Origin of the sequence: Streptomyces telluris, from assembly GCF_024519335.1 — a bacterium.
GTDB classification, from domain to species: Bacteria; Actinomycetota; Actinomycetes; order Streptomycetales; family Streptomycetaceae; genus Streptomyces; species Streptomyces telluris.
On sequence record NZ_JANIID010000019.1, the window covers coordinates 56,012 to 113,682 of the forward strand.

Annotated in this window: 53 protein-coding genes (2 of these 53 running past the window's edge); 48 read left to right on the top strand and 5 right to left on the bottom strand. The window is 72.2% G+C overall.

The window, feature by feature from the left end:
* The 9 genes from NQU55_RS20700 to NQU55_RS20740 all read left to right on the top strand — a co-directional run.
* Window positions 1-221, top strand: partial view of a YebC/PmpR family DNA-binding transcriptional regulator gene (locus NQU55_RS20700; protein ID WP_168091341.1) — the 3' portion only. Its footprint begins 532 nt before the window's first position; 221 of the gene's 753 nt are visible here — the last part of the coding sequence; its start codon lies beyond the left edge, outside the window; its stop codon occupies window positions 219-221.
* A 219-nt stretch (window positions 222-440) separates the two neighbouring features.
* Window positions 441-992, top strand: a complete 552-nt coding sequence (ruvC, locus tag NQU55_RS20705) for a crossover junction endodeoxyribonuclease RuvC (protein WP_168091340.1) — start codon at window positions 441-443, stop codon at window positions 990-992.
* Complete coding sequence (gene ruvA, locus NQU55_RS20710; RefSeq protein WP_168091339.1) at window positions 989-1,606, top strand: Holliday junction branch migration protein RuvA; 618 nt, start codon at window positions 989-991, stop codon at window positions 1,604-1,606. The genes ruvC and ruvA overlap by 4 nt, the downstream gene beginning before the upstream one ends.
* A 103-nt stretch (window positions 1,607-1,709) precedes the next feature.
* The gene (gene ruvB / locus NQU55_RS20715; protein WP_168091338.1) at window positions 1,710-2,798 is read left to right on the top strand and encodes a Holliday junction branch migration DNA helicase RuvB; all 1,089 of its coding nucleotides are present in this window, start codon (window positions 1,710-1,712) and stop codon (window positions 2,796-2,798) included.
* Window positions 2,799-2,960: 162 nt separating this feature from the next.
* Window positions 2,961-3,461, top strand: coding sequence for a preprotein translocase subunit YajC (yajC, locus tag NQU55_RS20720; protein WP_168091337.1), 501 nt, complete (start codon window positions 2,961-2,963; stop codon window positions 3,459-3,461).
* Between the two features lie 147 nt (window positions 3,462-3,608).
* Window positions 3,609-5,450 carry a protein translocase subunit SecD gene (secD, locus tag NQU55_RS20725; protein ID WP_168091336.1) on the top strand — a complete coding sequence of 614 codons (1,842 nt, stop codon included), beginning with the start codon at window positions 3,609-3,611 and terminating at the stop codon, window positions 5,448-5,450.
* A gap of 1 nt (window position 5,451) precedes the next feature.
* Window positions 5,452-6,573: a protein translocase subunit SecF gene (gene secF / locus NQU55_RS20730; RefSeq protein ID WP_168091335.1), complete on the top strand. Its 1,122-nt coding sequence runs from the start codon at window positions 5,452-5,454 to the stop codon at window positions 6,571-6,573.
* Complete coding sequence (locus NQU55_RS20735; RefSeq protein ID WP_168091334.1) at window positions 6,570-7,136, top strand: adenine phosphoribosyltransferase; 567 nt, start codon at window positions 6,570-6,572, stop codon at window positions 7,134-7,136. Before secF ends, NQU55_RS20735 begins: the two co-directional genes overlap by 4 nt.
* Before the next feature lie 192 nt (window positions 7,137-7,328).
* Window positions 7,329-9,845, top strand: coding sequence for a RelA/SpoT family protein (locus NQU55_RS20740; RefSeq protein ID WP_168091333.1), 2,517 nt, complete (start codon window positions 7,329-7,331; stop codon window positions 9,843-9,845).
* An 80-nt stretch (window positions 9,846-9,925) separates the two neighbouring features.
* On the opposite strand, the gene NQU55_RS20745 is transcribed toward NQU55_RS20740, so the two are convergent.
* Entirely contained in the window at window positions 9,926-11,155 is a 1,230-nt protein-coding gene (locus tag NQU55_RS20745; protein WP_168091332.1) for a DUF349 domain-containing protein, read from the bottom strand.
* Between the two features lie 253 nt (window positions 11,156-11,408).
* Window positions 11,409-12,227 (bottom strand): peptidylprolyl isomerase, encoded by an 819-nt coding sequence (locus tag NQU55_RS20750; protein ID WP_168091331.1) that lies wholly within the window; start codon window positions 12,225-12,227, stop codon window positions 11,409-11,411.
* 186 nt (window positions 12,228-12,413) lie between these two features.
* On the opposite strand from NQU55_RS20750, the gene NQU55_RS20755 reads away from it, so the two are divergent.
* The 4 genes from NQU55_RS20755 (at window position 12,414) to NQU55_RS20770 (ending at window position 16,572) form a co-directional block, all read left to right on the top strand.
* Window positions 12,414-13,136, top strand: coding sequence for an MBL fold metallo-hydrolase (locus NQU55_RS20755; protein ID WP_168091330.1), 723 nt, complete (start codon window positions 12,414-12,416; stop codon window positions 13,134-13,136).
* A 10-nt stretch (window positions 13,137-13,146) separates the two neighbouring features.
* Window positions 13,147-14,409 carry a histidine--tRNA ligase gene (gene hisS / locus NQU55_RS20760; RefSeq protein WP_168091329.1) on the top strand — a complete coding sequence of 421 codons (1,263 nt, stop codon included), beginning with the start codon at window positions 13,147-13,149 and terminating at the stop codon, window positions 14,407-14,409.
* A 59-nt stretch (window positions 14,410-14,468) separates the two neighbouring features.
* A complete protein-coding gene (locus NQU55_RS20765; protein WP_168091328.1) occupies window positions 14,469-15,131 on the top strand; it encodes a vitamin K epoxide reductase family protein in 663 nt (220 codons plus the stop codon).
* An 82-nt stretch (window positions 15,132-15,213) separates the two neighbouring features.
* Window positions 15,214-16,572, top strand: a complete 1,359-nt coding sequence (locus NQU55_RS20770; RefSeq protein WP_168091327.1) for a replication-associated recombination protein A — start codon at window positions 15,214-15,216, stop codon at window positions 16,570-16,572.
* 151 nt (window positions 16,573-16,723) lie between these two features.
* Here the strand turns inward: NQU55_RS20770 and NQU55_RS20775 are convergent, their stop codons facing one another.
* Window positions 16,724-17,437 (bottom strand): DUF2470 domain-containing protein, encoded by a 714-nt coding sequence (locus tag NQU55_RS20775; protein WP_168091326.1) that lies wholly within the window; start codon window positions 17,435-17,437, stop codon window positions 16,724-16,726.
* Window positions 17,438-17,625: 188 nt separating this feature from the next.
* On the opposite strand from NQU55_RS20775, the gene rpsD reads away from it, so the two are divergent.
* The 15 genes from rpsD (at window position 17,626) to nusB (ending at window position 31,773) form a co-directional block, all read left to right on the top strand.
* Window positions 17,626-18,240, top strand: a complete 615-nt coding sequence (gene rpsD, locus NQU55_RS20780) for a 30S ribosomal protein S4 (RefSeq protein WP_168091325.1) — start codon at window positions 17,626-17,628, stop codon at window positions 18,238-18,240.
* A 232-nt stretch (window positions 18,241-18,472) separates the two neighbouring features.
* Window positions 18,473-18,913, top strand: coding sequence for a DUF948 domain-containing protein (locus tag NQU55_RS20785; protein ID WP_168091324.1), 441 nt, complete (start codon window positions 18,473-18,475; stop codon window positions 18,911-18,913).
* Between the two features lie 7 nt (window positions 18,914-18,920).
* Window positions 18,921-19,250: a DUF6167 family protein gene (locus tag NQU55_RS20790; RefSeq protein ID WP_168091323.1), complete on the top strand. Its 330-nt coding sequence runs from the start codon at window positions 18,921-18,923 to the stop codon at window positions 19,248-19,250.
* Window positions 19,250-21,919, top strand: coding sequence for an alanine--tRNA ligase (alaS, locus tag NQU55_RS20795; RefSeq protein ID WP_256790942.1), 2,670 nt, complete (start codon window positions 19,250-19,252; stop codon window positions 21,917-21,919). Before NQU55_RS20790 ends, alaS begins: the two co-directional genes overlap by 1 nt.
* A gap of 5 nt (window positions 21,920-21,924) precedes the next feature.
* A complete protein-coding gene (gene ruvX, locus NQU55_RS20800) occupies window positions 21,925-22,389 on the top strand; it encodes a Holliday junction resolvase RuvX (protein ID WP_168092220.1) in 465 nt (154 codons plus the stop codon).
* A 130-nt stretch (window positions 22,390-22,519) separates the two neighbouring features.
* On the top strand, window positions 22,520-24,190 hold the full coding sequence (gene mltG, locus NQU55_RS20805) for an endolytic transglycosylase MltG (RefSeq protein WP_168092221.1): 1,671 nt from the start codon (window positions 22,520-22,522) through the stop codon (window positions 24,188-24,190).
* Window positions 24,187-25,026, top strand: a complete 840-nt coding sequence (locus NQU55_RS20810; protein ID WP_168092222.1) for a shikimate dehydrogenase — start codon at window positions 24,187-24,189, stop codon at window positions 25,024-25,026. The genes mltG and NQU55_RS20810 overlap by 4 nt, the downstream gene beginning before the upstream one ends.
* A gap of 162 nt (window positions 25,027-25,188) precedes the next feature.
* Window positions 25,189-26,373: a chorismate synthase gene (gene aroC, locus NQU55_RS20815; RefSeq protein WP_168092223.1), complete on the top strand. Its 1,185-nt coding sequence runs from the start codon at window positions 25,189-25,191 to the stop codon at window positions 26,371-26,373.
* Window positions 26,370-26,915 (top strand): shikimate kinase, encoded by a 546-nt coding sequence (locus NQU55_RS20820; protein WP_168092224.1) that lies wholly within the window; start codon window positions 26,370-26,372, stop codon window positions 26,913-26,915. Before aroC ends, NQU55_RS20820 begins: the two co-directional genes overlap by 4 nt.
* Window positions 26,916-26,922: 7 nt before the next feature.
* On the top strand, window positions 26,923-28,014 hold the full coding sequence (gene aroB, locus NQU55_RS20825; protein ID WP_168092225.1) for a 3-dehydroquinate synthase: 1,092 nt from the start codon (window positions 26,923-26,925) through the stop codon (window positions 28,012-28,014).
* Window positions 28,011-28,481 carry a type II 3-dehydroquinate dehydratase gene (gene aroQ / locus NQU55_RS20830; protein ID WP_168092226.1) on the top strand — a complete coding sequence of 157 codons (471 nt, stop codon included), beginning with the start codon at window positions 28,011-28,013 and terminating at the stop codon, window positions 28,479-28,481. Before aroB ends, aroQ begins: the two co-directional genes overlap by 4 nt.
* A 196-nt stretch (window positions 28,482-28,677) precedes the next feature.
* Window positions 28,678-29,502, top strand: coding sequence for an AAA family ATPase (locus NQU55_RS20835; protein ID WP_168092227.1), 825 nt, complete (start codon window positions 28,678-28,680; stop codon window positions 29,500-29,502).
* A gap of 110 nt (window positions 29,503-29,612) precedes the next feature.
* Entirely contained in the window at window positions 29,613-30,719 is a 1,107-nt protein-coding gene (locus NQU55_RS20840; RefSeq protein ID WP_168092228.1) for a M24 family metallopeptidase, read from the top strand.
* A 50-nt stretch (window positions 30,720-30,769) separates the two neighbouring features.
* Window positions 30,770-31,336 carry an elongation factor P gene (gene efp, locus NQU55_RS20845; RefSeq protein ID WP_168092229.1) on the top strand — a complete coding sequence of 189 codons (567 nt, stop codon included), beginning with the start codon at window positions 30,770-30,772 and terminating at the stop codon, window positions 31,334-31,336.
* 2 nt (window positions 31,337-31,338) lie between these two features.
* On the top strand, window positions 31,339-31,773 hold the full coding sequence (gene nusB, locus NQU55_RS20850) for a transcription antitermination factor NusB (RefSeq protein ID WP_168092230.1): 435 nt from the start codon (window positions 31,339-31,341) through the stop codon (window positions 31,771-31,773).
* A gap of 123 nt (window positions 31,774-31,896) precedes the next feature.
* On the opposite strand, the gene bldD is transcribed toward nusB, so the two are convergent.
* On the bottom strand, window positions 31,897-32,397 hold the full coding sequence (gene bldD / locus NQU55_RS20855) for a transcriptional regulator BldD (protein ID WP_004948690.1): 501 nt from the start codon (window positions 32,395-32,397) through the stop codon (window positions 31,897-31,899).
* A 234-nt stretch (window positions 32,398-32,631) separates the two neighbouring features.
* Here bldD and pyrR point away from each other — a divergent pair, with 234 nt between their 5' ends.
* From pyrR to NQU55_RS20925, 14 genes are all read left to right on the top strand, one after another.
* Window positions 32,632-33,222: a bifunctional pyr operon transcriptional regulator/uracil phosphoribosyltransferase PyrR gene (gene pyrR, locus NQU55_RS20860; RefSeq protein WP_168092231.1), complete on the top strand. Its 591-nt coding sequence runs from the start codon at window positions 32,632-32,634 to the stop codon at window positions 33,220-33,222.
* Between the two features lie 101 nt (window positions 33,223-33,323).
* Window positions 33,324-34,310 (top strand): aspartate carbamoyltransferase catalytic subunit, encoded by a 987-nt coding sequence (locus NQU55_RS20865; protein WP_168092232.1) that lies wholly within the window; start codon window positions 33,324-33,326, stop codon window positions 34,308-34,310.
* Window positions 34,310-35,623, top strand: coding sequence for a dihydroorotase (locus tag NQU55_RS20870; protein ID WP_168092233.1), 1,314 nt, complete (start codon window positions 34,310-34,312; stop codon window positions 35,621-35,623). The genes NQU55_RS20865 and NQU55_RS20870 overlap by 1 nt, the downstream gene beginning before the upstream one ends.
* On the top strand, window positions 35,620-36,192 hold the full coding sequence (locus NQU55_RS20875; RefSeq protein WP_168092234.1) for a PH-like domain-containing protein: 573 nt from the start codon (window positions 35,620-35,622) through the stop codon (window positions 36,190-36,192). The genes NQU55_RS20870 and NQU55_RS20875 overlap by 4 nt, the downstream gene beginning before the upstream one ends.
* Entirely contained in the window at window positions 36,189-37,331 is a 1,143-nt protein-coding gene (carA, locus tag NQU55_RS20880; protein ID WP_168092235.1) for a glutamine-hydrolyzing carbamoyl-phosphate synthase small subunit, read from the top strand. Before NQU55_RS20875 ends, carA begins: the two co-directional genes overlap by 4 nt.
* Window positions 37,324-40,635, top strand: coding sequence for a carbamoyl-phosphate synthase large subunit (gene carB, locus NQU55_RS20885; protein WP_168092236.1), 3,312 nt, complete (start codon window positions 37,324-37,326; stop codon window positions 40,633-40,635). Before carA ends, carB begins: the two co-directional genes overlap by 8 nt.
* 82 nt (window positions 40,636-40,717) lie before the next feature.
* Window positions 40,718-41,851, top strand: a complete 1,134-nt coding sequence (locus tag NQU55_RS20890) for a quinone-dependent dihydroorotate dehydrogenase (protein ID WP_168092239.1) — start codon at window positions 40,718-40,720, stop codon at window positions 41,849-41,851.
* Window positions 41,848-42,714 (top strand): orotidine-5'-phosphate decarboxylase, encoded by an 867-nt coding sequence (gene pyrF, locus NQU55_RS20895; RefSeq protein ID WP_168092237.1) that lies wholly within the window; start codon window positions 41,848-41,850, stop codon window positions 42,712-42,714. Before NQU55_RS20890 ends, pyrF begins: the two co-directional genes overlap by 4 nt.
* Before the next feature lie 254 nt (window positions 42,715-42,968).
* Window positions 42,969-43,292, top strand: coding sequence for an integration host factor (locus NQU55_RS20900; protein WP_030365336.1), 324 nt, complete (start codon window positions 42,969-42,971; stop codon window positions 43,290-43,292).
* A 38-nt stretch (window positions 43,293-43,330) separates the two neighbouring features.
* A complete protein-coding gene (gene gmk, locus NQU55_RS20905) occupies window positions 43,331-43,921 on the top strand; it encodes a guanylate kinase (RefSeq protein WP_168092238.1) in 591 nt (196 codons plus the stop codon).
* A 34-nt stretch (window positions 43,922-43,955) separates the two neighbouring features.
* Window positions 43,956-44,228 (top strand): DNA-directed RNA polymerase subunit omega, encoded by a 273-nt coding sequence (rpoZ, locus tag NQU55_RS20910; protein ID WP_004948662.1) that lies wholly within the window; start codon window positions 43,956-43,958, stop codon window positions 44,226-44,228.
* Window positions 44,229-44,339: 111 nt separating this feature from the next.
* Complete coding sequence (gene coaBC / locus NQU55_RS20915) at window positions 44,340-45,548, top strand: bifunctional phosphopantothenoylcysteine decarboxylase/phosphopantothenate--cysteine ligase CoaBC (protein ID WP_168097016.1); 1,209 nt, start codon at window positions 44,340-44,342, stop codon at window positions 45,546-45,548.
* 176 nt (window positions 45,549-45,724) lie between these two features.
* The gene (metK, locus tag NQU55_RS20920) at window positions 45,725-46,933 is read left to right on the top strand and encodes a methionine adenosyltransferase (RefSeq protein WP_256790943.1); all 1,209 of its coding nucleotides are present in this window, start codon (window positions 45,725-45,727) and stop codon (window positions 46,931-46,933) included.
* Window positions 46,934-47,034: 101 nt separating this feature from the next.
* The gene (locus NQU55_RS20925; protein ID WP_168096729.1) at window positions 47,035-49,191 is read left to right on the top strand and encodes a primosomal protein N'; all 2,157 of its coding nucleotides are present in this window, start codon (window positions 47,035-47,037) and stop codon (window positions 49,189-49,191) included.
* A 953-nt stretch (window positions 49,192-50,144) separates the two neighbouring features.
* Here NQU55_RS20925 and NQU55_RS20930 read toward each other — a convergent pair.
* Window positions 50,145-50,654: a hypothetical protein gene (locus NQU55_RS20930; protein WP_256790944.1), complete on the bottom strand. Its 510-nt coding sequence runs from the start codon at window positions 50,652-50,654 to the stop codon at window positions 50,145-50,147.
* 270 nt (window positions 50,655-50,924) lie between these two features.
* Here NQU55_RS20930 and fmt point away from each other — a divergent pair, with 270 nt between their 5' ends.
* From fmt to hppD, 6 genes are all read left to right on the top strand, one after another.
* Window positions 50,925-51,860 (top strand): methionyl-tRNA formyltransferase, encoded by a 936-nt coding sequence (gene fmt / locus NQU55_RS20935; protein WP_168095513.1) that lies wholly within the window; start codon window positions 50,925-50,927, stop codon window positions 51,858-51,860.
* A 52-nt stretch (window positions 51,861-51,912) separates the two neighbouring features.
* The gene (locus NQU55_RS20940; protein WP_168095514.1) at window positions 51,913-53,337 is read left to right on the top strand and encodes an RsmB/NOP family class I SAM-dependent RNA methyltransferase; all 1,425 of its coding nucleotides are present in this window, start codon (window positions 51,913-51,915) and stop codon (window positions 53,335-53,337) included.
* 344 nt (window positions 53,338-53,681) lie between these two features.
* Window positions 53,682-54,368 (top strand): ribulose-phosphate 3-epimerase, encoded by a 687-nt coding sequence (gene rpe, locus NQU55_RS20945; protein WP_058047774.1) that lies wholly within the window; start codon window positions 53,682-53,684, stop codon window positions 54,366-54,368.
* 152 nt (window positions 54,369-54,520) lie between these two features.
* Complete coding sequence (locus NQU55_RS20950; protein WP_173864883.1) at window positions 54,521-55,510, top strand: sugar-binding transcriptional regulator; 990 nt, start codon at window positions 54,521-54,523, stop codon at window positions 55,508-55,510.
* 336 nt (window positions 55,511-55,846) lie between these two features.
* Window positions 55,847-57,067, top strand: coding sequence for a cytochrome P450 (locus NQU55_RS20955; RefSeq protein WP_256790945.1), 1,221 nt, complete (start codon window positions 55,847-55,849; stop codon window positions 57,065-57,067).
* Window positions 57,068-57,189: 122 nt separating this feature from the next.
* Window positions 57,190-57,671 carry the beginning of a 4-hydroxyphenylpyruvate dioxygenase gene (gene hppD, locus NQU55_RS20960; RefSeq protein ID WP_168096249.1) on the top strand. It continues 694 nt past the right edge of the window, so only the first 482 of its 1,176 coding nucleotides appear in the window; the start codon lies at window positions 57,190-57,192; its stop codon lies beyond the right edge, outside the window.

The following is a 57,671-nucleotide window of genomic DNA, read 5'->3' on the forward strand; positions in this document are numbered from 1 at the left end:
CCACCGACCTCGTCGCGGTCCGCACCGCCCTCCAGCAGGAAGGCATCGACTACGACTCGGCCGAGGCCAACTTCGTCCCCACCATGCAGGTGGAGCTGGACGAAGAGGCCGCGCGCAAGATCTTCAAGCTGATCGACGCGCTCGAGGACAGCGACGACGTCCAGAACGTCTTCGCCAACTTCGACGTCTCGGACGAGGTCATGGCGAAGGTCGACGCGTAAGGCCTCCGGCCGGCGTGCAAGGCTTCCGACCGCGGTCGGCCGACGGGCCGGCGGGACACGATCCCGCCGGCCCGTCGCGTTGTCAGTGGCAGCGGATAGCCTGAGGGCGGACGTTGAAGATCGCCGCCACGGGCCGTCACCATCAATTGAGGAACCCCGACGGCGATTGACCAGGTCCGCGAGAGCGGCGGCGGTTCAGCCGCAAAGAGGGGAGGGGAAATGCGGGTACTGGGCGTGGACCCGGGGCTGACGCGCTGCGGCGTCGGCGTGGTGGAGGGCACGGCGGGCCGCCCGCTGCGCATGGTCGGCGTGGGCGTCGTGCGCACCCCCGCCGAGGCGGACACCGCCGACCGCCTGGTCCTCATAGAGCGCGGCATCGAGCAGTGGCTCGACGAGCACCAGCCCGGATTCGTCGCCGTGGAGCGCGTCTTCAGCCAGCACAACGTCCGCACGGTCATGGGCACCGCCCAGGCCAGCGCCGTCGCCATGCTGTGCGCCGCCCGCCGCGGCCTGCCCGTCGCCCTGCACACCCCCAGCGAGGTCAAGGCCGCCGTCACCGGCTCCGGCCGGGCGGACAAGGCCCAGGTCGGCGCCATGGTCACCCGCCTCCTGCGGCTCGACGCACCGCCGAAGCCGGCCGACGCCGCCGACGCCCTGGCCCTGGCCATCTGCCACATCTGGCGCGCCCCCGCCGCCGGCCGCCTGCAGCAGCTCGCCGCCGCCCAGCGCCGCACCACCGCACCCGTCCGCCTCCCGAAGGGCACCCGATGATCGCCTTCGTCTCCGGCCCCGTCGCCGCCCTCGCCCCCGACACCGCGGTCGTCGAGGTGGGCGGCATCGGCATGGCCGTCCAGTGCACGCCCAACACCCTCTCGGGCCTCCGCATCGGCAAGCAGGCCCGCCTCGCCACCTCCCTCGTCGTCCGCGAGGACTCCCTGACCCTCTACGGCTTCGCCGACGACGACGAGCGCCAGACCTTCGAGCTGCTGCAGACCGCCAGCGGCGTCGGGCCCCGCCTCGCCCAGGCCATGCTCGCCGTGCACAGCCCCGACGCGCTGCGGCGCGCCTTCGCCGCCGGTGACGAGAAGGCCCTGACCGCCGTGCCCGGCATCGGCAAGAAGGGCGCGCAGAAGCTGCTGCTGGAGCTGAAGGACCGGCTCGGCAAGCCGGTCGGCTCGGCCGCTCCGGCCGCCGCCCCCGCCGCCGCGGGCTGGCGCGATCAGCTGCAGGCCGCGCTCGTCGGTCTGGGCTATGCCGCCCGCGAGGCCGACGAGGCGGTGGAGGCGGTGGCGCCCCGGGCGGAGGCCGTTCTCGCCGACGGCGGTCAGCCGCAGGTCGGCCAGCTGCTGCGGGCCGCGCTGCAGACGCTGAACCGGGCGCGATGAGCAGGGCCCGGTGCGGCCCGGCGGGCGGCTCGCGCCCGCCCCGCCGCACCGGCGGAATCCCCTGCCGGAAAACCGACAAGCACTCGACCGTGAGGTTCAACCCGTGAACTGGGACGACGAATCCGCATACGCGGAGCCCCCCGCAGGCGACCGCCTCGTCGCCACCGCCGCCGACGGCGAGGACCACGCCGTCGAGGCCGCGCTGCGCCCCAAGGACCTCGGCGAGTTCGTCGGCCAGGAGCGCGTGCGCGAGCAGCTCGACCTCGTCCTCAAGGCCGCCCGGGCCCGCGGCGCCACCGCCGACCACGTGCTGCTCTCCGGAGCCCCCGGCCTCGGCAAGACCACCCTCTCGATGATCATCGCGGCCGAGATGGGCGCCCCCATCCGCATCACCTCCGGCCCCGCCATCCAGCACGCCGGCGACCTCGCCGCGATCCTCTCCTCCCTCACCGAAGGAGAGGTCCTCTTCCTCGACGAGATCCACCGCATGTCGCGGCCCGCCGAGGAGATGCTCTACATGGCCATGGAGGACTTCCGCGTCGACGTGATCGTCGGCAAGGGCCCCGGCGCCACCGCCATCCCCCTGGAGCTGCCGCCCTTCACCCTCGTCGGCGCCACCACCCGGGCCGGCCTGCTCCCGCCCCCGCTGCGCGACCGCTTCGGCTTCACCGGGCACATGGAGTTCTACGCCCCCGCCGAGCTGCAGCGCGTGGTGCACCGCTCGGCCCGGCTGCTGGACGTGGAGATAGAGGACCAGGGCGCCGCCGAGATCGCCGGCCGCTCCCGCGGCACCCCCCGCATCGCCAACCGCCTGCTGCGCCGCGTCCGCGACTACGCCCAGGTCAAGGCCGACGGGGTGATCACCCGCGAGATCGCCGCCCAGGCCCTCGACGTCTACGAGGTCGACGCCCGCGGCCTCGACCGGCTGGACCGCGCCGTCCTGACCGCCCTCCTCAAGCTCTTCGGCGGCGGACCGGTGGGCCTGTCCACCCTGGCCGTCGCCGTCGGCGAGGAGCGCGAGACCGTCGAGGAGGTCGCCGAGCCGTTCCTCGTCCGCGAGGGTCTGCTGGCCCGTACGCCCAGGGGCCGCATCGCCACCCCGGCCGCCTGGGAGCACCTCGGCCTCGTCAACGAAGCCGGCGCGGCGGGCCCGGCGGGCACCCCTCCCCAGCAGGGCCTCTTCGGAGGGTGACGGCGCGGGGGCTGGTCGGGTCAGGAACCACGGTGCCATGCTGGGCGTTGTTCCATAGGCGCGGACTCGCTTAGACTCCGCCGATGCCGTCCCGTACCGGCGCGGCATACCACCCCCGTAGAAGGCCGCCCCCCCGCGGTCGTGTGAAGGAAACCCCGTCCCGTGAATATCGTGACTCTCCTGCCGTTCATCGTGCTCATCGGGGCCATGTTCCTGATGACGCGATCGGCCAAGAACAAGCAGCGCCAGGCGGCGCAGATGCGCGACCAGATGCAGCCGGGCACCGGCGTGCGGACGATCGGCGGCATGTACGCCACCGTCAAGGAGGTCAACGACGACACGGTCCTCCTCGAGGTGGCCCCGGGCGTCCACGCGATCTACGCGAAGAACGCCATCGGCGCCGTCCTGGAGGACGCCGAGTACAACCGCATCGTCCACGGGATCGAGCCGCACGAGTCCGAGACCCCTGTCGTCCCGGACGATGCCTCGTCGCTGACCGAGTCCGAGGCCCCGGCCGACAAGAAGATCGACCTGGGCAAGGGCGAGCCCGCCGAGGCCGAGAAGGCCGCCGAGCCGGAGTCCAAGGCCGCCGAGAAGGCCGCCGAGGACACCAAGGACGCCAAGCGGGACGGCAAGCAGGACGGCGACGCCGACGCGAAGTAGCCCTTCGAGGAACCGCGGAGCACTGCTGGGGCAGTGCGCCGCGGTTCCCTGACGGTTTAGGCTCCGGCGGGGGGCAGGTCCCCACTACATTCGTGGCCGCCCGGCGAACGCACGGAACCGGGCGGTTGGACAGGGAGAAACGACAAGGTGGCAGCACCGAAGAAGGGCCGCAGGTCCCCGGGCGGCCAGGGCAGGCCGGGCAGGGTCCTGGCCCTGATCCTGATCGCCATGGTGGCGCTCACCGGGGGGATGTTCGCCTCAGGGCGCACCACGCCGCGGCTGGGCATCGACCTCGCGGGCGGCACCAGCTTCACGCTGGAGGCCAAGAACGAGCCCGGCAAGCCCAATGCGATCAACCCGACCAACATGAACACCGCGGTCGGCATCATCGAGCGGCGTGTCAACGGGCTGGGCGTCACCGAGGCCGAGGTCCAGACGCAGGGCGACAACCACATCATCGTGAACATCCCCAAGGGGACGAACGCGAAGCAGGCCCGCCAGCAGGTCGGAACCACCGCCAAGCTCGGCTTCCGCCCCGTGCTGTCCGTGGCCCCCGGTGCCAAGACCGAGCCCACTCCCGACGCCTCGTCCTCCGGCAAGGACAAGGACAAGGACGCCAAGGACAAGGACGGCAAGACCAAGCCGTCCGGCTCGCCTTCCGCCTCCGCCTCCTCCGCGGCCTCGGGCGCCCCCTCCGCGAGCGCGAGCCCGCGCCAGCAGGGCCGCCCCGTCACCGACGCCGTGAAGGCCGACGCCACCCCGTCCGCCTCGCCCGTCGCCAAGGACGACAAGGCGAAGGACGACAAGGCGAAGGACGCGAAGAAGGACGAGGGCAAGAAGGACGACAAGTCCAAGGAGCCCACGCCGTCCCCGGCCGACGTCGCCGCGCTGCAGAAGAAGCTCGACGCCCTGGACTGCACGACCCCCGAGGGCCGCGCCAAGGCGAGCGAGGTCGCGGCGGGCGCCAAGACGACCGACGTCATCGTGGCCTGCAAGAAGGACGGCTCGGCCAAGGAGATCCTCGGCCCGGTGTCCGTCGAGGGCACCGGCGTCACCGGCGCCGACGCCGTCTTCGACAGCCAGCAGGGCCGCGGCTGGCTCGTCCAGCTGAAGTTCGACTCCAGCGGCTCCAAGAAGTTCGCGAACGTCACCGGCCAGCTCGCCGGCAAGCAGCCCCCGCAGAACCAGTTCGCGATCGTCCTGGACGGCGAGGTCGTCTCCGACCCGTCCGTCTCCACCTCGATCACGGGCGGCCAGGCGGAGATCTCCGGCGGCTTCACCCAGGCCAGCGCCCAGGACCTCGCCAACGTGCTGTCCTACGGCGCCCTGCCGCTGTCCTTCGACGTCGTCACCGAGCAGACGGTCACCGCCGCCCTCGGCGGTGAGCAGCTGCGCGCCGGTCTGCTCGCCGGCGCCATCGGCCTCGGCCTGGTGATCATCTACCTGGTCGCGTACTACCGCGGTCTCGCGCTCGTCGCCCTCGCCAGCCTCCTGGCCTCGGCGATCCTCACGTACACGATCATGGTGCTGCTCGGCCAGGCCATCGGCTTCGCGCTGAACCTGCCGGCCGTCTGCGGTGCGATCGTCGCGATCGGCATCACCGCCGACTCCTTCATCGTCTACTTCGAGCGCATCCGCGACGAGATCCGCGAGGGACGCACCCTGCGCCCGGCGGTCGAGCGCGGCTGGCCGCGCGCCCGGCGCACGATCCTGGTCTCCGACTTCGTGTCCTTCCTGGCCGCCGCGGTGCTCTTCGTCGTCACCGTCGGCAAGGTGCAGGGCTTCGCGTTCACGCTCGGTCTGACCACGCTCCTCGACGTCGTCGTGGTCTTCTTCTTCACCAAGCCGCTGATGACGCTCCTCGCCCGGCGCAAGTTCTTCGCCAGCGGCCATCCGTGGTCCGGGCTCGACCCCAAGCGGCTCGGCGTCAAGCCGCCGCTGCGGGCCTCCCGCCGCCCCTCCGCCCCCGTCGACCCCAAGGAGGCGTGAGATGTCCAAGCTCGGAAATCTCGGCGCCCGGCTCTACCGCGGCGAGGTCGGCTACGACTTCGTGGGCAAGCGGAAGATCTGGTACGGCATCTCGATCCTCATCACCATCACGGCCATCGTCGGCCTGGCGGTGCGCGGCCTGAACATGGGCATCGAGTTCTCCGGCGGCGCGGTCTTCACCACGCCCAGCACCTCGGTCTCGGCCGAGGCGGCCCGGGAGACTGCGGAGGCCACCTCCGGCCACACCGCGATCGTCCAGAAGCTCGGCAACGGCCCGCTGCGCGTCCAGGTCAGCGACCTCACCACCGAGCAGTCGCGCGCCACCCAGGAGGCCCTGGCCAAGCAGCTGGGCGTCTCCACGGACAAGGTCAACACCGACATCGTGGGCCCGAGCTGGGGTGACGAGATCGCCAAGAAGGCCTGGTACGGCCTGGGGATCTTCATGATCCTCGTGGTGATCTACCTGGCGATCGCCTTCGAATGGCGCATGGCCATCGCCGCCCTGATCGCCCTGATCCACGACCTCACCATCACCGTCGGTGTCTACGCACTGGTCGGCTTCGAGGTCACCCCGGGCACCGTGATCGGTCTGCTGACCATCCTCGGTTACTCCCTCTACGACACCGTCGTCGTCTTCGACGGTCTGAAGGAGAGCTCGAAGGACATCACGAAGCAGACCCGCTTCACCTACAGCGAGATCGCCAACCGCAGCCTCAACAGCACCCTGGTGCGTTCGATCAACACCACGGTGGTCGCGCTGCTGCCGGTCGCCGGCCTGCTGTTCATCGGCGGCGGCTTCCTCGGCGCGGGCATGCTCAACGACATCTCGCTCGCCCTGTTCGTCGGCCTCGCGGCCGGCGCCTACTCGTCGATCTTCATCGCCACGCCGCTGGTCGCCGACCTCAAGGAGCGCGACCCGCAGATGCGGGCCCTGGCCAAGCGGGTGCGCGCCAAGCGTGCCGCCCAGGCCGCCAAGGGCGAGTCGGGCGAGGAGCCGCGCGACGAGGTCCCCGGCGACGAGGAGGAGGGCGAGGACGCCGCGACCGGTGTCGTCGGCCCCCGCCAGTCCGCCGCCCGCGCCCGCGGCACCCGCGGCGGCCGCCCCCAGGGGAAGCGCCGATGAGCGCCACGGGCGTCGGCACGGCCGACGAGAAGCTGCGTGACCTGCTGCTGACGCACATCCACGACGTGGCCGACTATCCGAAGCCGGGCGTGATGTTCAAGGACATCACCCCCCTGCTCGCCGACGCCACGGCCTTCGCCGCCCTGACCGACGAGCTCGCGGCGCTGTGCAAGCGCCACGGCGCCACCAAGGTCGTCGGCCTGGAGGCCCGGGGCTTCATCCTGGGCGCCCCGGCCGCCGTCCGCGCGGGGCTCGGCTTCGTGCCCGTGCGCAAGGCCGGCAAGCTCCCCGGAGCCACGCTGGCCCAGGCCTACGAGCTGGAGTACGGCACGGCGGAGATCGAGATGCACGCCGACGCCGTCGGCCCCGGCGACCGCGTCCTCGTCATCGACGACGTGCTGGCCACCGGTGGCACCGCCGAGGCCTCGCTCCGGCTGATCCGCCGGGCCGGCGCCGAGGTCGCGGGTGTCGTCGTGCTCATGGAGCTCGGCTTCCTGCCCGGCCGCGAGCGGCTGGCGGACGCCCTCGGCGACGCCCCGCTGGAGGCGCTGATCACGGTCTGACGCGCCTCTGACCTGCCACGCAGGGCAGGACGGGCACGCACTGCGCAACGCGGGGCGGGCACCGGGGAAGACCCCGGGGCCCGCCCCGCGTTCTTCTGAGCACAGCCGGGTGCGCGGCGGCCCCGCCGCCCGGGTCGATACCATGGTTGTCCGGACCTGATCGGGGGGCCGGACCCCGCATGAGGAGTGCTCTTGCCAGACGAGGCCCAGCCGCTCACCGCCGCACAACAGGACAAGCCGTCTCCCGAGGCCGCGGCGGCCGCGGGCACGCCCAAGGGCCGCCCGCAGAGCGCGCCTGAGTCCACGCCCCGGCCGCCGGCCGGCCCCGGCGCGGGCAGCGGAGCGAAGAGCCAGGTCCCGGCCGTCGCGGGTACGTCACCCGTCCGGCCCACGCCGCCGCCCAGCGCCCCGCGCCCCGGCTCCTCCAGCCGCGTCCGGGCCCGCCTCGCCCGCCTCGGCGTCCAGCGCTCCAGCCCGTACAACCCGGTCCTCGAACCGCTCCTGCGCATCGTGCGCGGAAACGACCCGAAGGCCGACGCGACGACCCTGCGCCAGATCGAGCGCGCCTACCAGGTCGCCGAGCGCTGGCACCGCGGCCAGAAGCGCAAGAGCGGCGATCCGTACATCACCCACCCCCTCGCGGTGACCACGATCCTCGCCGAGCTCGGCATGGATCCGGCCACGCTGATGGCTGGGCTGCTGCACGACACCGTCGAGGACACCGAGTACGGTCTGGACGACCTGCGCCGCGACTTCGGCGACCAGGTCGCCCTGCTGGTGGACGGCGTCACCAAGCTCGACCGCGTGCAGTTCGGCGAGGCCGCGCAGGCCGAGACCGTCCGCAAGATGGTCGTCGCCATGGCCAAGGACCCGCGCGTCCTGGTCATCAAGCTCGCCGACCGCCTGCACAACATGCGCACCATGCGCTACCTCAAGCGGGAGAAGCAGGAGAAGAAGGCCCGCGAGACCCTTGAGATCTACGCCCCGCTGGCGCACCGGCTGGGCATGAACACCATCAAGTGGGAGCTGGAGGACCTCGCCTTCGCGATCCTCTACCCCAAGATGTACGACGAGATCGTCCGCCTCGTCGCCGAGCGGGCCCCCAAGCGCGACGAGTACCTGGCCGTCGTCACCGACGAGGTCCAGGCCGACCTGCGCGCCGCCCGCATCAAGGCCACCGTCACCGGCCGGCCGAAGCACTACTACAGCGTCTACCAGAAGATGATCGTGCGAGGCCGCGACTTCGCCGAGATCTACGACCTGGTGGGCATCCGCGTCCTCGTCGACACCGTCCGCGACTGCTACGCGGCGCTCGGCACCGTCCACGCCCGGTGGAACCCGGTGCCCGGGCGGTTCAAGGACTACATCGCGATGCCCAAGTTCAACATGTACCAGTCGTTGCACACGACGGTCATAGGGCCCAGCGGCAAGCCCGTCGAGCTGCAGATCCGCACCTTCGACATGCACCGCCGCGCCGAGTACGGCATCGCCGCGCACTGGAAGTACAAGCAGGAGGCCGTCGCCGGAGCCTCCAAGGTGCGCACCGACGTGCCCAAGAACGCCGGCAAGAACCAGGACACCGTCAATGACATGGCCTGGCTGCGGCAGCTGCTGGACTGGCAGAAGGAGACCGAGGACCCGGGCGAGTTCCTGGAGTCCCTGCGCTTCGACCTCTCCCGCAACGAGGTCTTCGTCTTCACCCCCAAGGGCGATGTCATAGCGCTCCCGGCCGGGGCCACCCCGGTCGACTTCGCCTACGCCGTCCACACCGAGGTCGGCCACCGCACGATAGGGGCCCGGGTCAACGGGCGGCTCGTGCCGCTGGAGTCCACCCTCGACAACGGCGACCTGGTCGAGGTCTTCACCTCCAAGGCCCCCGGCGCCGGCCCCTCCCGCGACTGGCTGGGCTTTGTCAAGTCCCCCCGCGCGCGCAACAAGATCCGTGCCTGGTTCTCCAAGGAGCGCCGCGACGAGGCCATCGAGCAGGGCAAGGACGCCATCGCGCGCGCCATGCGCAAGCAGAACCTGCCGATCCAGCGGATCCTCACCGGCGACTCCCTGGTCACCCTCGCGCACGAGATGCGCTACCCCGACATCTCCTCCCTCTACGCCGCCATCGGCGAGGGCCACGTCGCGGCGCAGGGCGTCGTGCAGAAGCTGGTCCAGGCCCTCGGCGGCGAGGACGCCGCCACCGAGGACATCGAGGAGACCGCCCCGATCCGCGGCCGCTCCAAGCGGCGCTCCAGCGCGGACCCCGGTGTGATCGTCAAGGGCGTCGAGGACGTCTGGGTGAAGCTCGCCCGGTGCTGTACGCCGGTGCCCGGCGACCCCATCATCGGCTTCGTCACCCGCGGCAACGGCATCTCGGTGCACCGCGCCGACTGCGTCAACGTCGAGTCGCTCTCGCAGCAGCCCGAGCGGATCATCGACGTCGAGTGGGCGCCCACCCAGTCCTCGGTCTTCCTGGTCGCGATCCAGGTCGAGGCGCTGGACCGCTCCCGGCTGCTGTCGGACGTCACGCGCGTCCTGTCCGACCAGCACGTCAACATCCTGTCCGCGGCCGTGCAGACGTCCCGGGACCGGGTGGCCACGTCCCGCTTCACCTTCGAGATGGGCGACCCCAAGCACCTCGGTCACGTCCTGAAGGCCGTACGGGGTGTCGAGGGCGTGTACGACGTCTACCGCGTGACCTCGGCGCGCCGGCCGTAAGCGCGGATGAAGCGCACATGAAGCGCACATGAGTAAGGGGCTCCGGCAATAGCCGGAGCCCCTTACTCATGTGCGGCTGTTCAGCCGCCGAACTCCTCCAGGCCCTTCAGGGCCTGGTCCAGCAGGGCCTTACGGCCCTCAAGCTCCTTGGCGAGCTTGTCGGCCTTGGCGTCGTTGCCCGCGGCACGCGCCTTGTCGACCTGCTCCTGCAGCTTGTCGACGGCCGCCTGCAGCTGGCCGGTGAGACCGGCCGCGCGGGCCCGCGCCTCGGGGTTCGTACGCCGCCACTCGGCCTCCTCGGCCTCCTGGATGGCGCGCTCCACCGCGTGCATCCGGCCCTCGATCTTCGGGCGGGCGTCCCGCGGGACGTGGCCGATGGCCTCCCAGCGCTCGTTGATCGAACGGAACGCGGCGCGGGCCGCCTTCAGGTCGGTGACGGGCAGCAGCTTCTCGGCCTCGACCGCGAGCTCCTCCTTGTGCGTCAGGTTGACCTGCTGCTCGGCGTCGCGCTCGGCGAACACCTCGCTGCGGGCCTGGAAGAAGACGTCCTGCGCGCCGCGGAAACGGCTCCACAGGTCGTCCTCCGCCTCGCGCTGCGCACGGCCGACGGCCTTCCACTCCGCCATCAGGTCGCGGTAACGCGCGGCCGTCGGGCCCCAGTCGGTGGAGCCGGAGAGGGACTCGGCCTCGGCGACCAGCTTCTCCTTGGCCTTGCGGGCGTCCTCGCGCTGGGCGTCGAGGGAGGCGAAGTGCGCCTTGCGCCGCTTGGAGAACGCCGAGCGGGCGTGCGAGAAGCGGTGCCACAGCTCGTCGTCGGCCTTGCGGTCCAGGCGCGGAAGGCCCTTCCAGGTGTCGACCAGGGCGCGCAGCCGCTCGCCGGCCGACCGCCACTGCTCGCTCGCGGCCAGCTCCTCGGCCTCGGCGACCAGCGCCTCCTTGGCCGTGCGGGCCTCGTCGGCCTGCTTGGCCTTGGCGGCCTTGCGCTCCTCGCGGCGCGCCTCGACCGTCTCGACGAGCTTGTCGAGACGCACGCGCAGCGCGGCGAGGTCGCCGACGGCGTGGTGCTCGTCGACCTGCGTGCGCAGGTGGTCGATCGCGGTCGTCGCGTCCTTGGCCGACAGGTCGGTGGTCTTGACCCGCTTCTCGAGGAGGCCGATCTCGACGACCAGGCCCTCGTACTTGCGCTCGAAGTAAGCGAGGGCCTCCTCGGGAGACCCGGCCTGCCACGATCCGACGACCTGCTCTCCGTCGGCAGTACGCACGTACACGGTCCCCGTCTCGTCGACGCGGCCCCACGGGTCGCTGCTCACAGCGCCTCCTCCACATGATGCCGAGGCCGGCGTGCGGCCCTCGCGCATCGTCCACAGTTGTTCCGGGCAGGGCCGCGCCCTGGCCGGTCCGACGGCTTGATCATTTGGGTGCGGGTAGCCGCCGGATCAGGCACCCTACACAACGCCAACATAGGCGACCGGCGCCCTGGCTGTCCGTATCCCGCGCGACCGAAATTTCGCTCTGCGGGCAACGGCCGGGCACCGGAGGCCTGATCGGGGCGCCGGGACGGGGTCAGGACTTGGCGACCGTCGCCTTGTCGATGACCACCGTCGCGTTCGGGGCGCCGTCGCCGGCGCCCGACGACTCGCCCGCACCGGCGATCTTCTTGAGCGTCTTCATGCCCTCGGCGCCGATGGTGCCGAAGGGCGTGTACGTGGGGGGCAGCGGGCTGTCCTGGTAGACGAGGAAGAACTGGCTGCCGCCGGTGTGCGGCTGGCCGGTGTTGGCCATCGCCACCGTGCCGGCGGGGTAGACGTTCCCCTTGAGCCTGGAGTCCTTGAGGTTCTCGTCGGGCAGGGTGTAGCCCGGGCCGCCGTTGCCCAGGGCCTTGGGGTCGCCGCACTGCAGGACGTAGATGCCGCTGGTGGTCAGGCGGTGGCACTTGGTGTGGTCGAAGTAGCCCTCGCCGGCCAGGAAGTTGAAGGAGTTGACCGTGTGCGAGGCGTTCGCCGCGTCGAGCTTGACGTCGATCGTGCCGCAGGTCGTCTTCAAGTCCATCGCGTACGCCGCGGACTTGTCGATGCCCATCTCCGGCTCCGACTTCCACGTCTTCGTGGCGGGGGAGCCGGGGGCGGGCTTGGCGCACGGGTCGGGACCCTTGGAAGGCGCCTTGGACGTCTCGGGGGCCGCGGCGTCGGTCGTGTCCTTGTCGTCACCGGACAGCGCGCCCGTGGCGTACGCGCCCGCGCCCGCGGCCACCACCACCGCGAGGGCGGCGGCGATCACCGCGTTCCGGCGCCGGCCCTTGCGCCGGGCCTCCTCACGACGCTGCTGCTGCCGCTCGAACTTCTCCCGGGCGAGCTGCCGCCGCCGCTGCTCGTTACTGACCACCGGGTCTACTCCTCATACCGACTTGTCCATGTCATGAGCCCTGTGTTGCTGGTGTGCCCGTACCGTATACGGGTTCGCGGCCGCGGGAGTGCCGCCGGTAGGCTCTTGTTCGCAGCCGGTGATCCCCCTGGGGCGCCCCGGCCGCACCGCTGATGAAATTCTGCTGGTCGATCATTAAGGACGAATGTGCTGATTGCCGGGTTCCCCGCCGGGGCCTGGGGGACCAATTGCTATCTGGTCGCCCCCGCCGCCGGCGAGGAGTGCGTGATCATCGACCCGGGCCACCAGGCGGCCCCCGGGGTCGAGGAGGCGCTCAGGAAGCATCGGCTCAAGCCCGTCGCCGTCGTCCTCACCCACGGCCACATCGACCATGTCGCCTCGGTCGTCCCCGTGTGCGGCGCCCACGACGTCCCGGCCTGGATCCACCCCGCCGACCGCTACATGATGAGCGACCCGGAGAAGGCCCTCGGCCGCTCCATCGGGCAGCAGCTCATGGGCGAGCTCACGGTCGGGGAGCCCGACGACGTCAAGGAGCTGACCGACGGCTCCCGCCTGGACCTCGCGGGGCTGGAGTTCACCGTCGCGCACGCGCCCGGCCATACCAAGGGGTCGGTGACCTTCCGGCTGCCCGAGAGCTCCGACGTCCCGTCGGTGTTCTTCTCGGGCGACCTGCTGTTCGCCGGCTCCATCGGACGCACCGACCTGCCGGGCGGTGATCACGCCGAGATGCTCCGGTCGCTGGCACGCGTGTGCCTGCCCCTGGACGACTCGACCGTGGTCCTCTCCGGCCACGGCCCCCAGACCAGCATCGGCCGCGAGCGCGCCACCAACCCGTACCTGCGGGAAGTGGCGGACACGCAGCGCGGCTCCGGAGGCGGCCCTACCGCCGCTCCGCGAAGAGGAATGTGACGATTTTCCCGTGAGTACGTTCAAGGCCCCCAAGGGCACCTACGACCTCAAGCCCCCCACCTCCGCCGTCTACCTCGCGGTCCGCGAGGCCATCGCCGCCCCGCTCAAGCGGGCCGGCTACGGCTACGTCGAGACCCCCGGCTTCGAGCAGGTCGAGCTGTTCTCCCGCGGCGTCGGCGAGTCGACCGACATCGTGACCAAGGAGATGTACACCCTCACCACGCGCGGCGGCGACCAGCTCGCCCTGCGCCCCGAGGGCACCGCCTCCGTGCTGCGCGCGGCGCTGGAGGGCAACCTCCACAAGGACGGCAACCTGCCCGTCAAGCTCTGGTACTCCGGCTCGTACTACCGCTACGAGCGCCCGCAGAAGGGCCGCTACCGCCACTTCTCGCAGGTCGGCGCGGAGGCCATCGGCGCCGAGGACCCGGCGCTGGACGCCGAGCTGATCATCCTGGCCGTCGACGCCTACAAGTCGCTCGGCCTGCAGAACTTCCGCCTCCTGCTGAACTCGCTCGGCGACAAGGAGTGCCGCCCCGTCTACCGCGCCGCCCTGCAGGACTTCCTGCGCGGCCTGGAGCTGGACGAGGACACCCGCCGCCGCATCGAGATCAACCCGCTGCGCGTCCTGGACGACAAGCGCGAGGACGTCCAGAAGCAGCTCGTCGGCGCCCCGCTCTTCCGCGATCACCTGTGCGAGGCCTGCAAGGCCTACCACGACCAGGTGCGCGAGCTGCTGACCGCCGCGGGCGTCGACTTCGAGGACGACCCCAAGCTCGTCCGCGGCCTCGACTACTACACCCGCACCACCTTCGAGTTCGTCCACGACGGCCTCGGCTCGCAGTCCGCGGTGGGCGGCGGCGGCCGTTACGACGGCCTGTCCGAGATGATCGGCGGCCCCGCGCTGCCGTCCGTCGGCTGGGCGCTCGGCGTGGACCGCACGGTCCTCGCCCTGGAGGCCGAGGGCATCGCGCTCGACCTGCCCTCGCCGACCGACGTCTACGCGGTCCCGCTGGGCGAGGAGGCCCGCAAGGTCCTCTTCGGCGTGGTCACCGAGCTGCGCCGCAACGGCGTCGCCACCGACTTCGCGTTCGGCGGCAAGGGCCTGAAGAACGCGATGAAGTCGGCCAATCGCTCCGGCGCCCGCTTCGCGGTCATCGCCGGCGAGCGCGACCTGGCCGAGGGCAACGTGCAGCTCAAGGACCTGGAGAGCGGCGAGCAGAAGGCCGTCGCCCTCACCGACGTCGTGGGCGAAGTCCTGGCCAAGCAGGGCTGATTGCATGTCCTCTGGTGCAGAATGGGCGCCAGGGACCGACTGATGGGATCAACGGCGCTATGACCACTTCGGCACTCGACCGCTCCGACACCGACGGCGAGGAGCGGGACGGCCCCGCGGCAGGCGCCGCCGGCGGCAGCCGCGCGTTCGCGCTGCTGCTCGTCATCACGGGTGCGCTGGGGCTGCTCGCCGCCTGGGTCATCACGATCGACAAGAACAAGATCCTTGAGGCCAAGGCGGTCGGGAAGACCTTCACCCCCGGGTGCAGCCTCAACCCGATCGTCTCCTGCGGCAACATCATGGAGAGCGAGCAGGCCCACGCCTTCGGGTTCCCCAACCCGATGCTGGGGCTCGTCTGCTACGGCGCGATCATCGCGATCGGCCTGGCGGTGCTCTCCGGCGCCCGCCTGCCCCGCTGGTACTGGCTCGGCATGCAGGCCGGCACGCTCTTCGGCGTGGGCTTCTGCACCTGGCTGCAGTACCAGTCGCTGTACGTCATCGGGTCGCTGTGCCTGTGGTGCTGCCTGGCCTGGGTCGCCACGATCTTCATGTTCTGGTACGTGACCGTGCAGAACATCCGGCACGGCTTCATCCCGCTGCCGGACGGCCCGCGCCGCGCGGTCCTGGAGTTCCACTGGGTGGTCCCGGTGCTGTGGGTCGGCATCATCGGCATGCTGATCCTCACCCGGTGGTGGGACTTCTGGACGGGCGGCACCGCCTGACCGCCCCCGCACCTGGCTCGATCAAGGCCGCCGGACCCCTGGTCCGGCGGCCTTGTCAGTGCCGTGGCATAGGGTTTCGAACGTGGAGCCAGACCTGTTCACCGCCGCCGCAGAGGACCGCCAGGAGAAAGACCCGGCGAGCAGTCCCCTGGCCGTGCGCATGCGCCCCCGCACGCTCGACGAGGTCGTGGGGCAGGGGCATCTGCTCAAGCCCGGCAGCCCGCTGCGGAGGCTGGTGGGGGAGGGCAGCGGCGGCCCGGCCGGCCCCTCCTCGGTGATCCTCTGGGGCCCGCCCGGCATCGGCAAGACGACCCTCGCGTACGTCGTCAGCCAGGCCACCAACAAGCGCTTCGTGGAGCTCTCCGCCATCACCGCCGGCGTCAAGGAGGTGCGGGCCGTCATCGACGGAGCGCGCCGTGCCTCCGGCGGCTACGGCAAGGAGACGGTGCTCTTCCTGGACGAGATCCACCGCTTCAGCAAGGCCCAGCAGGACTCCCTGCTGCCCGCCGTGGAGAACCGCTGGGTCACGCTCATCGCGGCCACCACGGAGAACCCCTACTTCTCGATCATCTCGCCGCTGCTGTCGCGCTCCCTCCTGCTGACGCTGCAGGCCCTCACCGACGACGACCTGCGGGGGCTGCTGCACCGCGCCCTCACCGACGAGCGCGGGCTCGGCGGTGCGGTGACCCTGCCGGGGGACGCCGAGGCGCATCTGCTGCGGATCGCCGGCGGCGACGCCCGCCGCGCCCTCACGGCCCTGGAGGCCGGCGCCGGCTCCGCCATCGCCAAGGGCGACGCCGAGATCACCCTGGAGACGCTGGAGGACTCGGTCGACCGGGCGGCGGTGAAGTACGACCGCGACGGCGACCAGCACTACGACGTCGCGAGCGCCCTGATCAAGTCGATCCGCGGCTCGGACGTCGACGCCACGCTGCACTATCTGGCCCGCATGATCGAAGCGGGCGAGGACCCGAGGTTCATCGCGCGCCGGCTGATGATCTCCGCGAGCGAGGACATCGGCCTGGCCGACCCGACGGCCCTGCAGACGGCGGTCGCCGGTGCGCAGGCGGTGGCGCTGATCGGCTTCCCCGAGGCGCGGATCACCCTGAGCCAGGTCGCCATCGCACTGGCCCTGGCGCCGAAGTCCAACGCCGCGTACCTCGCCATCGACGCCGCCCTCGCGGACGTCCGGGCGGGCCTCGCCGGGCCGGTGCCGCCGCACCTGCGGGACGGGCACTACAAGGGTGCGGAGAAGCTGGGGCACGCGCAGGGGTATGTGTATCCGCACGACGTGGCGGGCGGCATTGCCGCACAGCAGTACGCGCCGGATGCCGTCCGGGGCAAGCAGTACTACGCGCCCACGCGGTACGGGGCGGAGGCCCGCTACGCGGACGTGGTGGACCGGGTTCGCCCCCGCCTGCGGGGGGAGCAGCAGGGTTGATCAGGGTCCGGCACCGCCGGACAGGCCCCTTCGGCCCTTCGGCGTCTCGCCGTCGCGGCGGATCCAAGGTGCCGGCCGAGCACCTTGGATCCGCCGCGACGGCGCGTAACCCCCGTGGTGGTGTCCGGCGGGGCCGGACCCTGCCCGGCATCTATTCGGCCGCCGCCTCGAACAGCGTGTGCATCGCCCGGCGCAGGCCGACCACGTCGCGGACGGGCTCCGGGAACTCGAAGCGCGCGTCGAAGGACCGGTCCGCCGGCGCCCCGCCGCCCGCACGGGTGAAGCGCACGCGCAGCCCGAAGCGGTCCAGCGCCAGCGGCACCGCCTGATCGCCCGCGCGGCGCACGTCCTCGGCCCGCTCGCCGAGGAGCGTGTAGAGCGCGCGAACCTGGTCGCCGTGGCCGGAATGCAGGTGTTGCAGCAGCTCGGCCTCGTGGCAGACGAGCGGGTCGGGATGGGCCCGGGCGAATTCCTCCGGTTCCACGTCCTCCGCGCCCCACAGGTCGTCCACGCTCGCCTCGCCGACCTCCAGGCGCACCATCATGCGGCCGGGCTCGGTGACACCGGGGACGCAGGTGACCCAGCCGGAGACCCAGGCGCGGCCGCGGATGCGGTTGGGCACGGAGACCGGGGCCACGTCGGTGAGCTCCAGGACGGCGGCCAGTTCGTCGTCCTGGGCGTGGGTCGCGGCCCGCACGGCCGGGCTGTCGGAGGGGAAGACCAGGAAGATCTCGCCGTCGGGGCCGACGCTGCGCGCCTCAGGCATCAGCTGGTCGGGGCGGGTGACGGAGGCCCCGGGGATCAGCAGTACCGCGGAGCATGTACTCTGTACGAGAGTTCGTGTGCGCTCGGCTGCTGACGGCATCCGCGCGATTTCAAGTCCGCTGGGACGCGGCTGACCACGATCTGATCGGACCTCCGTCACGTCGGCGCCATCAAGAGCGTCCGTCTTCTGCGTGCTGTCCGTGATGTGACTGGTGTTCCCCGGGCGAGACATGCGATCTCCTTGAGTAAGGTAAGCCTAACCTAACCTATTTCGGAGGTCTGGAGAACGTGCCTAACCAGTCGCGTCCCAAGGTCAAGAAGTCTCGTGCGCTCGGCATTGCGCTGACCCCGAAGGCCGTCAAGTACTTCGAGGCCCGCCCCTACCCGCCGGGCGAGCACGGCCGTGGCCGCAAGCAGAACAGCGACTACAAGGTCCGTCTGCTCGAGAAGCAGCGTCTGCGCGCCCAGTACGACATCAGCGAGCGCCAGATGGTCCGCGCCTACGACCGCGCCCGCAAGGCCGAGGGCAAGACCGGCGAGGCCCTGGTGGTCGAGCTCGAGCGCCGCCTCGACGCCCTCGTCCTGCGTTCGGGCATCGCCCGCACCATCTACCAGGCCCGCCAGATGGTCGTCCACGGCCACATCGAGGTCAACGGTGGCAAGGTCGACAAGCCGTCCTTCCGCGTCGCCCCGAACGACGTCGTGATGGTCCGCGAGCGCAGCCGCAGCAAGCCGCTGTTCGAGGTCGCCCGCGCCGGTGGCTTCGCCGCCGACGGTGAGACCCCGCGCTACCTGCAGGTCAACCTGGGCGCCCTGGCCTTCCGCCTGGACCGCCTGCCCAACCGCAAGGAAGTTCCGGTCATCTGCGACGAGCAGCTCGTCGTCGAGTACTACGCCCGCTGATCCAGCACGCGTAGCTCTTCCTTTCACGCTCAGCCCGCTGTCTCCCCGGCCCTCGTGGCCTGCGAGACGGCGGGCTGCCGCGTTTCCGGGACCGGGGTGCGCCCCCGCGGCGCCGACGGCGGCAAATGCGGTACGGGCCCCGATGCCCGGCGCGATAAGGTCAGTACCTGCCCAGAAACACAGCCGGGCAGGTACAGAAAGCGACGAAGACCAGCTAGGGAGCGGGTGCATCGTGTCCGGTGGAGAGGTGGCCGGGATCCTCGTGGCCGTCTTCTGGGCCATTCTGGTGTCCTTCATCGCCTTGGTGCTGGTGCGGCTCGCACAGACGCTCAAGGCGGCCACCAGGCTGGTCGCGGACGTCACCGAGCAGGCCGTGCCGCTCCTCGCCGACGCCTCGGCGACGGTCCGTTCCGCGCACACCCAGCTCGCCCGCGTCGACTCGATCGCCGCGGACGTCCAGGAGGTCACGGCGAACGCCTCGGCGCTCTCCTCGACCGTCTCCTCCGCCTTCGGCGGCCCGCTGGTCAAGGTCGCCGCCTTCGGCTACGGCGTGCGGCGGGCGATGGGCCGCAAGGCCGCTCCCGAGCCGGAGCGCTCCGTCTTCGTCGGCAAGGCCGGCGGCCGCCCCCTGCCGTCCGCACGCGCCGGCCGCCGCACCCGTGGGAAGGGTTGACCCAGGAATGTTCCGCCGCACCTTCTGGTTCACGACCGGTGTAGCAGCCGGTGTCTGGGCCACCACCAAGGTCAACCGGAAGCTCGCCAAGCTCACCCCGGAGAGCCTGGCCCTGCAGGCCGCGGACCGCGCGGTCATCGCCGGGCGCAAGGTCAAGCTCTTCGCGCTGGACGTCCGCGACGGCATGGCGCACCGGGAAGCGGCGCTCAAGGACGCGCTCGGCCTCACGGCCGCGCCGCCCGCGCCCGAGCACCGCGCGCTCCCCGGCCAGCGCCACCTCGTGGCGATCGACCCGCAGCACACCTACCACTCGTACACCCGGAAAGAGGACCACTGATGGAGTCGGCTGAAATCCGCAGGCGCTGGCTGCGCTTCTTCGAGGAGCGTGGGCACACCGTCGTGCCGTCGGCGTCGCTCATCGCGGACGACCCGACCCTGCTCCTGGTCCCCGCGGGCATGGTGCCCTTCAAGCCGTACTTCCTCGGCGAGGTCAAGCCGCCCTTCACGCGCGCCACCAGCGTGCAGAAGTGCGTCCGCACGCCGGACATCGAAGAGGTCGGCAAGACCACCCGCCACGGCACGTTCTTCCAGATGTGCGGCAACTTCTCCTTCGGCGATTACTTCAAGGAAGGCGCCATCAAGCTCGCCTGGGAGCTGCTCACGACTCCCGTGGCGGACGGCGGCTTCGGCCTGGAGCCGGAGAAGCTCTGGATCACCGTCTACCTCGAGGACGACGAGGCCGAGCGCATCTGGCGCGACGTCGTCGGCGTGCCCGCCGAGCGGATCCAGCGCCTGGGCAAGAAGGACAACTACTGGTCCATGGGCGTGCCCGGCCCGTGCGGCCCGTGCTCCGAGATCAACTACGACCGGGGCCCGGAGTTCGGCGCCGAGGGCGGCCCGGCCGTCAACGACGAGCGCTACGTGGAGATCTGGAACCTGGTCTTCATGCAGTACGAGCGCGGTGCCGGCGACGGCAAGGAGGACTTCCCGATCCTCGGGGAGCTGCCGTCGAAGAACATCGACACCGGTCTCGGCCTCGAGCGCCTCGCCATGATCCTGCAGGGCGTGCAGAACATGTACGAGACCGACACCCTGCGCGTCGTCATGGACAAGGCCACCGAGCTGACGGGCGTGCGCTACGGCGCCGCCCGGGACACCGACGTCTCGCTGCGCGTGGTCGCCGACCACATGCGCACCTCCACCATGCTCATCGGCGACGGCGTCACCCCCGGCAACGAGGGCCGCGGCTACGTCCTGCGCCGCATCATGCGCCGCGCCATCCGCAACATGCGCCTGATGGGCGCCACCGGCCCCGTCGTGGCCGAGCTCCTCGACGTCGTCATCAAGACGATGGGCCTGCAGTACCCGGAGCTGGAGACGGACCGCAAGCGCATCGAGACCGTCGCCCTCGCCGAGGAGGCCGCCTTCCTCAAGACGCTGAAGGCCGGCACCAACATCCTCGACACCGCCGTGACGGAGACCAAGGCCTCCGGCGGCAAGGTCCTGGCCGGCGACAAGGCGTTCCTGCTCCACGACACCTGGGGCTTCCCGATCGACCTCACCCTGGAGATGGCCGCCGAGCAGGGCCTCTCCGTGGACGAGGAGGGCTTCCGCCGCCTGATGAAGGAGCAGCGGGAGCGCGCCAAGGCCGACGCCAAGGCCAAGAAGACCGGTCACGCCGACCTGTCCGCCTACCGCGAGGTCGCCGACACCGCGGGCGAGACCGAGTTCACCGGCTACACCCGCAATGAGAACGAGTCCACGATCGTCGGTCTCCTCGTCGACGGCCTGCCCTCGCCGGCCGCCACCGAGGGCGACGACGTCGAGGTCATCCTGGACCGCACCCCCTTCTACGCGGAGGGCGGCGGCCAGCTGGCCGACACCGGCCGCATCAAGCTCGACACCGGTGCCGTGATCGAGATCCGCGACGTGCAGAAGCCCGTGCCGGGCGTGCACGTCCACAAGGGCGTCGTCCAGGTCGGCGAGGTCACCGTCGGTGCCTCCGCCTACGCCGCGATCGACGTCACGCGCCGCCGGGCCATCGCCCGCGCCCACTCGGCCACCCACCTCACCCACCAGGCCCTGCGCGACGCGCTCGGCCCGACGGCCGCCCAGGCCGGCTCGGAGAACTCGCCGGGCCGCTTCCGCTTCGACTTCGGCTCGCCGGCCGCCGTGCCCGGCACCGTGCTGACCGACGTCGAGCAGCGCATCAATGAGGTCCTCTCCCGGGAGCTCGACGTGCAGGCCGAGGTGATGAGCCTGGACGAGGCCAAGAAGGCCGGCGCCATCGCCGAGTTCGGCGAGAAGTACGGCGAGCGCGTGCGCGTCGTGACCATCGGCGACTTCTCCAAGGAGCTGTGCGGCGGCACCCACGTGGGCAACACCGCCCAGCTGGGTCTGGTGAAGCTGCTGGGCGAGTCGTCGATCGGCTCCGGCGTGCGCCGTGTCGAGGCCCTCGTCGGCGTCGACGCCTACAACTTCCTGGCCAAGGAGCACACGGTCGTCGCCCAGCTCCAGGAGCTCGTCAAGGGCCGCCCGGAGGAGCTGCCGGAGAAGATCTCCGGGATGCTCGCCAAGCTCAAGGACGCCGAGAAGGAGATCGAGCGCTTCCGCGCCGAGAAGGTCCTCCAGGCCGCCGCGGGCCTGGCCGAGGGCGCCAAGGACGTGCACGGCACCGCCCTGGTCACCGGCCGCGTCCCGGACGGCACCGGCGCCGACGACCTGCGCAAGCTCGTCCTCGACGTGCGCAGCCGCATCAACGGCGGCCGCCCGGCCGTCGTGGCCCTGTTCACCGTGGCCAACGGCCGCCCGCTGACGGTCATCGCCACCAACGAGGCCGCCCGCGAGCGCGGTCTCAAGGCCGGCGACCTGGTCCGTACGGCCGCCAAGACCCTCGGCGGCGGCGGTGGCGGCAAGCCCGACGTCGCCCAGGGCGGCGGCCAGAACCCCGAGGCCGTCGACGAGGCCATGGCCGCCGTCGAGCGCCTCGTGGCCGAGGCGGCCTGATCCCCGTGCGCCGAGGAAGACGCATCTCCGTCGACGTCGGGGACGCCCGGATCGGGGTCGCCTCGTGCGACCCCGACGGGATCCTCGCCACGCCGGTGGAGACGGTGCCGGGGCGTGACATCCCCAAGGCCCACAAGCGGCTCGTGGAGATCGTCGCGGAGTACGAGCCGATCGAGGTCGTCGTCGGCCTGCCCCGTTCCCTCAAAGGAGGGGAGGGGCCGGCCGCGGCCAAGGTGCGCACCTTCGCCAAGGAGATGGCGCGCCGTGTGGCGCCCGTGCCGGTGCGCCTCGTGGACGAGCGGATGACGACGGTCACGGCCACGCAGGGCCTGCGCGCTTCGGGCGTCAGCTCGAAGAAGGGCCGGTCCGTGGTCGACCAGGCGGCCGCGGTCGTCATCCTGCAGAACGCGCTGGAGACCGAGAAGGTCTCCGGCAGGGCTCCGGGCGAGACCGTCGAAGTGGTCATCTGATCGCAGTACGGTAACGTTCCGCGCTGAACATGGCAGCCGCCCGGCTGTCGTCTCCGACGACGGCCGGGCGACTGGGAACCGCGCTCCTCCGAGCGCCCACCTGCTGCCGCTGCGCGGCTCTAGGGGATCGATGACTGAGTACGGCCGGGGCTCCGGCTCCCAACCGTGGCATCCTGACGACCCGCTGTACGGGGACCAGGGCTACAGCGGACAGCAGCAGCATCCGCAGCAGTCGCAGCAGCCTCAGTACGGTCACGGCCAGCAGCAGTACGGCTGGGACCCCTCGCAGGGCGGGCAGTCGCAGGGCGGCCAGCAGCAGTACGGGCAGCCGCAGGGCGGCGGCACGTACGGCGGCGGCCAGGGCGATTACTACGGCACGCCGGGCGGCTATCAGCAGCCCCAGCCCCAGCATCCGCAACACCAGCATCCGCAGCAGCCGCACGGCCGGCAGCCGCACGCCCAGCCGGGGCATCAGCAGCCCCAGGTGCCCGAGCAGCAGGCCCACCAGGCGCCGCAGCAGCCGCAGCACCAGGGCTACCAGCCGCAGCAGGAGTGGTCCGAGCCCGACGAGGAGAAGATCTCCCTCTTCGACGACCTGCCCCCCGCCACGGGCCGCCCCGGCGATCGGGACGGCGAGCCCGCGGCCGACGACGAGGCCGAGGACGACGAGCCCCGCGAGGAGCGCTCCCGCTCCCGCGACCGCCGTGGCAAGGGCAAGAAGCCCAAGAAGAACAAGCGCCGCAGCGGCACCGCCTGCCTGGTGGTCGCCGTCGCGCTCATCGGCGTCGTGGGCGGTGGCGGCTACTTCGCCTACGACTACTGGCAGACGCATTTCGCCGCCGCGCCCGACTACGAGGGCCAGGGCAGCGGCGAGGTGCGGGTCGAGATCCCCAAGGACTCCAGCCTGACCGCGATGGGCCGGGTGCTGCACGAGGCGGGCGTCGTCAAGAGCGTGGGCGCCTTCACCGAGGCCGCGGGCAAGAACCCCAAGGGCAAGGCCATCCAGGCCGGCACCTACACCCTGCGCAAGGAGATGTCGGGCGCCGCGGCCGTCGAGATGATGACCAACGCGGCCAACTTCCTGACCATCGCCGAGGGCCGGCGTGCCGTCCAGGTCTACGCGGCCATCGACGAGAAGCTCGGCCTCGCCGCCGGCACCACCGAGGGCGTCGCGAAGAACCAGGCGAAGAGCCTCGGGCTGCCCGCGTGGGCCAACACCGACCCGAAGATCAAGGACCCGCTGGAGGGCTTCCTCTTCCCCTCGCAGTACAGCGCGGGCAAGGGCACCAAGCCGGAGACCATCCTCAAGCAGATGGTCGCCCGGGCGAACGAGAACTACGCCAAGCAGGACCTGGAGGGCAAGGCCCGCGAACTGGGCCTGAAGTCCCCGCTCCAGCTGATCACCGTGGCCAGCCTCGTCAACGCCGAGGGTATGACGCACGACGACTTCCGCAAGATGGCGCGGGTCATCTACAACCGCCTGAAGCCCACCAACACCGAGACGAACGGCAAGCTGGAGTTCGACTCGACGTACAACTACGTCAAGAACCAGAGCAAGCTGGACCTCAGCCCCAAGCAGATCCGGGCCCTCGACCACCCGTACAACACGTACTTCTACAAGGGCCTGCCCCCCGGCCCCATCGGCAACCCCGGCGAACAGGCCCTCAAGGCGGCCATGGACCCGGAGCCGGGCGACTGGTACTACTTCGTCTCCATCAAGGAGAAGACGACGTTCACCAAGAACCTGCAGGAGCACCAGAAGCTCGTGGACGAGTTCAACAAGAGCAGGAAGTCGCAGTGAGCCGGCCCGAGGAGCACCGCCGCGCGGCCGTACTCGGCTCGCCGATCGCCCACTCGCTCTCCCCGGTCCTGCACCGCGCCGCGTACGCGGAGCTGGGCCTGGGGGAGTGGACCTACGACCGCTTCGAGGTGGACGAGGCCGCGCTGCCCGGGTTCCTCGGCGGGCTGGACGGCAGCTGGGCGGGGCTGTCCCTGACCATGCCGCTCAAGCGGGCGGTGATCCCGCTGCTCGACGAGGTCAGCGACACGGCCGCCTCCGTCGAGGCCGTCAACACCGTCGTGTTCACAGAGGACGGCCGCCGTCTCGGTGACAACACCGACATCCCCGGCATCGCCGCGGCCCTGCGCGAGCGCGGCGTGACCGAGGTCGGCTCGGCCGCCGTGCTGGGCGCCGGTGCCACCGCGTCCTCGGCCCTCGCCGCCCTCGCCGGGATCTGCACCGGCGAGGTCACCGTTTACGTCCGCAGCGAGGCCCGCGCCGCCGAGATGCGCGAGTGGGGCGAGCGGCTCGGCGTGGCCGTCCGCACCGCGGACTGGTCGCGCGCCGCGGAGGCCCTCACCGCCCCGCTGGTCATCGCCACGACGCCGGCCGGGGCCGCCGACGCGCTCGCCGGTGCCGTCCCGGAGCGTCCCGGCGCCCTCTTCGACGTGCTCTACGAGCCCTGGCCCACCCCGCTGGCCGCGGCCTGGTCCGCGCGCGGCGGCGCGGTCCTCGGGGGCCTGGACCTGCTGGTTCACCAGGCCGTGCTCCAGGTCGAGCGGATGACCGGCTGCCCGCGGGCCCCGCTGGCCGCCATGCGCGCCGCCGGCGAGGCGGCCCTGGCCGCCCGCGGCTGACGCGATCCGGCCATCTGCTGTCCAGGACCTGACTCAGTCCTTTCCACAACGCGGACCGGAGGGCGGTCCGGGGCCCGCGGCATGGGAGGATCAGGAGTGGCGGGCCGGGGCCGCGCACCCGGACGCCGCTAGATCCGAGGCGCGCGAGCAAGAGGAGTCCCGTTGAGCAGGTTGCGCTGGCTGACTGCCGGTGAGTCGCATGGTCCGGCACTCGTGGCGACGCTGGAGGGCCTGCCCGCCGGTGTCCCCATCACCACGGACATGGTGGCGGACCACCTGGCCCGCCGGCGGCTCGGCTACGGCCGCGGCGCGCGCATGAAGTTCGAGCGGGACGAGGTCACCTTCCTCGGCGGCGTGCGCCACGGTCTGACGATGGGCTCCCCGGTCGCGGTCATGGTGGGCAACACCGAGTGGCCGAAGTGGGAGAAGGTCATGGCGGCCGATCCGGTGGACCCGGAGGAGCTGGCGACGATGGCCCGCAACGCCCCGCTGACCCGCCCCCGCCCCGGCCACGCCGACCTGGCGGGCATGCAGAAGTACGGGATCGACGAGGCGCGCCCGATCCTGGAGCGCGCCTCCGCGCGCGAGACCGCCGCCCGCGTCGCGCTCGGCGCCGTCGCCCGCTCCTACCTGAAGGAGACGACGGGCATCGAGATCGTCTCCCACGTCATCGAGCTGGCGGCGGCCAAGGCCCCGCTCGGCGTCTACCCCACGCCCTCGGACGTGGAGAAGCTCGACGCCGACCCGGTCCGCTGCCTGGACGAGGCGGCGAGCAAGGCGATGGTCGCCGAGATCGACCAGGCCCACAAGGACGGCGACACGCTCGGCGGCGTCGTCGAGGTCCTGGCCTACGGCGTGCCCGTCGGCCTGGGCTCGCACGTGCACTGGGACCGCCGTCTGGACGCGCGCCTGGCCGCCGCCCTGATGGGCATTCAGGCGATCAAGGGCGTCGAGGTCGGCGACGGCTTCGAGCTGGCCCGGGTGCCGGGCTCCCAGGCCCACGACGAGATCGTCTCCACCGAGGACGGCATCCGCCGCACCTCCGGCCGCTCCGGCGGCACCGAGGGCGGTCTGACCACGGGCGAGCTGCTGCGCGTCCGCGCGGCGATGAAGCCGATCGCCACCGTGCCGCGCGCCCTGCGCACGGTCGACGTGACCACCGGCGAGGCCGCCCAGGCCCACCACCAGCGCTCCGACGTCTGCGCGGTCCCGGCCGCCGGCATCGTCGCCGAGGCGATGGTCGCCCTCGTCCTGGCCGACGCCGTGGCGGAGAAGTTCGGCGGCGACAACGTCGCGGAGACCCGCCGCAACGTCCAGGGCTACCTCGAGAACCTGGCCATCAAGTGACCACGCCCGTCGTCGTGCTGGTGGGCCCGCCGGGAGCCGGCAAGTCCACCATCGGTGCCCTGCTCGCGCAGCGGCTGGGCACCGGCTACCGCGACACCGACGCCGACATCGAGAAGACGGCGGGCAAGCCCATTCCGGAGATCTTCATCGACGAGGGCGAGCCGCACTTCCGCGAGCTGGAGCGGCAGGCCGTGCGCGCGGCCGTCGCCGGGCACGCGGGTGTGCTCTCCCTCGGCGGTGGCGCGATCATGGACGACGGCACCCGTGCCCTCCTTGCGGGGCTGCCGGTGGTCTTCCTCGACGTCGAGCTGGCCGACGCCGTACGGCGCGTCGGCCTCGACGCCCCGCGCCCGCTGCTCGCGGTCAACCCGCGGCAGCGCTGGCGCGAGCTGATGGAGGCCCGCCGCCCCCTCTACACGGAGGTCGCCCGGGCCACCGTCGCCACCGGCGGCCGCACGCCGGACGAGGTCGCCGACGCGGTGCTGGCCGCCCTGGACCTGGCGCCGGCTCCGCGGGACCGCACACAGGACACCACGCAGTGAGGAACGCATGACCGACGCCCCCACCCGCATCCAGGTCGCCGGCAGCGCGGGCACCGACCCGTACGAGGTCCTGGTCGGACGACAGCTGCTGGGCGAGCTGCCCGGCCTCATCGGCACCAAGGCCAAGCGGGTCGCCGTGCTCCACCCCGAGGCCCTCGCCGAGACGGGCGAGGCCATTCGCCAGGACCTGGCCGCGCAGGGCTACGAGGCCATCGCGATCCAGCTGCCCAACGCGGAGGAGTCCAAGACCGTCGAGGTCGCGGCCTACTGCTGGAAGGCGCTGGGCCAGACCAACTTCACCCGCACCGACGTCATCGTCGGCGTGGGCGGCGGCGCCACCACGGACCTCGCCGGCTTCGTCGCCGCCACGTGGCTGCGCGGAGTGCGCTGGATCGCCGTGCCCACCACCGTGCTGGCCATGGTCGACGCCGCCGTCGGCGGCAAGACCGGCATCAACACCGCCGAGGGCAAGAACCTCGTCGGCGCCTTCCACCCGCCGGCCGGCGTCCTGTGCGACCTGGCCGCGCTGGATTCGCTGCCGGTCAACGACTACGTCAGCGGTCTCGCCGAGATCATCAAGGCCGGCTTCATCGCCGACCCGGTCATCCTCGACCTGATCGAGGCGGACCCCGAGGCCGCCCGCACCCCCTCCGGGCCGCACACCGCCGAGCTGATCGAGCGCTCGATCCGGGTCAAGGCGGAGGTCGTCTCCGGCGACCTCAAGGAGTCCGGCCGGCGCGAGATCCTCAACTACGGCCACACCCTCGCCCACGCCATCGAGAAGAACGAGCGCTACAACTGGCGCCACGGCGCGGCGGTCGCCGTGGGCATGGTCTTCGCCGCCGAGCTCGGCCGCATCGCCGGCCGCCTCGACGACACGACGGCCGACCGTCACAGGGCGATCCTCACCTCCGTGGGCCTGCCGGTCACCTACCGCGGCGACCAGTGGCCCAAGCTGGTGGAGACCATGAAGGTCGACAAGAAGTCCCGCGGCGACCTGCTGCGCTTCATCGTCCTCGACGGCCTCGCCAAGCCCACGGTCCTGGAGGGCCCCGACCCGGCGATGCTGCTGGCCGCACACGCGGAGATCGCCGCGTGAGCGGGGCGGGGGAGGGCCGGGCGCGCCGGGTCCTCGTGCTGAACGGCCCCAACCTCGGCCGTCTCGGCTCCCGCGAGCCCGACGTCTACGGCTCCACGTCCTACAAGGGCCTGGTCGAGGAGTGCACCCGGCTCGGCGGCGAGCTCGGCTTCGCCGTCGAGGTGCGCGAGACCAACGACGAGGGCGAGCTGGTCCGCTGGCTGCACGAGGCCGCCGACGGGTCGGTCCCGGTCGTCATCAACCCCGGTGCGTTCACGCACTACTCGTACGCCATGCGCGACGCGGCCGCCCAGCGCACCGCGCCGCTCATCGAGGTGCACATCTCCAACCCGTACGCCCGCGAGGAGTTCCGCCACACCTCGGTGATCGCGGCCGTCGCCAGCGGCACCGTCGCGGGCTTCGGCATCGGCTCCTACCGGCTCGCGCTGCGGGCCCTGGCCGAGGAACTCCCGGGCGCGGGCGCCTGACGCCCCGGCCGGCTCCCGGCTCGTTTCCCGGTAGATTCCGCCCACTTCGGGCACTTCCCGCCTTCCCCGGCCGTTCACCCCACGGCGGCCGGGGCAAGGGGGGCGGGCCCGGTACTCTCCGGTACTCTCCCCTCCTGGCCGGCCCCGCGGCCCTTCACCACGCGCCAGTCGCCCGCACGAGACGGAGTGCCACCGGATGCAGCACGCAGTGGGAGCGCCGCTGCCACCGCCCCCTGGGCAGGGGCCGGGCAGCCGGCCCGGCGGCCACCCGCCGATGGGGTCCCACCCCGTACCGCCCGTCCCGCCGGTCCCCGCCGCCCCGCCCGCCGCGGTCCCGGCCCCCGGCTGGCCCGCCTCGCCGCCCCCGCAGGCGCCGCCCCAGCCGCCGCCCGCCGACGCCACGGGCCACCTCATGCTTCCGCAGGGCGCCCCCGTGCCCGCCGCACAGCCCGTCGATCCCGCCCACGCCGCCGTCGCCGTGCTCCTCATCGGCCCGGCCGGCGCCGGGAAGACCACCGTGGCCCGGCACTGGGCGGACACCCGTCGCGTGCCCACCGCCCACGTCAGCCTCGACGACGTCCGCGAGTGGGTGCGCTCCGGCTTCGCCGACCCGCAGTCCGGCTGGAACGACCACTCCGAGGCGCAGTACCGCCTCGCTCGCCGCACCTGCGGCTTCGCCGCGCGCAACTTCCTCGCCAACGGCATCTCCTGCATCCTCGACGACGCCGTCTTCCCCGACCGGCCCGCCGTCGGCCTGGGCGGCTGGAAGCGCCACGTGGGCCCGGGCCTGCTGCCCGTCGTCCTGCTCCCGGGCCTGGAGGTCGTCCTGGAGCGCAACGCCGAGCGCACGGGCAACCGCCGCCTCGGCGACGAGGAGGTCGCCCGCATCCACGGCCGGATGGCCGGCTGGTACGGCTCGGGCCTGCCCATCATCGACAACTCCCAGCAGGACGTCACCACCACCGCCCGCCTCCTGGACGAGGTCGTCGCCCGCTCGCTGGCCGGCCCGCCCGGCTGCTGACGGGCCCGGCGCCCGGCGCCCGGCGCCCGGCCCGAGCGGACGCGGGCCCCGCTGCCCGGTCGGACGCGCTGGGACGGCCGCCCGCGGAGCCCGGCCGTACGCTCGGAGACATGTCCGAGGTGTACGCGGCACGCCGCGCCCGGCTGCGCGAGCGCTGTCACGCGGCCGGGAGCGAGGCCGCCCTGGTCTCCGGGAACGCCAACGTCCGCTATCTGGCCGGCGCCGCCCCGGCCGGGGCGGCGCTGCTCGTGTGCCCCGGCCAGGACGTCCTCCTGTGTCCCGGCGACCCCTGCGGCACCCCTGCCGTCGCCCGGCCCGCGGAGGATCTGCGCGTCGTCGTGCTGGACGGGGCCGACGGCGACCCGGCCGTCGCCGGCGCCGAGCGGGCCGCGGTCGCCGGGGCCGGCTCGCTGGCCGTGGAGGAGCACCACCTGACGGTCTCCCGCCACCGCGCCCTGCAGTCCGTCGCGCCCCGGCTGCGCCTGACGGACCTGGGCCCCGCCGTGGAGCAGCAGCGGCTGGTCAAGGACGACGAGGAGATCTCCTCCCTGCGCATCGCCGCGGAGATCGCCGACCAGGCCCTGGGGGAGCTGCTGGAGTCGATCCTGGTCGGGCGCACCGAGCGGCACCTCGCGCTGGAGCTGGAGCGGCGGCTGGTCGACCACGGCGCCACGGGCCCGGCGTTCCCCACCTCCGTCGGCACCGGGCCGAACTCGGGTCTGGCCGGGCACCTGCCGAGCGACCGCCGCGTGGAGGAGGGCGACTTCCTGAGCGTGTGCGTCGGCGCGGACTACCGCGGCTACCGCAGCGAGATCGGGCGGACCTTCGTGATCGGCACCAGCCCGGCGGACTGGCAGATCGAGCTCTACGACCAGGTGTTCGCCGCCCAGCGGGCGGGCCGGGAGGCGCTCGCGCCGGGCACGCCCTGCCGGGACGTGGACCGCGCCGCGCGGGTGGTGCTGGAGGCCGCGGGGCACGGTGATCGTGTCGGACCGCGGATCGGACACGGCGTGGGACTCGAAAACGACGAGGACCCTCGGCTGACACCTTCGGCAATGGGTAAACTGGACGCTTGCGTGCCGGTCACCGTAGATCCCGGGGTACACCTCCCGGGCCGCGGCGGCGTCCGGATCGATGACACGCTCGTCGTCCGCCCCGAGGCGGACGGCGGACCCGAGCTACTCACCATTACGACCAAAGAGCTGCTCGCGCTCTAGCCGGGCGCACCGCACTTTCTGGTTCCACCAGTCCAGGAGATACCGCAACCGTGGCATCCACGAACGACCTCAAGAACGGCATGGTGCTCAAGCTCGAAGGCGGCCAGCTCTGGTCCGTCGTCGAGTTCCAGCACGTCAAGCCCGGCAAGGGCCCCGCCTTCGTCCGTACGAAGCTGAAGAACGTGCTCTCCGGCAAGGTCGTCGACAAGACCTTCAACGCCGGCGTGAAGGTCGAGACGGCCACCGTCGACCGCCGCGACATGCAGTTCTCGTACATGGACGGCGAGTACTTCGTCTTCATGGACATGAAGGACTACGACCAGCTGATGATCGACCGGAAGGCCGTCGGCGACGCCGCGAACTTCCTGATCGAGGGCTTCGAGGCCACCGTCGCCACGCACGAGGGCGAGGTGCTCTACGTCGAGCTGCCGGCCGCCGTCGAGCTGGTCATCGAGCACACCGACCCGGGCGTCCAGGGCGACCGCTCCACCGGTGGCACCAAGCCCGCCAAGCTGGAGACGGGCTACGAGATCCAGGTCCCGCTCTTCGTCACCACCGGCGAGAAGATCAAGGTCGACACGCGCACCGGCGATTACCTCGGCCGGGTGAACAGCTAACCGTGGCTGCCCGCAGCAAGGCCCGTAAGCGCGCCTTCCAGATCCTCTTCGAGGCCGACCAGCGCGGCATCACCGTGCAGAACGTCCTCGCGGACTGGATCCGGCACTCGCGGTCCGACGACCGCCAGCCGCCGGTCACCGAGTACACGATGCAGCTGGTCGAGGGGTACGCCGAGCACGTCGCCCGGATCGACGAGCTGATCGCGACCTACGCGGTCGACTGGGACCTGGACCGCATGCCGGTCGCGGACCGGAACATCGTGCGGCTCGGTGCCTACGAGCTGATCTGGGAGGACGGCACCCCGGACGCGGTGGCGATCGACGAGGCGGTGCAGCTCGCCAAGGAGTTCTCCACCGACGACTCGCCGGCCTTCGTCAACGGTCTGCTCGCCCGCTTCAAGGAGCTCAAGCCGGGTCTCCGGCGCGACGAGAAGTAAGCGGTCCGGCTCCTCCTGCGAGCCGGGCCCGCCGCCCAAAGACGAACCGCCTGGGGCGGGAAACCAAAGGTTTCCCGCCCCAGGCGGTTTTGTCGTGGTCGGTTGCCAGGACCGGACCGGCCGTCAGGCGTCCTCGTGCTGGACCGCGCGGCGCGCATCCGCATCGAGCACGCCCCAGCTGATCAGCTGCTCGGTGAGCACCGAGGGCGACTGGTCGTAGATGACGGCCAGGGTCCGCAGGTCGTCCTGGCGGATCGAGAGGACCTTGCCGTTGTAGTCGCCGCGCTGGCTCTGGATGGTCGCCGCGTAACGCTGGAGCGGGCCGGCCTTCTCGGCCGGCACGTGGGCCAGGCGCTCAAGGTCCAGGACCAGCTTCGGCGGCGGCTCGGCAGCGCCGCCCGGCGTGGTGCCGGGCAGCAGTTCCTGCACGGGAACCCCGTAGAAGTCGGCCAGCTCGGCCAGGCGCTGCACGGTCACGGCACGGTCGCCGCGCTCGTACGAACCCACTACGACGGCCTTCCAGCGGCCCTGGGACTTCTCCTCCACGCCGTGAAGGGAGAGGCCCTGCTGGGTGCGGATGGCGCGGAGCTTGGCCCCGAGCTGTTTGGCGTATTCGCTGGACATAAAGCTCCCCGGACGCTATATCGACGTGCGACGGCGTCTTCTGCGACTGCCGCGTGTCTGGTAACTCACTGTGAGGTTACGCAGCGTAATCTGACTTCGTCAAGCCGAATGGTCCACACCGTCCTCCAGTAGGGGTGACGGGGAGCATCCGATGACGGGCCTGGTACGGTGAGGGAGTAATTCCGACGTCCTTTAATGTCCGTCCCGTGAGGCGGAGAAGGAGGTCCGTTTCGTATGGACGCCATTCCCGAGGCGAGCCCGCTGGGCTCCGCCCTCCGTCCCGTGCTCGAAGCACCGGACATCGCCCGGGTCCTGACCCGTATCGCCCACGAGATCGTCGAGCGCGCCAAGGGCGCCGATGACGTGGTGCTCCTCGGCATTCCGACGCGCGGCGTCTTCCTCGCCCGCCGGCTGGCCGCCAAGCTCGAAGAGATCACCGGCAGCGCGACCCGCGTCGGCTCCCTCGACATCACCATGTACCGCGACGACCTGCGGCTGCGCCCGGCGCGCGCCCTCGCGCGCACCGAGATCCCCGGCGAGGGCATCGACGGGCGCCTGGTCGTCCTCGTGGACGACGTGCTCTTCTCCGGCCGTACGATCCGCGCCGCGCTGGACGCCCTGAACGACATCGGGCGCCCGCGCGCCGTCCAGCTCGCGGTCCTCGTCGACCGCGGCCACCGCGAACTTCCCATCCGTGCCGACTACGTCGGCAAGAACCTCCCGACGTCGCTGCGGGAGACGGTCAAGGTCCAGCTCACCGAGGAGGACGGGCGCGACAGCGTCCTGCTCGGCGTGCGCGCGGCCACCCCTGCCGACGCGCAGTAGCGAGTCCCCCTCCCGGACCCCGGCCGCTGCGAGGCCGTGACCGCCTGGTCCTCGCACGCCCGTCCGCGTACCCGCACACCTCCTACACACGGAGCACCCGGATGAAGCGCCACCTCATCTCGGCCGCCGACCTCACCCGCGACGACGCCGTCCTGATCCTCGACACCGCCGAGGAGATGGCCCGGGTCGCCGACCGGCCGATCAAGAAACTGCCCACCCTGCGCGGCCGCACCGTCGTCAACCTCTTCTTCGAGGACTCGACGCGCACCCGCATCTCCTTCGAGGCCGCCGCCAAGCGCCTCTCCGCCGACGTCATCAACTTCTCCGCCAAGGGCTCCTCGGTCTCCAAGGGCGAGTCCCTCAAGGACACCGCCCTGACCCTGGAGGCGATGGGCGCCGACGCCGTCGTCATCCGCCACCACGCCTCCGGCGCCCCCTACCGGCTGGCGAACTCGGGCTGGATCGACGGTGCCGTCGTCAACGCCGGCGACGGCACCCACGAGCACCCCACCCAGGCCCTGCTGGACGCCTTCACCGTGCGCCGCCGCCTGGTCGGCCGGGACGCGGGGATCGGGCAGGACCTCTCCGGGCGCCGGATCACGATCGTCGGCGACGTGCTGCACAGCCGCGTCGCCCGCTCCAACGTCCACCTGCTGACCACCCTCGGCGCCGAGGTCACCCTGGTCGCGCCGCCCACGCTGGTGCCGGTCGGCGTCGAGAGCTGGCCCTGCGAGGTCTCCTACGACCTCGACGCCGTGCTGCCGAAGTCCGACGCCGTGATGATGCTGCGCGTCCAGCGCGAGCGGATGAACGCCGCCTTCTTCCCGACCGAGCGCGAGTACGCCCGCCGCTACGGCCTGGACGGCGACCGCATGGCGAAGATGCCCGAGCACGCCGTCGTGATGCACCCCGGCCCGATGAACCGCGGCATGGAGATCACCGCCGAGGTCGCCGACTCCGACCGCTGCACGGCCGTCGAGCAGGTCGCCAACGGCGTCAGCACCCGGATGGCGGTCCTCTACCTGCTGCTCGGCGGCTCCGAGCCGGCCGTCACCACCACCAACGCCCGCACCGAGGAGAACAAGTAATGACCAAGATCCTGATCCGCGGTGCGAAGGTCCTCGGCGGCGAGCCCCAGGACGTCCTGATCGAGGGCGAGACCATCGCCGCAGTATCCGATGCCGCCCTGCCGGGCGGTGGCGGCACGGGTCTGAGCGCCGAGGGCGCCCAGGTCATCGAGGCCGACGGCAAGATCCTGCTGCCCGGCCTGGTCGACCTCCACACCCACCTGCGCGAGCCCGGCCGCGAGGACTCCGAGACGGTCCTGACCGGCACCCGGGCCGCCGCGAGCGGCGGCTACACGGCCGTCTTCGCCATGGCCAACACTTTCCCCGTCGCCGACACCGCCGGCGTCGTCGAGCAGGTCTGGCGCCTGGGTAAGGAGTCCGGCTACTGCGACGTGCAGCCCATCGGCGCCGTCACCGTCGGCCTGGAGGGCAAGCAGCTCTCCGAGCTGGGCGCCATGCACGACTCCGCCGCCGGCGTCACCGTCTTCTCCGACGACGGCAAGTGCGTCGACGACGCCGTGATCATGCGCCGTGCCCTGGAGTACGTGAAGGCATTCGGCGGCGTCATCGCCCAGCACGCGCAGGAGCCCCGCCTCACCGAGGGCGCCCAGATGAACGAGGGCGTCGTCTCCGCGGAGCTCGGCCTGGGCGGCTGGCCGGCCGTCGCCGAGGAGTCGGTCATCGCCCGTGACGTCCTCCTCGCCGAGCACGTCGGCTCCCGGGTGCACATCTGCCACCTGTCCACGGCCGGCTCGGTCGAGATCGTCCGCTGGGCCAAGTCGCGCGGCATCGACGTCACCGCCGAGGTCACCCCGCACCACCTGCTCCTCACCGACGAGCTGGTGCGCTCGTACAACCCGGTCTACAAGGTCAACCCGCCGCTGCGCACCGAGCGCGACGTGATGGCGCTGCGCGAGGCCCTGGCCGACGGCACGATCGACATCGTCGCCACCGACCACGCTCCGCACCCGCACGAGGACAAGGACTGCGAGTGGGCCGCGGCCGCCATGGGCATGGTGGGCCTGGAGACCGCGCTGTCCGTCGTCCAGCACACGATGGTCGAGACCGGGCTGCTGGACTGGGCCGGCGTCGCCGAGCGCATGTCCTTCAAGCCCGCCGCCATCGGCAGCCTCGCCGGACACGGCCGCCCCATCGCCGCCGGTGAGCCCGCCAACCTCACCCTGGTCGATTCCGCTTACCGTGGTGTCGTGGACCCCGCGGGCTTCGCCTCCCGCAGCCGCAACACCCCTTACGAGGGCCGCGAGCTGCCGGGTCGCGTCACCCACACCTTCCTGCGGGGCCGGGCAACGGTCGTGGACGGGAATCTGGCGTGACACCTTTGATCAATCTGGCGGCGGACGAGCAGAAGTCGCAGGCGGTCACCGACTGGGCCGCACGCATCGGCTGGGTCGTGGGACTGCTGCTCTTCATCGCGCTCGTCTACTGGCTGATGCGCGAGGGCTGGAAGTGGCGCGGCGCGCTCCAGGGCGACCTGCCCGAGCTGCCCGCCGTCCCCGCCGACGCGGGTGAGCCCACGCTCACCATGGAGGGCCGCTACCACGGCTCCACCACGGCCGGCCAGTGGCTCGACCGCATCGTCGCGCACGGCCTCGGCACCCGCAGCCGGGCCGTGCTCACCCTGACGGAGCAGGGCGTCACCGCGGTGCGCCCCGGCGCCCAGGACTTCTTCATCCCCGCGGACCGGGTGCGCGGCGCCCGGCTCGACAAGGGCATCGCCGGCAAGGTCCTCACCGAGGGCGGCCTGCTGGTGATCACCTGGGTGCACGGGGACCGGGAGATCGACTCCGGTTTCCGCTCCGACCAGGCGGCCGAGCACGCCGCATGGGTCGAGGCCCTCACCCACCTGCACCACCTGAACAGCGACACGGAAGGCGCACGATGACGACCTCCACCAGGGGGACTGCCAAGATCCCCGCCGTACTCGTCCTGGAGGACGGCCGGATCTTCCGCGGCCGGGCCTACGGGGCCGTGGGGGAGACCTTCGGCGAGGCCGTGTTCTCCACCGGCATGACCGGCTACCAGGAGACCCTGACCGACCCCTCGTACCACCGCCAGGTGGTCGTGATGACCGCCCCGCACGTCGGCAACACCGGCGTCAACGACGAGGACCCCGAGTCGGCGCGCATCTGGGTCGCCGGCTACGTGGTGCGCGACCCCGCCCGCATCCCGTCCAACTGGCGCTCGCGCCGCTCCCTGGACGAGGAGCTGGCCGAGCAGGGCGTCGTCGGCATCTGCGGCATCGACACCCGCGCCCTCACCCGCCACCTGCGCGAGCGCGGCGCCATGCGCGTCGGCATCTTCTCCGGGAACTCCCTGCCCGACGAGGGCACGATGCTCGCAGAGGTGCGCCAGGCCCCCGAGATGAAGGGCGCCGACCTCTCCGCCGAGGTCGCCACCAAGGAGACCTACATGGTCCCCGCGATCGGTGAGAAGAAGTTCACCGTCGCCGCGGTCGACCTGGGCATCAAGGGCATGACCCCGCACCGGATGGCCGAGCGCGGCATCGAGGTGCACGTGCTGCCGGCCACGGCCACCGCCGAGGACGTCTACGCGGTCAACCCCGACGGCGTGTTCTTCTCCAACGGCCCGGGCGACCCGTCCACCGCCGACCACCCCGTGGCCGTCATGCGCGAGGTCCTCTCCCGTAAGACGCCGCTGTTCGGCATCTGCTTCGGCAACCAGATCCTCGGCCGCGCGCTCGGCTTCGGCACGTACAAGCTGAAGTACGGCCACCGCGGCATCAACCAGCCCGTGCAGGACCGCACGACCGGCAAGGTCGAGGTCACCGCGCACAACCACGGCTTCGCCGTCGACGCCCCGCTCGACCGGGCGACCGACACGCCGTACGGCCGGGTGGAGGTCTCCCACGTGTGTCTGAACGACAACGTGGTGGAAGGCCTCCAGCTGCTCGACCAGCCGGCATTCAGCGTCCAGTACCACCCCGAGGCAGCCGCAGGACCGCACGACGCCGCGTACCTGTTCGACCGCTTCGTCTCCCTGATGGAGGGCCAGCGTGCCTAAGCGCACCGACATCCAGTCCGTTCTGGTCATCGGCTCCGGCCCGATCGTCATCGGCCAGGCCGCGGAGTTCGACTACTCCGGCACCCAGGCCTGCCGCGTGCTGAAGTCCGAGGGCCTGCGGGTCATCCTCGTCAACTCCAACCCGGCCACGATCATGACCGACCCGGAGATCGCCGACGCCACCTACGTCGAGCCGATCACCCCGGAGTTCGTCGAGAAGATCATCGCCAAGGAGCGCCCCGACGCCCTCCTGCCCACCCTCGGCGGCCAGACCGCGCTCAACACCGCGATCTCCATGCACGAGAACGGCGTGCTGCAGAAGTACGGCGTGGAGCTGATCGGCGCCAACGTCGAGGCCATCCACAAGGGCGAGGACCGCGACCTGTTCAAGGGCGTCGTCGAGGCCGTCCACGCCAAGATCGGCCACGGCGAGTCCGCCCGCTCGGTCATCTGCCACACCATGGACGAGGTCATCGCGGGCGTCGAGACGCTCGGCGGCTACCCCGTCGTCGTCCGCCCCTCCTTCACCATGGGCGGCGCCGGCTCCGGCTTCGCGCACAACGAGGACGAGCTGCGCCGCATCGCCGGCCAGGGCCTCACGCTCTCCCCGACCACCGAGGTGCTCCTGGAGGAGTCCATCCTCGGCTGGAAGGAGTACGAGCTGGAGCTGATGCGCGACAAGAGCGACAACGTCGTGGTCGTCTGCTCCATCGAGAACTTCGACCCGATGGGCGTGCACACCGGCGACTCCATCACGGTCGCCCCGGCGATGACGCTGACCGACCGCGAGTACCAGATCCTGCGGGACGTCGGCATCGCGATCATCCGCGAGGTCGGCGTCGACACCGGCGGCTGCAACATCCAGTTCGCCGTCAACCCCGACGACGGCCGGGTCATCGTCATCGAGATGAACCCGCGCGTCTCGCGCTCCTCCGCGCTCGCCTCCAAGGCCACCGGCTTCCCGATCGCCAAGATCGCAGCGCGGCTCGCCGTCGGCTACACGCTGGACGAGATCCCCAACGACATCACCGAGAAGACCCCGGCGTCCTTCGAGCCCACGCTCGACTACGTCGTGGTCAAGGCGCCCCGCTTCGCGTTCGAGAAGTTCCCGGCCGCCGACGCCACCCTCACCACCACCATGAAGTCGGTGGGCGAGGCCATGGCCATCGGCCGTAACTTCACCGAGGCGCTGCAGAAGGCCCTGCGCTCGCTGGAGAAGAAGGGCTCGCAGTTCGACTTCGTCTCCGCGCCCGGCGACAAGACGGAGCTGCTGGCCAAGGCCGTCGTCCCCACGGACGGCCGCATCAACACGGTCATGGCGGCCATCCGCGCCGGGGCCACCCCCGAGGAGGTCTTCGACGCCACGAAGATCGACCCGTGGTTCGTCGACCAGCTCTTCCTGATCAAGGAGATCGCGGACGAGCTGGCCGCCGCCGAGAAGCTGGAGCCCGAGCTGCTGGCCGAGGCCAAGCGGCACGGCTTCTCCGACGCCCAGATCGGCGCGATCCGCGGCCTGCGCGAGGACGTCGTCCGCGAGGTCCGCCACGCCCTCGGCGTCCGCCCGGTCTACAAGACGGTCGACACCTGCGCCGCCGAGTTCGCGGCGAAGACCCCGTACTTCTACTCCTCCTACGACGAGGAGTCCGAGGTCGCGCCCCGCGAGAAGCCCGCGGTGATCATCCTGGGCTCGGGCCCGAACCGCATCGGCCAGGGCATCGAGTTCGACTACTCCTGCGTACACGCCTCCTTCGCGCTCAGCGACGCCGGCTACGAGACCGTGATGGTCAACTGCAACCCCGAGACCGTCTCCACCGACTACGACACCTCCGACCGGCTCTACTTCGAGCCGCTCACCCTGGAGGACGTCCTGGAGATCGTCCACGCCGAGCAGGAGGCCGGCCCGGTCGCGGGCGTCGTCGTCCAGCTCGGCGGCCAGACCCCGCTGGGCCTGGCGCAGGCGCTCAAGGACAACGGAGTGCCGATCGTCGGCACCTCGCCCGAGGCCATCGACCTCGCCGAGGAGCGCGGCGCCTTCGGCCGCGTGCTGACCGAGGCCGGCCTGCCCGCCCCCAAGTACGGCACCGCCTTCTCCTTCGACGAGGCCAAGGGCATCGCCGCCGAGATCGGCTACCCGGTCATGGTCCGCCCGTCCTACGTGCTCGGCGGCCGCGGCATGGAGATCGTCTACGACGAGCCCTCCCTCGGCGAGTACCTGGAGCGCCACGCGGGCCTGATCTCCGAGCACCCGGTCCTCATCGACCGCTTCCTCGACGACGCCATCGAGATCGACGTCGACGCGCTCTACGACGGCCACGAGCTCTACCTCGGCGGCGTCATGGAGCACATCGAGGAGGCCGGCATCCACTCCGGCGACTCCGCCTGCGCCCTGCCCCCGATCACCCTCGGCGGCCACGACATCAAGCGGCTGCGGGCCTCCACCGAGGCCATCGCCAAGGGCGTCGGCGTGCGCGGACTGATCAACATTCAGTTCGCCATGGCCGGGGACATCCTCTACGTCCTGGAGGCCAACCCGCGCGCCTCCCGCACGGTCCCCTTCACCTCGAAGGCGACCGCCGTGCCGCTGGCCAAGGCCGCCGCCCGGATCTCGCTGGGCGCGACCGTCGCCCAGCTGCGCGCCGAGGGCATGCTGCCCAAGGAGGGCGACGGCGGCACGCTGCCGCTGGACGCGCCGATCTCCGTCAAGGAGGCCGTGATGCCGTGGTCGCGCTTCCGCGACGCCTCCGGCCGCGGCGTGGACACCGTCCTGGGCCCGGAGATGCGCTCGACCGGCGAGGTCATGGGCATCGACAGCGTCTTCGGCACCGCCTACGCCAAGTCGCAGGCCGGGGCCTACGGCGCGCTGCCCACCAAGGGACGCGCGTTCGTGTCGGTCGCCAACCGCGACAAGCGCTCGATGATCTTCCCGGCCCGCGAGCTGGTCGCCCACGGCTTCGAGCTGCTGGCCACCTCCGGCACCGCCGAGGTCCTCAAGCGCAACGGCATCAACGCCACGCCCGTGCGCAAGCAGAGCGAGGGCGAGGGCCCGAACGGCGAGAAGACGATCGTCCAGCTCATCCACGACGGTGAGGTCGATCTGATCGTCAACACCCCGTACGGCACCGGCGGCCGCCTCGACGGCTACGAGATCCGCACCGCCGCGGTCGCCCGCGCGGTCCCGTGCCTGACCACGGTCCAGGCCCTCGCGGCCGCCGTCCAGGGCATCGAGGCGCTCACCCGCGGCGACGTGGGCGTGCGCTCCCTGCAGGAGCACGCGGAGCACCTGACCGCCGCCCGCGAGGCGTAAGGATCCCGGGCCGAGGGGGACACCGGAAGGTGTCCCCCTCGGCATGCGACCAGTCCGCCCCTCCCGCCCCGGAAGGCCCGCCATGTACCGCCTCTTCTTCGACCTGATCTTCAAGCGGATGGACCCCGAGAAGGCCCACCACCTCGCCTTCGCCTGGATCCGCGCCGCGGCCCGCGTGCCGGTCCTGCGCACCTTCGTCGCGGCCGTCCTCGCCCCCCGCCACAAGGAGCTGCGCACCGAGGCGCTGGGCCTGCGCATGCACGGCCCCTTCGGGCTCGCCGCCGGCTTCGACAAGAACGCCTCCGCCATCGACGGCATGAGCATGCTCGGCTTCGACCACATCGAGGTCGGCACCGTCACCGCCCAGCCGCAGCCGGGCAACCCCAAGAAGCGCCTCTTCCGCCTCGTGGCGGACCGCGCGCTCGTCAACCGCATGGGCTTCAACAACGACGGCTCCGCGGCCGTGGCGGAGCGCCTGGCGGCCCGCAAGGCCGCCCTCGGCGAAAAGCACAGGCGGACGACCGTGGGCGTCAACATCGGCAAGACGAAGATCGTGCCGGAGGCCGAGGCCGTCGCCGACTACGTCACCTCCACCGAGCGCCTGGCCGTCCACGCCGACTACCTCGTCGTCAACGTCTCCTCGCCCAACACGCCCGGGCTGCGCAACCTGCAGGCCACCGAGGCGCTGCGGCCGCTGCTGACCGCCGTCCGCGAGGCCGCCGACCGCACGGTCACCTCGCGCCGCGTCCCGCTGCTGGTGAAGATCGCCCCCGACCTGGCCGACGAGGACGTCGACGCCGTCGCCGACCTGGCCGTCGAGCTGGGCCTGGACGGCATCATCGCCACCAACACCACGATCGCCCGCGACGGCCTGGGCCTGCGGACGCCGAAGCGCACCGTCGAGGCCATCGGGGCCGGCGGCCTGTCCGGCGCCCCCCTCAAGGCCCGCTCGCTGGAGGTCCTGAGCCGCCTGTACGCCCGTGTGGGCGACCGGATCACCCTGGTGGGCGTCGGGGGCGTCGAGACCGCCGAGGACGCCTGGGAGCGCATCCTGGCGGGCGCCACGCTCGTCCAGGGCTACAGCGCCTTCATCTACGAGGGCCCGTTCTGGTGCCGCAGGATCCACCAGGGCCTGGCCGAGAAGCTCGCCGCCAGCCCGTACGCCACCCTCGCCGAAGCGGTCGGCGCCGAGACCCGGAAGAAGGCAGCCGCATGACCCTCGAACCCTTCGGCGTGCGCCTGCGCCGCGCCATGGACCAGCGCGGTCCCCTCTGCGTCGGCATCGACCCGCACGCCTCGCTGCTGGCCGACTGGGGCCTGAGCGACGACATCGACGGCCTGGAGCGCTTCACCCGCACCGTCGTGGAGGCGCTGGCCGACCGCGTCGCCGTGCTCAAGCCGCAGTCCGCCTTCTTCGAGCGCTTCGGCTCCCGCGGCATCGCCGTCCTGGAGCAGGCCGTCGCCGACTCCCGCGAGGCCGGCGCGCTGGTCCTGATGGACGCCAAGCGCGGCGACATCGGCTCCACCATGGCCGCGTACGCCGCGACCTACCTCGACCCCGCCTCGCCGCTCTTCTCCGACGCCGTGACGGTCAGCCCCTACCTCGGCTACGGCTCGCTGCGCCCCGCGCTGGACCTGGCGCGCGAGAGCGGCACCGGCGTGTTCGTCCTGGCCCTCACCTCGAACCCGGAGGGCGCCGAGGTGCAGCACGCCGTGCGCGCGGACGGGGCGAGCGTGGCCGCGACCATGCTGGACCACCTGCGGGCGGAGAACGCGGACGCCGCGCCCATGGGCTCCTTCGGCGCGGTCGTCGGCGCCACCCTGGGCGGTTCGCTCGGCGCGGCGCGCGCGGAGCTGGACATCAACGGCCCGCTGCTGGCCCCCGGCATCGGCGCCCAGGGGGCGACCGCGGCCGACCTGCCCGAGGTCTTCGGCGCGGCCGTGCACGACGTGGTGCCGAACGTCAGCCGCGGCGTGCTCCGGCACGGACCGGACACGGCGGCGCTGCGGTCGAGCGCCGAGCGCTTCGCGGACGAGGTCCGGGAGGCCGTGAGCGCCGTGGATCCGGCGGCCGGGTAGCCGCCGGAGGTCCGCCTCGCGGCGAGCCTGCCACAGAAGCGTCAAAATTGTTGGTCCATATGTCCGGAAAAGTCCTGGTCGAGCGAGTCTGACCAGGACTTTTCGCTTGTTCTCGCTGACTGGAGCGGAATCGGCCGCTAGTCTCCGACGAGAGCGAACGTGCAAGCGCGTTGCTCGTTGCTCCGCAGGTGTGGGCCGACTAGGTTCCTCACCGGTCCGTTATCCGACAGTTCGATATCCGAGGTGACGTAGGCGTGGCTCTTCCGCCCCTTACCCCTGAACAGCGCGCTGCCGCGCTCGAAAAGGCCGCCGCGGCTCGCCGGGAGCGCGCCGAGGTCAAGAATCGGCTCAAGCACTCCGGTGCCTCGCTGCACGATGTCATCGCGCAGGGCCAGACGAACGAAGTGATCGGCAAGATGAAGGTCAGCGCACTCCTGGAGAGCCTGCCGGGCGTGGGCAAGGTCCGCGCCAAGCAGATCATGGAGCGGCTCGGGATCTCCGAGAGCCGTCGTGTGCGCGGGCTCGGCTCGAACCAGATCGCATCGCTGGAGCGTGAGTTCGGCGGCAAGGCCGCCTGACGTTCCCAGGCACTCCCGCGAACCGGGATAATCGCTGCATGAGTACTGCAGTCTCCCGGGGGACGTCCCCCGTATCCCCGGCCAGACAACCGCGGCTGACCGTGCTCTCCGGCCCCTCCGGGGTCGGCAAGAGCACGGTCGTCGCCCATATGCGCAAGGCGCACCCCGAGGTGTGGCTCTCGGTCTCGGCCACCACCCGCAAGCCGCGCCCCGGCGAGCAGGACGGTGTCCAGTACTTCTTCGTCGACGACGAAGAGTTCGACAAGCTCGTCGCCAACGGCGAGCTGCTGGAGTGGGCCGAGTTCGCCGGCAACCGCTACGGCACGCCCCGCCGGGCGGTCCTCGACCGCCTGGAGGCCGGCGAGCCGGTGCTGCTGGAGATCGACCTGCAGGGCGCCCGGCAGGTCCGCGAGACCATGCCGGAGGCCCGGCTGGTCTTCCTCGCGCCCCCCGGCTGGGACGAGCTGGTCCGCCGGCTCACCGGCCGGGGCACCGAGTCGCCCGAGGTGATCGAGCGCCGCCTCGCCGCGGCCAAGGTCGAACTCGCCGCGGAGTCGGAGTTCGACGTCACGCTGGTCAACACCTCCGTCGAGGACGTTGCGCGTGAACTGCTAGCCTTGCTCCGTTGACCATCTTTCTTCACCCCCCTTCGGAAGGCAGAGAGTGTCCTCTTCCATCACCGCGCCCGAGGGCATCATCAACCCGCCGATTGATGAGCTGCTCGAGGCGACCGACTCGAAGTACAGCCTGGTGATCTACGCCGCCAAGCGCGCCCGTCAGATCAACGCGTACTACTCGCAGCTCGGCGAGGGCCTGCTGGAGTACGTCGGCCCGCTGGTGGACACCCACGTCCACGAGAAGCCGCTCTCCATCGCGCTCCGCGAGATCAACGCGGGCCTGCTGACCTCCGAGGCCATCGAGGCCCCGGCGCAGTAAGCACGGCGTTCTTCGTCGTTATTCGTCACCAAGGGTCCGGCAGCGCGGCTGCCGGACCCTTGGTGTGTCATGGGACCTGTACGCAACCGATGGATGGGGAGACAGCGAGCGATGGACAAGCCCAAGGTCGTCCTGGGGGTCAGCGGCGGCATCGCCGCCTACAAGGCGTGCGAGCTGCTGCGCCGGCTCACCGAGTCCGGCCATGACGTCCGCGTGGTGCCCACGGCCTCGGCCCTGCACTTCGTCGGCGAGGCGACCTGGTCCGCCCTGTCCGGCCACCCCGCGGGCACCGAGGTGTGGGAGAGCGTCCACGAGGTGCCCCACGTGCGCATCGGCCAGGAGGCCCGCCTCGTCGTCGTCGCGCCCGCCACCGCCGACATGCTGGCCAAGGCCGCCCACGGCCTCGCCGACGACCTGCTGACCAATACGCTGCTCACCGCCCGCTGCCCGGTCGTCTTCGCGCCCGCCATGCACACCGAGATGTGGGAGAACCCGGCCACCCAGGAGAACGTGGCGACGCTGCGCCGCCGCGGCGCGATCGTCATCGAGCCGGCCGTCGGCCGTCTGACCGGCGTCGACACGGGCAAGGGCCGCCTCCCCGACCCCGAGGAGATCTTCGAGGTCTGCCGCCGGGTGCTGGCCCGCGGCGCCGGCGGCCCGGTGGCCGACCTCGCCGGCCGGCACGTGGTCATCAGCGCCGGAGGCACCCGCGAGCCGCTCGACCCCGTGCGCTTCCTCGGCAACCGCTCCTCCGGCAAGCAGGGCTACGCCCTGGCCCGCACCGCCGTCGCGCGCGGCGCCCGGGTCACGCTCGTCGCCGCCAACAGCGAGCTGGCCGACCCGGCCGGCGCCGACGTCATACGCGTGGGCACCGCCGTGCAGCTGCGGGAGGCCGTGCTGAAGGCCGCCGCGGACGCCGACGCCGTCGTCATGGCCGCCGCCGTGGCCGATTTCCGCCCCGCTCGCTACGCCGAGGGCAAAATCAAGAAGAAGGACGGAGAGGAGCCGGCGCCCGTCGAGCTCGTCCGGAACCCCGACGTCCTCGCCGAGCTCTCCGGGGACCGGCCGCGTCCCGGGCAGGTGGTCGTGGGCTTCGCAGCGGAGACCGACGACGTCCTCGCCAACGGGCGCGCCAAGCTCGCCCGCAAGGGCTGTGACCTGCTGGTTGTCAATGAGGTGGGGGAGCGGAAGACCTTCGGCTCGGAGGCGAACGAAGCCGTCGTCCTGGCCCCTGACGGCTCCGAGACGCCTGTTCCCTACGGTCCCAAGGACGACCTCGCGGACACCGTCTGGGACCTGGTCGTGCAGCGCTTCGCGTGAGCGTTTCGTGCGCCGGAGCACACGGGTGTCGCAGGTCATAGGGGCGGTGATACGAGACAGGATGCCCCAACCACGAGAACGCCGGATAAACTGAGCCAGGACCCCGCGCCGAGCGCAGCTCTCGGCCAGGGTCCGTCAATGATCAGCCAGCAGCCGCTGCAACCCCAGGGAGCGATGTGTCCCGCCGCCTGTTCACCTCGGAGTCCGTGACCGAGGGTCACCCCGACAAGATCGCTGACCAGATCAGCGACACCATTCTCGACGCCCTGCTCAAGGAGGACCCGACCTCCCGCGTGGCCGTCGAGACCCTGATCACCACCGGCCTGGTGCACGTGGCCGGCGAGGTCACGACGAAGGCCTACGCGCCGATCGCCTCGCTCGTGCGCAACAAGATCCTCGAGATCGGCTACGACTCCTCCAAGAAGGGCTTCGACGGCGCCTCCTGCGGCGTCTCGGTGTCCATCGGCGCGCAGTCGCCGGACATCGCCCAGGGTGTCGACACGGCCTACGAGAGCCGCGTCGAGGGTGACGAGGACGAGCTCGACCGCCAGGGCGCGGGCGACCAGGGCCTGATGTTCGGCTACGCGTGCGACGAGACGCCCGAGCTCATGCCGCTGCCGATCCACCTGGCCCACCGGCTCTCCCGCCGTCTGTCGGAGGTCCGCAAGAACGGGACCATCCCCTACCTGCGCCCCGACGGCAAGACCCAGGTCACCATCGAGTACGACGGCAACAAGGCCGTCCGCCTCGACACCGTGGTCGTCTCCTCCCAGCACGCGTCGGACATCGACCTGGACTCGCTCCTCGCTCCCGACATCCGCGAGTTCGTCGTCGAGCACGTCCTCAAGGAGCTCGTCGAGGACGGCATCAAGCTGGACACCGACGGCTACCGCCTCCTGGTGAACCCGACCGGTCGCTTCGAGATCGGCGGCCCGATGGGTGACGCGGGTCTGACCGGCCGGAAGATCATCATCGACACGTACGGCGGCATGGCCCGTCACGGTGGCGGTGCCTTCTCGGGCAAGGACCCGTCCAAGGTGGACCGCTCGGCCGCGTACGCGATGCGCTGGGTGGCCAAGAACGTCGTGGCGGCCGGTCTGGCGTCGCGGTGTGAGGTGCAGGTCGCGTACGCGATCGGCAAGGCCGAGCCGGTGGGTCTGTTCGTGGAGACCTTCGGTACGAACACGATCGACACGGACAAGATCGAGAACGCGATCGCCGAGGTCTTCGACCTCCGCCCGGCCGCGATCATCCGTGACCTCGACCTCCTGCGTCCGATCTACGCGCAGACCGCCGCGTACGGCCACTTCGGCCGTGAGCTGCCGGACTTCACGTGGGAGCGCACGGACCGCGTGGAGGCCCTGAAGAAGGCCGCCGGCCTCTAGGCACCACGGGGTACGCCCCGATCACTGCCGTCCTGAACGCCGGGCGGGCCGGAATTCCGGCCCGCCCGGCGTTGTCAGTGGCGTCTGGTAGGACTGTGGCTGTGAGCAGCGAGAACGGGCGGTCCCAGGGCAAGCCTCCGGAGCACGGGGAGCAGCTCGCACTCATACGGGAGAGCGTGCGCGAGGCCAAGGCGAAGGCGCCCAAGGCCAAGCCGCGCACATGGCGGAACGCCCCCCTGGCCAAGACGCTGCCCGTCGCGCGGGTGCTCGTGGACAAGGGGCCCGTCCACCTGGACCGGCTGTGGGACTACGCCGTGCCCGAGGAGCTCGACGCGGACGCCCGGCCCGGGGTACGGGTGCGCGTGCGCTTCGGCGCCGGGACGCGCAATGTGCGCGGGGGCCGCCGCGAGGGCGGCGGGCTCCTCGACGGGTACATCGTCGACCGGGTGGCCGAGTCCGACTACCAGGGGCCGCTCGCCGCGATCGCCCAGGTCCTCTCGCCGGAGCCGGTGCTCAGCCCTGCGCTCTACGAGCTCTGCCGGGCCGTAGCCGACCGGTACGCCGGTTCGCTCGCCGACGTGCTGCAGCTGGCCGTACCGCCCCGGCACGCGCGCATCGAGGCCGAACCGTCGCCCGCGCCGCTGCCCCCGCCGGGGGCGCCGGAGCCCGGGAGCTGGGCGCGGTATCCCACCGGGCCCGCCTTCCTCGACGCCGTGGCCCGGGGAGACACCCCGCGGGCCGTGTGGACGGCGCTGCCCGGCCCGCACTGGCCGCAGGAGCTCGCGCGGGCCGCGGCGGCGGCGCTGTCGTCCGGGCACGGCGCGCTGATCGTCGTGCCGGACGGGCGGGACGCGGCGCGCGTCGACGCCGCCCTCGGGGAGCTCCTGGGGGAGGGCCGGCACGTACTGCTGACGGCCGAGCTCGGGCCGGAGGAGCGGTACCGCCGCTGGCTCGCGGTCAGCCGGGGCTCGGTGCGGGCCGTGGTCGGCACGCGGGCGGCGATGTTCGCGCCCGTGCGCGACCTCGGGCTCGTGGCCGTCTGGGACGACGGGGACGGGAGCCACAGCGCGCAGAACGCCCCGCACCCGCACTCCCGCGAGGTGCTCGTGCAGCGCGCGGTGCACGAGAAGGCCGCGTTCCTCCTCGGCGGCTTCGGCTGCACCGTGGAGGCCGCCCAGCTGGTGAACACGGGGTGGGCCCTGCCGCTCGCCGCCGCCCGCGAGACCGTGCGGGCCGTCGCCCCCGCCGTGCGGACCGTCGGCGACTCCGACGAGGCCCGCGACGCGGCGGCGCGCGCCGCCCGGCTGCCCAGCCACGCCTGGCAGGCCGCCCGCGAGGGCCTCAAGCACGGGCCGGTCCTCGTCCAGGTGCCCCGCCGCGGCTATGTGCCCCGCCTCGGCTGCGAGCGGTGCCGCGAGCCCGCCCGGTGCGGGCACTGCGCCGGCCCCCTGGAGGCCGGCGGCGCCGACGGCGCGCTGCGGTGCGGCTGGTGCGGGCAGGAGGCGCCCCCGGGCTGGCACTGCACGGAGTGCGGAGGCTCCCGGCTGCGGGCCCGGGTCGTGGGTGCGGGGCGCACCGCCGAGGAGCTCGGCCGGGCCTTCCCGTCCGTGCCCGTACGGACCTCCGGGCGCGACCACATCCTCGACACGGTGCCCGACCGGCCCGCGATCGTCGTCTCCACGCCCGGCGCGGAGCCCGTCGCCGAAGGCGGCTACGCCGCGGCGCTGCTCCTGGACGGCTGGGCCCTGCTGGGCTTCCCCGACCTGCGGGCGGGGGAGGAGGCGCTGCGGCGCTGGCTGTCCGCGGCCGCGCTCGTGCGCGGGCAGGCGGAGGGCGGCGTCGTCGTCGTGGTCGCCGAGCCCACGCTGCGCCCCGTCCAGGCGCTCGTGCGCTGGGATCCCGCGGGGCACGCGATGCGCGAGCTCGCCGACCGCGCCGAGCTCGGCTTCCCGCCGGTGTCCCGGATGGCGTCGGTCACCGGACCGCCGGAGGACGTCGCGGACCTCCTCGCCGCGGCGGAGCTGCCGGATGACGCGGAGGTGCTGGGGCCGGTGCCGCTGCCCGTGACGGCCGCGGGCCGCCCGCGCCGCCCCGGCGACCCGCCGCCGGGGCAGCGGTGGGAGCGGGCCCTGCTCCGGGTGCGCCCCGGGCGGGGAGCGGCGCTCGCCGCCGCCCTCAAGACCGCCCAGGCGGCCCGGCTCGCCCGCCGCGACGGCGAACCGGTGCGCTTGCGCGTCGACCCACCGGACATCGGCTGACGGTCGCCTCCGGCGGGGGCGCGATCGCGTCGCCCACGACCCGGCTCGGCACCGCCGGCCACCGCGCGCCGGGCTGAGCGCCGCTGCGGCGGAGGGGGTGGGGGCGGCGCCCCATGGATCCGCCGCGCGTCCGGCACCGCCGGATGCGTCGTCGGCGGTTGCTCGCCGGGGCGGCGGGAGTGGGGTGCCCGGTGAGGTGCATGCGGGTTCGGGGGCTGTTCCCCTTGGATCCGCCGCGATGGCGATCGGCCCTGGACGGCGGGGTTCGGCGGTGCCGACGTGGCCTGATGCGGGCTCGGCACTGCCGGATGCTGTCGTTGGTGGTTGTTCGCCGCGGCGGCGGGAGTGGGGTGCCCGGCGAGATGCACGTGGGTTCCCGGGCTGCTCCCCTTGGATCCGCCGCGACGGTGATCGGCCCTGGACGGCGGGGTCCGGCGGTGCCGACGTGGCCTGATGCGGGCTCGGCACTGCCGGATGCTGTCGTTGGTGGTTGTTCGCCGCGGCGGCGGGAGTGGGGTGCCCGGTGAGGTGCATGCGGGTTCGGGGGCTGTTCCCCCTTGGATCCGCCGCGACGGTGATCGGCCCTGGACGGCGGGGTCCGGCGGTGCCGACGTGGCCTGATGCGGGCTCGGCACTGCCGGATGCTGTCGTTGGTGGGTGTTCGCCGTGGCGGCGGGAGTGGGGTGCATGCGGGGTCAGGGGCTGCTCCCCTTGGATCCGCCGCGATGGCGATCAACCCCCTACGGCGGGGGTCGGCGGTGCCGAAGCGACCTGAGGTGGGTCCGGCACCGCCGGATGCGTCGTGGTGGGTGTTCGCCGGGGCGGCGGGAGGGTCCGGGGCTCCGCCCCCGGGTTCGCCGCACGGCGATCGGCTCGGGCGGCGGGGGAAGGGGGTGCCCGGCGAGCAATCTCCGGCCGGGCTCGGGCCGGTGTCCCGGGAGCCGCCCGCAGGGCTAGCCGTTGCGGGGGCCAGGGAAGGCCGGGGGGCGTTGTTCCTCACGGAGGGCGGGGGCAGGCGCCTGGCCGGGGACCGTGCGGGCCGCCGGGACCACCGGCACCGGCGCCGGCTCGGCGGTGCGCACCGCCTCCGCGGCCTCCGCCGTCCCCTGCCCGTTGGCGCGGCGCGCTCCGTAACGGCGGTGCACCGCCTGCTTGGTGACCCCGAGGGCCGAGCCCACCGCGTCCCACGAGAAGCCCAGGGAGCGGTCGAAGTCGACCGCGGCGGTCACCAGGGTCTCGACGCTGTCCCGCAACTCCTGCGCCAGCCGTACGGTCGGCGCGGGTGCCCGCCCGTAGACGACGAAGCCGGCCGAGGGGCCGGTGCGCCGCGGGCGGTAGACGTTGCCCAGTTGAGCGGTGAGGGTGCGCAGGGCGTCCACCTGCCTGCGGACCCGCTCGATGTCCCGGACCAACAGATGCAGGCTGGCCCGTGCCTGGGCGTCGTGGGTTGCGTGGTCGGCCATGAAGAAGCCTCTCGGACCGGCGGGGTAAAAGGACGGAAAAAGACGAGAGTTGACGCGTCAGTCGACGAGCAACGGATAGAGGGCCGCGGATGCGGCCCGATTCGGTCAATCTCTCTTGACCACAACGCGCCATTGGCCGCCGGGTCACGGTATGGGGGCGCACATCCGCCGGAATGAGGCGCGTGGCAATCCGTACGCCCCCTCGGGGCCGGGCCCTTTAGACTGGTGGGCCATTCCGCTCGGCGCTCGAGGAGAGGTAGTTCGCCACCCATGAGGCTCGTCTTCGCCGGTACCCCCGAGGTCGCCGTCCCCGCCCTCGACGCCCTGCTCGCCTCGGACCGCCACGAGGTCGTCGCCGTCGTCACGCGGCCCGACGCCCCCGCCGGCCGCGGCCGCCGCTTGGTGGCGAGCCCCGTCGCCGAGCGCGCGGCGGAGGCCGGCATCGAGGTGCTCAAGCCCGCGCGCCCGCGCGACGAGGACTTCCTCGCCCGGCTGCGCGAGATCGCCCCGGACTGCTGCCCGGTCGTCGCCTACGGCGCGCTGCTGCCGAAGGCGGCCCTGGACATCCCCGTGCACGGCTGGGTCAACCTGCACTTCTCGCTGCTGCCCGCGTGGCGCGGCGCGGCCCCGGTCCAGCACGCGATCCTCGCGGGCGACGAGGTCACCGGCGCCTCCACCTTCCTGATCGAGGAGGGCCTGGACTCGGGACCCGTCTACGGCGTGGTCACCGAGGAGGTGCGGCCCACCGACACCAGCGGCGACCTGCTGACCCGGCTCGCGTTCGCCGGCTCCGGGCTGCTCGCCGCCACCATGGACGGCATCGAGGACGGCTCGCTCAAGGCCGTGCCGCAGCCCGCCGAGGGCGTCTCCCTCGCCCCGAAGATCAATGTCGAGGACGCCCGGATCGACTGGTCCGCGCCCGCCCTGCGGGTGGACCGGGTGGTCCGCGGGTGCGCCCCGGCGCCGGGCGCCTGGACGCTCTTCCGCGGCGAGCGGCTGAAGGTCATGTCGCTGGTGCCCGTCCCCGCGCAGGACGGCCTCGCGCCCGGCGAGATCGCCGCCGCCAAGAACTCCGTGCACGTGGGGACCGGTTCCCACGCCGTCGAGCTGCAGTGGGTCCAGCCGCAGGGCAAGAAGCCGATGAAGGCCGCCGACTGGGCCCGCGGCGTCCGTATCGCCGCAGGCGAGCGGCTCGGCGCGGCCTGAGGGCAGAGCGTAGGCTGGACACCTTCGCCACCCCAGCCCCGGAGCACCTTTCGTGAACGACCGTCCCGCACGCCGCCCCGCAAAGCCCTACCGCCGGCCCAAGAAGGACCCGGTGCGGATCCTCGCCTTCGAGGCGCTGCGGGCGGTCGACGAGCGGGACGCGTACGCGAACCTGGTCCTGCCGCCGCTGCTGCGCAAGGCCCGGGAGAAGGGCGACTTCGACGCGCGCGACGCCGCGCTCGCCACGGAGCTCGTGTACGGGACGCTGCGCCGCCAGGGGACGTACGACGCGATCATCGCCTCGTGCGTCGACCGGCCGCTGCGCGAGGTGGACCCGCCGGTCCTGGACGTGCTGAGCCTCGGCGCGCACCAGCTGCTGGGCACGCGCATCCCGCCGCACGCGGCGGTCTCCGCGAGCGTCGAGCTGGCGCGCGTCGTCCTCGGCGACGGCCGGGCGAAGTTCGTGAACGCCGTGCTGCGGAAGATCACCGCGCACGACCTGGAGGAGTGGCTGGAAAAGGTCGCCCCGCCGTACGAGGACGATCCCGAGGAGCACCTCGCCGTGGTGCACGCGCACCCGCGCTGGGTCGTCTCCGCCCTGTGGGACGCGCTCGGCGGCGGTCGCGCCGGCATCGAGGACCTGCTGGAGGCCGACAACGAGCGGCCGGAGGTGACGCTGGTCGCCCGGCCGGGGCGCTCCACGACGGACGAGCTGCTGGCGGCCGCCGGCGAGGAGTCGGCGCTGCCCGGCCGCTGGTCGCCGTATGCCGTGCGGCTCGCCGAGGGCGGCGAGCCCGGGGCGCTGGAGGCCGTCGCGGAGGGCCGCGCCGGCGTGCAGGACGAAGGCAGCCAGCTGGTCGCCCTCGCCCTCGCCTCCGTGCCGCTGGAAGGCCCGGACGCGCGCTGGCTCGACGGCTGCGCGGGCCCCGGCGGCAAGGCGGCGCTCCTCGGCGCGCTGGCCGCCGAGCGGGGGGCGGCGCTGCTCGCCTCCGAGAAGCAGCCGCACCGGGCCCGCCTGGTCGGGCGGGCGCTCGCCGGGAACCCCGGCCCTTACCAGGTCATCGCCGCGGACGGCACGCGTCCGCCGTGGCGCGAGGGGGTCTTCGACCGCGTCCTCGTCGACGTGCCCTGCACCGGTCTCGGCGCCCTGCGGCGCCGCCCCGAGGCGCGCTGGCGGCGCCGCCCCGAGGACGTGGCGGGCTTCGCCCCGCTCCAGCGCGACCTGCTGCGGGAGGCGCTGCGCGCCGTGCGGGTCGGCGGGGTCGTCGGGTACGCGACGTGCTCGCCGCACCCGGCCGAGACGAAGGCCGTCGTCGACGACGTGCTCAAGCGGGAGGGCGTCAGCGCGGAGTGGATCGACGCGCGTCCGCACATGCAGGGAGTCCCGGCCCTGGGCGACGGCCCCGACGTTCAGCTGTGGCCGCACCTCCACGGCACGGACGCGATGTACCTGGCCCTCCTCCGCCGCACCGCCTAGCGGCGGGCTTCCGGGGAAGAGGCTGCGCCTCTTCATTCCGCGCCGCGGCGGAGACAGGCGAAGCGGCTGCGCCGCTTCGATCCGCCGCCCCGGGCGGGTGCGGGAAGAGGCCCGCGCCTCTTCGTTCCGCCGCCGTGGTGCGCAACCCCCGTGGTGGTCTCCGGCGGTGCCGGGCCGGCCTCAAGCCGTGGCCCGCGGCCGAGCGATCGTGGCACCGCCGGTCCGCGCCGCGGTGGCTGATCGCCGTTGCGGCGGAGACGAGTGAAGAGGCGCTGCCTCTTCACTCCGGCCCAACCGGTGGAGCCCGTGTCAGCGGCGCGCGGCGGACATGGCAGGCTTAAGGCATGGCCGCGCAGATCAACCCCAGCATCCTGTCCGCCGACTTCGCCCGGCTCGCCGACGAGGCCGAGGCGGTCAAGGGCGCCGACTGGCTCCACGTCGACGTCATGGACAACCACTTCGTCCCCAACCTCACCCTCGGCGTGCCGATCGTCGAGTCGCTGAGCCGGGCCACGGACACCCCGCTGGACTGCCACCTGATGATCGAGGACCCGGACCGCTGGGCGCCGCAGTACGTGGAGGCCGGCGCGGGTTCGGTGACCTTCCACGCGGAGGCCGCCGCCGCCCCGGTGCGGCTGGCGCGGGAGATCCGGGCGAAGGGCGCGCGGGCTTCGATGGCGCTGAAGCCGGCGACGCCGATCGAGCCGTACGAGGACCTGCTGCCCGAGCTGGACATGCTGCTGATCATGACCGTCGAGCCCGGCTTCGGCGGCCAGGCGTTCCTGGACATCATGCTGCCGAAGATCCGCCGCACGCGGGAGCTGATCTCGCGGCACGGCCTGCAGATGTGGCTGCAGGTCGACGGCGGCGTCTCGGCGGAGACGATCGAACGGTGCGCGGAGGCCGGCGCGGACGTGTTCGTGGCCGGATCCGCCGTCTACGGTACGGAGGACCCGGCGGCGACCGTACGGGCTCTGCGCGCCCAGGCGGAGCGTGCCACGGCCGGTGCGGCCTGGGCCTGCGGGCACTGAGCGGGGTGCCGCGCTCGCCCGAAATGCTGAGCGCGAAGGTCAAGGTCTGATCAAGGACCGCCGTTTCTGACAGGATGACGGTGGAGTCCAAGCTCGAACAGCATGAAAACAGTGAGGAGACGGTGGTGTCGACGGGCCGTTCAGCCACGCCGATGGGGCCCGCCGAGCTGGTGCAGGCGGCGGCCATGGCCCGCCGCTTCTACCTCGAGGGCAAATCGAAGATCCAGATCGCCGAGGAGTTCGGCGTGAGCCGCTTCAAGGTCGCCCGGGTGCTGGAGACGGCGCTCGAACGCGATCTCGTGCGGATCGAGATCCGGGTCCCGGCCGAGCTGGACGCGGAGCGCTCGGACGCGCTGCGCGCCCGCTACGGCCTGCGCCACGCGGTCGTCGTCGAGTCGCCGGCGGACGCCGCGGACGACGCGCCCGACCCCGAGAACCTCGGCGAGGTGGCCGCAGACCTGCTCGGCGAGCTGGTGCACGAGGGCGACGTGCTGGGCCTGGCCTGGGGCCGCTCGACCATTCACATGGCCGCGGCGCTGCACCGGCTGCCACCGTGCACGGTCGTCCAGCTGACCGGCGTCTACGACGCGGGCACGGCGGAGCGCGGCTCGGTGGAGGCCGTGCGGCGCGCCGCGCAGGTCTCGGGCGGCGAGGCGCACCCGATCTACGCGCCGATGCTGCTGCCGGACCCGGCCACGGCCGCGGCGCTGCGCGGCCAGACGGGCATCGCGCGCGCCTTCGACTACTTCGACAAGGTGACCGTCGCGGCCGTCTCCATCGGCTCGTGGGCGCCGGGCATCTCGACCGTCTACGACATGCTCACCGAGGAGGAGCGGGCCCACTACGCCTCCCTGGGCGCCGCCGCGGAGATGTCCGCGCACCTCTTCGACGCCGAGGGCCGCCGCATCGGTCGTGACCTGGGCGAGCGCTGCATCACGGTCGAGGCCGACCGGCTGCGCCGCATTCCGGAGGTCGTCGCGATCGCGGGCGGGCTGCGCAAGGCGGCGGCGATCGGCGCGGTGCTGCGCTCCGGGCTGGTCACCAGCCTGGTGACGGACACCGCGGCCGCGGACCACCTGCTCCTGGAGACGGGCCCGGGGCCGCGTCCGGCGCTGGACCGGGCGGATCCGGACGGCGCGTAGCGGGCGGGAGCGGGGATCCGTACCCCGCGGGAGACCAAGTGAGCGGGCGGCGTGCCCCGGGGCACGCCGCCCGCTTTTTCCTTCTCCTATTTCGGCGTTGTGAAAACGCAGGGCGGAACTTTGCATTCCATTGGTAATTTCACCGGTCGGCAGTCCGGTTTTTTCTTTGTGTGACCGAGGTCATGAAGCGACCCCCGGTTACCCCGGCAGCCGATTCCAGCTGCGAAGATAAGCAAACCCGAATAGTGCCAGTAGACAAGATAGCTTGACACTACAAATTTGCCTCAGCAGACTCAATTTCCGTGCGCAGCCTCTTCCGGAAAGGACGTCCTGAAGGTGAATGACGACAAGACACTCCAGGTGCGGTCCTACCCATTCGGCGAGCCTGCCGGACTCGAATTGTGCCCGCTTTACGCGGAGCTCCGCGAGAACGAGCCGCTGAGCCGGGTGCAGCTGCCCTACGGGGACGAGGCCTGGCTGGCCACCCGCTACGCCGACATCCGCAAGGTGATGACGGACAACACCTTCAGCCGGGCGGCCACGCTCCACCGGGACGAGCCGCGGATCGGCGAGGAGGTCGTCGACCGCGGGCTGCTGTCGATGGACCCGCCGGACCACACCCGGCTGCGCCGCGTCGCCAACGCCGGCCTGACCCCGCGGCAGACCGAGCGGCTGCGCCCCCTCACCGAGCGGATAGCCGACGAACTGCTCGACGAATTGTCCCGCAAGGAATCCCCGGCCGATCTGATGGCCGAATTCATCAACCCGCTCGCCGTCACGGTGATCTGCGAACTGCTCGGCGTTCCCTTCGAAGACCGCGCGGATTTCCAGGAATGGTCACAGGCGGTGGTTTCCACCACGTCGCTCCCGCCGGCGAAGATGAATGAATACATGGGGAACCTGCACAGCTATATGGCGAAGCTGGTCGCCGTCCGCCGCGACGAGCCGACCGACAGCCTCCTCAACGGCATGATCCAGGCCCGGGACGAGGACCCGGAGCGGCTCACCGAGGACGAGCTCGTGCTCGTGGCCGTGCGCCTGCTCGCCCCCGGCGTGCAGAACACCGTGCTCACCCTCGCCAACTTCGTGCTCGTGCTCATGCAGCACCCGGAGGAGTTCGGCCGGCTGCGCACGGATCCCGGGCTCGTGCCCGCGGCCGTCGAGGAGCTGATCCGCTACACCCCCTTCCACACCTCCACGATGTTCCCCCGCTACGCGACCGAGGACGTCGAGCTCGGCGGGACCGTCGTGCGCGCGGGCGAGGCCGTCGTCGGCTCGATCTGCGCGGCCAACCGGGACCGGGAGGTCTTCTCCTCGCCCGAGGAGCTCGACTTCGAGCGCAGCCCCAACCCGCACCTGGGCTTCGGCCTCGGCGCCCACTTCTGCCCCGGCGCCCACCTGGCCCGCATGCAGCTGCAGGTCGCCATCGCCGCGCTCGCGCGCCGCGTGGAGGGCCTGCGGCTCGCGGTCCCCGAGGAGGAGCTGAGCTGGAAGCAGGGCATGGTCGTGCGCTGGCTCGACGCCCTGCCCGTCACCTGGTCCCGCATCAGCGGCTGACCGCCCGCAACAGCGGCCGCCCGGCCCGCGCCGCCCGGCCCATCGGCCCGAGGCGCCCGCACCCGGCCCCGCCGCCCTTCACCCTCACTCCTCTTCCCCCACGAAAGAGACGGGAACGACCGATGAACGCTGCTTCCACGGCCCTCGCGGCCCCCTCTTCCGCCCCTCTCGCTCCTCCCACCGCCCCTGCCACCGACCCGTTCCCCCTCCTCGGCAACGACGCCGTCGTCTTCGCCGTGGGCAACGCCCGCCAGGCGATGCACTTCTACCGCACCGCGTTCGGCATGCGCGTGACCGCCTACCGCGGCCCGGAGACCGGCACGCCCGAGACCGTCTCCTACGTGCTGGAGTCCAAGGGCGTCCGCTTCGTCGTCACCTCGCCGGTGCAGCCGCACACCGAGGCCGGCCGCGTGCTCGCCGAGCACATAGCCGCCCACGGCGACGGCGTCACCGACGTGGCCCTGCAGGTCCCCGACGCCCGCGCCGCCTACGCCCGCGCCGTCGAGCGGGGCGCGCACGGCCTGGCCGAGCCGTACGAGCTCACCGACGGGTCCGGCACGGTCGTGCTGGCCCGCATCGCCGCCTACGGCGACACCGTCCACAC

What these genes read in the sequence shown, in the direction of transcription:
- coaBC (WP_168097016.1), top strand. Translation starts at nt 44,340, where the DNA reads ATGGACAAGCCCAAGGTCGTCCTGGGGGTCAGCGGCGGCATCGCCGCC.
- NQU55_RS20865 (WP_168092232.1), top strand. Translation starts at nt 33,324, where the DNA reads ATGAAGCGCCACCTCATCTCGGCCGCCGACCTCACCCGCGACGACGCC.
- NQU55_RS20930 (WP_256790944.1), bottom strand. Translation starts at nt 50,654, where the DNA reads ATGGCCGACCACGCAACCCACGACGCCCAGGCACGGGCCAGCCTGCAT.
- aroB (WP_168092225.1), top strand. Translation starts at nt 26,923, where the DNA reads ATGACCGACGCCCCCACCCGCATCCAGGTCGCCGGCAGCGCGGGCACC.
- pyrR (WP_168092231.1), top strand. Translation starts at nt 32,632, where the DNA reads ATGGACGCCATTCCCGAGGCGAGCCCGCTGGGCTCCGCCCTCCGTCCC.
- bldD (WP_004948690.1), bottom strand. Translation starts at nt 32,397, where the DNA reads ATGTCCAGCGAATACGCCAAACAGCTCGGGGCCAAGCTCCGCGCCATC.
- NQU55_RS20870 (WP_168092233.1), top strand. Translation starts at nt 34,310, where the DNA reads ATGACCAAGATCCTGATCCGCGGTGCGAAGGTCCTCGGCGGCGAGCCC.
- fmt (WP_168095513.1), top strand. Translation starts at nt 50,925, where the DNA reads ATGAGGCTCGTCTTCGCCGGTACCCCCGAGGTCGCCGTCCCCGCCCTC.
- NQU55_RS20790 (WP_168091323.1), top strand. Translation starts at nt 18,921, where the DNA reads ATGTTCCGCCGCACCTTCTGGTTCACGACCGGTGTAGCAGCCGGTGTC.
- pyrF (WP_168092237.1), top strand. Translation starts at nt 41,848, where the DNA reads ATGACCCTCGAACCCTTCGGCGTGCGCCTGCGCCGCGCCATGGACCAG.
- mltG (WP_168092221.1), top strand. Translation starts at nt 22,520, where the DNA reads ATGACTGAGTACGGCCGGGGCTCCGGCTCCCAACCGTGGCATCCTGAC.
- alaS (WP_256790942.1), top strand. Translation starts at nt 19,250, where the DNA reads ATGGAGTCGGCTGAAATCCGCAGGCGCTGGCTGCGCTTCTTCGAGGAG.
- gmk (WP_168092238.1), top strand. Translation starts at nt 43,331, where the DNA reads ATGAGTACTGCAGTCTCCCGGGGGACGTCCCCCGTATCCCCGGCCAGA.
- secF (WP_168091335.1), top strand. Translation starts at nt 5,452, where the DNA reads ATGTCCAAGCTCGGAAATCTCGGCGCCCGGCTCTACCGCGGCGAGGTC.
- NQU55_RS20735 (WP_168091334.1), top strand. Translation starts at nt 6,570, where the DNA reads ATGAGCGCCACGGGCGTCGGCACGGCCGACGAGAAGCTGCGTGACCTG.
- ruvA (WP_168091339.1), top strand. Translation starts at nt 989, where the DNA reads ATGATCGCCTTCGTCTCCGGCCCCGTCGCCGCCCTCGCCCCCGACACC.
- NQU55_RS20835 (WP_168092227.1), top strand. Translation starts at nt 28,678, where the DNA reads ATGCAGCACGCAGTGGGAGCGCCGCTGCCACCGCCCCCTGGGCAGGGG.
- rpe (WP_058047774.1), top strand. Translation starts at nt 53,682, where the DNA reads ATGGCCGCGCAGATCAACCCCAGCATCCTGTCCGCCGACTTCGCCCGG.
- NQU55_RS20950 (WP_173864883.1), top strand. Translation starts at nt 54,521, where the DNA reads ATGGGGCCCGCCGAGCTGGTGCAGGCGGCGGCCATGGCCCGCCGCTTC.
- carA (WP_168092235.1), top strand. Translation starts at nt 36,189, where the DNA reads ATGACGACCTCCACCAGGGGGACTGCCAAGATCCCCGCCGTACTCGTC.
- NQU55_RS20775 (WP_168091326.1), bottom strand. Translation starts at nt 17,437, where the DNA reads ATGCCGTCAGCAGCCGAGCGCACACGAACTCTCGTACAGAGTACATGC.
- NQU55_RS20840 (WP_168092228.1), top strand. Translation starts at nt 29,613, where the DNA reads ATGTCCGAGGTGTACGCGGCACGCCGCGCCCGGCTGCGCGAGCGCTGT.
- NQU55_RS20765 (WP_168091328.1), top strand. Translation starts at nt 14,469, where the DNA reads ATGACCACTTCGGCACTCGACCGCTCCGACACCGACGGCGAGGAGCGG.
- NQU55_RS20890 (WP_168092239.1), top strand. Translation starts at nt 40,718, where the DNA reads ATGTACCGCCTCTTCTTCGACCTGATCTTCAAGCGGATGGACCCCGAG.
- ruvC (WP_168091340.1), top strand. Translation starts at nt 441, where the DNA reads ATGCGGGTACTGGGCGTGGACCCGGGGCTGACGCGCTGCGGCGTCGGC.